Annotated in this window: 45 protein-coding genes, 2 tRNA genes, 1 other RNA gene and 1 pseudogene (1 of these 49 running past the window's edge); 26 read left to right on the top strand and 23 right to left on the bottom strand. The window is 43.8% G+C overall.

All coding sequences use genetic code 11. From position 1 onward, the window contains the following. Nucleotides 1–503: 503 nt before the first annotated feature. The 6 genes from FOR85_RS12595 to FOR85_RS01825 form a co-directional block, all read right to left on the bottom strand. A complete protein-coding gene (locus FOR85_RS12595; protein WP_190295474.1) occupies nt 504–905 on the bottom strand; it encodes a transferrin-binding protein-like solute binding protein in 402 nt (133 codons plus the stop codon). 284 nt (nt 906–1,189) lie between these two features. Beyond that, nucleotides 1,190–1,330 (bottom strand): hypothetical protein, encoded by a 141-nt coding sequence (locus FOR85_RS12600; RefSeq protein ID WP_190295475.1) that lies wholly within the window; start codon nt 1,328–1,330, stop codon nt 1,190–1,192. Between the two features lie 313 nt (nt 1,331–1,643). Further along, on the bottom strand, nt 1,644–3,029 hold the full coding sequence (locus tag FOR85_RS01810; RefSeq protein ID WP_144296464.1) for a hypothetical protein: 1,386 nt from the start codon (nt 3,027–3,029) through the stop codon (nt 1,644–1,646). 425 nt (nt 3,030–3,454) lie between these two features. Further along, nucleotides 3,455–4,963 carry an outer membrane protein transport protein gene (locus tag FOR85_RS01815; protein ID WP_144296465.1) on the bottom strand — a complete coding sequence of 503 codons (1,509 nt, stop codon included), beginning with the start codon at nt 4,961–4,963 and terminating at the stop codon, nt 3,455–3,457. A gap of 391 nt (nt 4,964–5,354) precedes the next feature. Further along, nucleotides 5,355–6,749: an outer membrane protein transport protein gene (locus tag FOR85_RS01820; RefSeq protein WP_144296466.1), complete on the bottom strand. Its 1,395-nt coding sequence runs from the start codon at nt 6,747–6,749 to the stop codon at nt 5,355–5,357. Nucleotides 6,750–6,984: 235 nt separating this feature from the next. After that, nucleotides 6,985–7,266: a SlyX family protein gene (locus FOR85_RS01825; protein ID WP_144296467.1), complete on the bottom strand. Its 282-nt coding sequence runs from the start codon at nt 7,264–7,266 to the stop codon at nt 6,985–6,987. 202 nt (nt 7,267–7,468) lie between these two features. Between FOR85_RS01825 and FOR85_RS01830 the strand changes: the two genes are divergently transcribed. The 6 genes from FOR85_RS01830 (at nt 7,469) to FOR85_RS01855 (ending at nt 13,773) form a co-directional block, all read left to right on the top strand. Continuing rightward, nucleotides 7,469–9,418, top strand: a complete 1,950-nt coding sequence (locus tag FOR85_RS01830; RefSeq protein ID WP_144296468.1) for an ATP-binding cassette domain-containing protein — start codon at nt 7,469–7,471, stop codon at nt 9,416–9,418. Nucleotides 9,419–9,865: 447 nt separating this feature from the next. After that, nucleotides 9,866–10,450 (top strand): ubiquinol-cytochrome c reductase iron-sulfur subunit, encoded by a 585-nt coding sequence (gene petA / locus FOR85_RS01835; RefSeq protein ID WP_144296469.1) that lies wholly within the window; start codon nt 9,866–9,868, stop codon nt 10,448–10,450. A 7-nt stretch (nt 10,451–10,457) separates the two neighbouring features. Continuing rightward, complete coding sequence (locus FOR85_RS01840; RefSeq protein WP_373681934.1) at nt 10,458–11,678, top strand: cytochrome bc complex cytochrome b subunit; 1,221 nt, start codon at nt 10,458–10,460, stop codon at nt 11,676–11,678. Continuing rightward, nucleotides 11,678–12,394 (top strand): cytochrome c1, encoded by a 717-nt coding sequence (locus FOR85_RS01845; protein ID WP_144296471.1) that lies wholly within the window; start codon nt 11,678–11,680, stop codon nt 12,392–12,394. Before FOR85_RS01840 ends, FOR85_RS01845 begins: the two co-directional genes overlap by 1 nt. 193 nt (nt 12,395–12,587) lie before the next feature. Then, entirely contained in the window at nt 12,588–13,202 is a 615-nt protein-coding gene (locus FOR85_RS01850; RefSeq protein WP_144296472.1) for a glutathione S-transferase N-terminal domain-containing protein, read from the top strand. 133 nt (nt 13,203–13,335) lie between these two features. Then, nucleotides 13,336–13,773: a ClpXP protease specificity-enhancing factor gene (locus FOR85_RS01855; protein ID WP_144296473.1), complete on the top strand. Its 438-nt coding sequence runs from the start codon at nt 13,336–13,338 to the stop codon at nt 13,771–13,773. A 148-nt stretch (nt 13,774–13,921) separates the two neighbouring features. Here FOR85_RS01855 and dcd read toward each other — a convergent pair whose 3' ends face one another. From dcd to FOR85_RS01890, 7 genes are all read right to left on the bottom strand, one after another. Then, the gene (gene dcd / locus FOR85_RS01860; protein ID WP_102076576.1) at nt 13,922–14,497 is read right to left on the bottom strand and encodes a dCTP deaminase; all 576 of its coding nucleotides are present in this window, start codon (nt 14,495–14,497) and stop codon (nt 13,922–13,924) included. Between the two features lie 162 nt (nt 14,498–14,659). Beyond that, on the bottom strand, nt 14,660–15,763 hold the full coding sequence (locus tag FOR85_RS01865) for a DUF2804 domain-containing protein (RefSeq protein WP_144296474.1): 1,104 nt from the start codon (nt 15,761–15,763) through the stop codon (nt 14,660–14,662). A 26-nt stretch (nt 15,764–15,789) separates the two neighbouring features. Continuing rightward, on the bottom strand, nt 15,790–16,212 hold the full coding sequence (locus FOR85_RS01870) for a hypothetical protein (protein WP_144296475.1): 423 nt from the start codon (nt 16,210–16,212) through the stop codon (nt 15,790–15,792). Nucleotides 16,213–16,303: 91 nt separating this feature from the next. After that, complete coding sequence (gene apbC / locus FOR85_RS01875) at nt 16,304–17,527, bottom strand: iron-sulfur cluster carrier protein ApbC (protein ID WP_144296476.1); 1,224 nt, start codon at nt 17,525–17,527, stop codon at nt 16,304–16,306. A gap of 260 nt (nt 17,528–17,787) precedes the next feature. Beyond that, nucleotides 17,788–19,140, bottom strand: a complete 1,353-nt coding sequence (mgtE, locus tag FOR85_RS01880) for a magnesium transporter (RefSeq protein WP_144296477.1) — start codon at nt 19,138–19,140, stop codon at nt 17,788–17,790. A 187-nt stretch (nt 19,141–19,327) separates the two neighbouring features. Continuing rightward, complete coding sequence (locus FOR85_RS01885; protein ID WP_144296478.1) at nt 19,328–19,957, bottom strand: CoA transferase subunit B; 630 nt, start codon at nt 19,955–19,957, stop codon at nt 19,328–19,330. 68 nt (nt 19,958–20,025) lie between these two features. After that, entirely contained in the window at nt 20,026–20,742 is a 717-nt protein-coding gene (locus FOR85_RS01890; RefSeq protein ID WP_144296479.1) for a CoA transferase subunit A, read from the bottom strand. Between the two features lie 406 nt (nt 20,743–21,148). On the opposite strand from FOR85_RS01890, the gene metG reads away from it, so the two are divergent. From metG to FOR85_RS01915, 5 genes are all read left to right on the top strand, one after another. Beyond that, nucleotides 21,149–23,266, top strand: a complete 2,118-nt coding sequence (gene metG / locus FOR85_RS01895; protein WP_190295476.1) for a methionine--tRNA ligase — start codon at nt 21,149–21,151, stop codon at nt 23,264–23,266. A 307-nt stretch (nt 23,267–23,573) separates the two neighbouring features. Continuing rightward, on the top strand, nt 23,574–24,623 hold the full coding sequence (locus FOR85_RS01900) for an ABC transporter substrate-binding protein (protein WP_144296582.1): 1,050 nt from the start codon (nt 23,574–23,576) through the stop codon (nt 24,621–24,623). Between the two features lie 166 nt (nt 24,624–24,789). Beyond that, nucleotides 24,790–25,818 (top strand): ABC transporter substrate-binding protein, encoded by a 1,029-nt coding sequence (locus FOR85_RS01905; protein ID WP_144296481.1) that lies wholly within the window; start codon nt 24,790–24,792, stop codon nt 25,816–25,818. Between the two features lie 339 nt (nt 25,819–26,157). Next, the gene (locus FOR85_RS01910) at nt 26,158–27,057 is read left to right on the top strand and encodes an ABC transporter permease (protein ID WP_144296482.1); all 900 of its coding nucleotides are present in this window, start codon (nt 26,158–26,160) and stop codon (nt 27,055–27,057) included. Nucleotides 27,058–27,088: 31 nt separating this feature from the next. Next, on the top strand, nt 27,089–27,883 hold the full coding sequence (locus tag FOR85_RS01915) for an ABC transporter ATP-binding protein (protein WP_144296483.1): 795 nt from the start codon (nt 27,089–27,091) through the stop codon (nt 27,881–27,883). A 72-nt stretch (nt 27,884–27,955) separates the two neighbouring features. On the opposite strand, the gene FOR85_RS01920 is transcribed toward FOR85_RS01915, so the two are convergent. Beyond that, on the bottom strand, nt 27,956–28,612 hold the full coding sequence (locus FOR85_RS01920) for a response regulator transcription factor (RefSeq protein ID WP_144296484.1): 657 nt from the start codon (nt 28,610–28,612) through the stop codon (nt 27,956–27,958). Nucleotides 28,613–28,880: 268 nt separating this feature from the next. Next, the gene (locus FOR85_RS01925) at nt 28,881–29,453 is read right to left on the bottom strand and encodes an ATP-binding protein (protein WP_144296485.1); all 573 of its coding nucleotides are present in this window, start codon (nt 29,451–29,453) and stop codon (nt 28,881–28,883) included. A 118-nt stretch (nt 29,454–29,571) separates the two neighbouring features. Here FOR85_RS01925 and FOR85_RS01930 point away from each other — a divergent pair, with 118 nt between their 5' ends. From FOR85_RS01930 to FOR85_RS01945, 5 genes are all read left to right on the top strand, one after another. Then, complete coding sequence (locus tag FOR85_RS01930) at nt 29,572–30,879, top strand: RNA-guided endonuclease TnpB family protein (protein WP_144296486.1); 1,308 nt, start codon at nt 29,572–29,574, stop codon at nt 30,877–30,879. A gap of 839 nt (nt 30,880–31,718) precedes the next feature. Then, nucleotides 31,719–33,365: a sodium:solute symporter family protein gene (locus FOR85_RS01935; RefSeq protein ID WP_223808474.1), complete on the top strand. Its 1,647-nt coding sequence runs from the start codon at nt 31,719–31,721 to the stop codon at nt 33,363–33,365. Nucleotides 33,366–33,467: 102 nt separating this feature from the next. Then, the gene (locus FOR85_RS12725; RefSeq protein ID WP_223808464.1) at nt 33,468–33,602 is read left to right on the top strand and encodes a putative transporter small subunit; all 135 of its coding nucleotides are present in this window, start codon (nt 33,468–33,470) and stop codon (nt 33,600–33,602) included. Between the two features lie 218 nt (nt 33,603–33,820). Next, nucleotides 33,821–33,894, top strand: a tRNA-Cys gene (locus FOR85_RS01940). Nucleotides 33,895–34,016: 122 nt separating this feature from the next. Further along, nucleotides 34,017–34,103: transfer RNA gene (locus FOR85_RS01945), tRNA-Leu, on the top strand. Between the two features lie 198 nt (nt 34,104–34,301). Here FOR85_RS01945 and ssrA read toward each other — a convergent pair. The 4 genes from ssrA to prmB form a co-directional block, all read right to left on the bottom strand. After that, nucleotides 34,302–34,660, bottom strand: a transfer-messenger RNA (tmRNA) gene (gene ssrA / locus FOR85_RS01950). An 85-nt stretch (nt 34,661–34,745) separates the two neighbouring features. Then, the gene (locus tag FOR85_RS01955; RefSeq protein WP_144296488.1) at nt 34,746–35,417 is read right to left on the bottom strand and encodes an alpha/beta hydrolase; all 672 of its coding nucleotides are present in this window, start codon (nt 35,415–35,417) and stop codon (nt 34,746–34,748) included. Nucleotides 35,418–35,607: 190 nt separating this feature from the next. Then, on the bottom strand, nt 35,608–36,711 hold the full coding sequence (gene aroC / locus FOR85_RS01960) for a chorismate synthase (protein ID WP_144296489.1): 1,104 nt from the start codon (nt 36,709–36,711) through the stop codon (nt 35,608–35,610). Between the two features lie 84 nt (nt 36,712–36,795). Beyond that, a complete protein-coding gene (prmB, locus tag FOR85_RS01965; RefSeq protein ID WP_144296490.1) occupies nt 36,796–37,968 on the bottom strand; it encodes a 50S ribosomal protein L3 N(5)-glutamine methyltransferase in 1,173 nt (390 codons plus the stop codon). A 550-nt stretch (nt 37,969–38,518) separates the two neighbouring features. Here prmB and FOR85_RS01970 point away from each other — a divergent pair. Then, the gene (locus tag FOR85_RS01970; protein ID WP_373681935.1) at nt 38,519–39,799 is read left to right on the top strand and encodes a L,D-transpeptidase family protein; all 1,281 of its coding nucleotides are present in this window, start codon (nt 38,519–38,521) and stop codon (nt 39,797–39,799) included. Nucleotides 39,800–40,007: 208 nt separating this feature from the next. Here FOR85_RS01970 and FOR85_RS01975 read toward each other — a convergent pair whose 3' ends face one another. Next, on the bottom strand, nt 40,008–40,217 hold the full coding sequence (locus FOR85_RS01975) for a hypothetical protein (protein ID WP_144296491.1): 210 nt from the start codon (nt 40,215–40,217) through the stop codon (nt 40,008–40,010). A gap of 379 nt (nt 40,218–40,596) precedes the next feature. Here FOR85_RS01975 and FOR85_RS01980 point away from each other — a divergent pair, with 379 nt between their 5' ends. The 5 genes and pseudogenes from FOR85_RS01980 (at nt 40,597) to FOR85_RS02000 (ending at nt 47,854) form a co-directional block, all read left to right on the top strand. After that, nucleotides 40,597–42,318: a TIGR00341 family protein gene (locus FOR85_RS01980; RefSeq protein ID WP_144296492.1), complete on the top strand. Its 1,722-nt coding sequence runs from the start codon at nt 40,597–40,599 to the stop codon at nt 42,316–42,318. Nucleotides 42,319–42,506: 188 nt separating this feature from the next. Further along, on the top strand, nt 42,507–45,179 hold the full coding sequence (alaS, locus tag FOR85_RS01985; protein WP_144296493.1) for an alanine--tRNA ligase: 2,673 nt from the start codon (nt 42,507–42,509) through the stop codon (nt 45,177–45,179). 298 nt (nt 45,180–45,477) lie between these two features. Continuing rightward, a complete protein-coding gene (locus tag FOR85_RS01990; protein WP_068404454.1) occupies nt 45,478–46,764 on the top strand; it encodes an aspartate kinase in 1,287 nt (428 codons plus the stop codon). A 373-nt stretch (nt 46,765–47,137) separates the two neighbouring features. Next, nucleotides 47,138–47,305: pseudogene (csrA, locus tag FOR85_RS01995) on the top strand (carbon storage regulator CsrA); the annotation flags it as partial. A gap of 174 nt (nt 47,306–47,479) precedes the next feature. Beyond that, nucleotides 47,480–47,854, top strand: coding sequence for a HopJ type III effector protein (locus FOR85_RS02000; RefSeq protein ID WP_144296494.1), 375 nt, complete (start codon nt 47,480–47,482; stop codon nt 47,852–47,854). 157 nt (nt 47,855–48,011) lie between these two features. Here FOR85_RS02000 and FOR85_RS02005 read toward each other — a convergent pair whose 3' ends face one another. Next, nucleotides 48,012–48,323 (bottom strand): YeaC family protein, encoded by a 312-nt coding sequence (locus FOR85_RS02005; protein WP_068404460.1) that lies wholly within the window; start codon nt 48,321–48,323, stop codon nt 48,012–48,014. Nucleotides 48,324–48,385: 62 nt separating this feature from the next. Continuing rightward, a complete protein-coding gene (locus FOR85_RS02010) occupies nt 48,386–49,387 on the bottom strand; it encodes an NAD(+) kinase (protein ID WP_068404461.1) in 1,002 nt (333 codons plus the stop codon). 309 nt (nt 49,388–49,696) lie between these two features. Between FOR85_RS02010 and FOR85_RS02015 the strand changes: the two genes are divergently transcribed. Continuing rightward, nucleotides 49,697–50,419 carry a Bax inhibitor-1/YccA family protein gene (locus FOR85_RS02015; protein WP_011280732.1) on the top strand — a complete coding sequence of 241 codons (723 nt, stop codon included), beginning with the start codon at nt 49,697–49,699 and terminating at the stop codon, nt 50,417–50,419. A gap of 117 nt (nt 50,420–50,536) precedes the next feature. Here the strand turns inward: FOR85_RS02015 and FOR85_RS02020 are convergent, their stop codons facing one another. Continuing rightward, on the bottom strand, nt 50,537–53,362 hold the full coding sequence (locus FOR85_RS02020; RefSeq protein ID WP_144296495.1) for a heavy metal translocating P-type ATPase: 2,826 nt from the start codon (nt 53,360–53,362) through the stop codon (nt 50,537–50,539). Nucleotides 53,363–53,792: 430 nt separating this feature from the next. Between FOR85_RS02020 and mrcB the strand changes: the two genes are divergently transcribed. The 3 genes from mrcB to prmA form a co-directional block, all read left to right on the top strand. Further along, the gene (gene mrcB, locus FOR85_RS02025) at nt 53,793–56,291 is read left to right on the top strand and encodes a penicillin-binding protein 1B (protein WP_144296496.1); all 2,499 of its coding nucleotides are present in this window, start codon (nt 53,793–53,795) and stop codon (nt 56,289–56,291) included. A 30-nt stretch (nt 56,292–56,321) separates the two neighbouring features. Further along, complete coding sequence (locus FOR85_RS02030; protein ID WP_144296497.1) at nt 56,322–57,146, top strand: tetratricopeptide repeat protein; 825 nt, start codon at nt 56,322–56,324, stop codon at nt 57,144–57,146. A gap of 164 nt (nt 57,147–57,310) precedes the next feature. Continuing rightward, nucleotides 57,311–57,671, top strand: the beginning of a protein-coding gene (gene prmA / locus FOR85_RS02035) for a 50S ribosomal protein L11 methyltransferase (protein WP_144296498.1). 566 nt of this gene lie beyond the right edge of the window; the window shows 361 of its 927 coding nt (coding positions 1–361); it begins with the start codon at nt 57,311–57,313; the stop codon falls past the right edge of the window.

The raw sequence follows: 57,671 nt of genomic DNA on the forward strand, positions 1-57,671 counted from the left end.
GCCTTTATCGCCGTCTACTCCATCTTGACCAGCAGGACCAGCTACACCAGGCATGCCTGTGGCACCGGTAGCACCGGTAGCACCGGTAGCACCGGTATCACCGTCAATGGCACAAGATGCTAAAATCATTGATGTTAAAAGAACAATACTAGCTTTGAGGGGAGTCTTTAACTTTTTTGCTGTTGATACAGCTGAAACTGAATGAATGTTAGGTGACATTCGTCTTCCTCCATGAAGAATTTATGATATTCCGTTGAGTACCGATTAAAATCTAGTACTGCTATATATAATCAAAAAACCTACATAAAGTCAACTATTATTAACGAAATATTGTTGGATGTATTATTTTGTTACTATCTAATGTATAAATACAAGAATGCTTGCAACATACCTAACAGTATTTGATTAAGAGTATTCTTTTCTTAGAAAATAATGATAAGATTTTAAAAAGCAAAAAAGCACCCTAGGGTGCTTTTTCATTTGTCTCATATAGTTATGTTAATTTATTTCTTTTCAGCTCCATAAGTACCTTGTGCTCCTCTACCTGAGTAGACTCCACCTAAATACTTAGCATCGTCACCATAAAAACCACCTTCAGTACTGTAAACTCCCTTTTTACCTGAAAACTCGTTACCTACAATATCCCCAGATATCCCAATGTTACCAGCTTGACTGAACTTCAAGTTCCCATCAACCTTCTTTGCAGCAAAGTCTGCTTTAAACTCAGCACTACCATACTGGATATTATTGTCTAAGCCAATTAATCGATAGGTCGCATCGCCACTATACGCTACGGTTCCTTCTGTAGGTAAAGTCAGTGTTTTATTGCCGTATACAGCTACACCGTTTACAGGAAGCTTAGTCTCACCTAAAGCCGCTGAGCCATCAATGTGACCAATTCGCATCTGAGTACCAAAATCTTTATATACTGATTTATAAGATAATGGAAGCTCCCCGAAAGATGTAGGTATACCTACATTATCATTATGGCTCTTAAAGCCATTTGTAGCATTAGAGTCACTAGTACTGGAAGTAGTGACTGTTACTTTAGGTAGTAAGCCTGAAGACGCAGAGTCAGCCCTTGCAACCAAACTGTTTGAATTAATGTCAAAATCACGAGTAGTTGTTACGAATGTTTGGCCTATTAACGCTTTAGCATCGATATTTAGTGTCTGTACACCTGTTTTGTTTACATCTGAATCAGAACCAGGCGTTGGCGTAGGCGTAGGCGTAGGCGTAGGCGTAGGCGTAGGCGTAGGCGTAGGCGTAGGCGTAGGCGTAGGCGTAGGCGTAGGCGTAGGCGTTGGCGTAGGCGTAGTAGGACTGCCATCAAATATATCGCCAAGATTATATGAATTATTGTTATCATTTCCACAGGCAGATAACATAATAGCGGTCATCAGTACCACGCTAGCTTTTAGGGTAGTACTTAAAGGCTTTGACGACGAACTATTAATACTTGAATGATTATTAGGAAACATTTTTATTCCTCCATGAATATTTAAATGATATTTCTTTACGTAGCAGTAGAAAATTAATTTTACTAATTACTTTTAACTTTTAGATTTCAACTTTTAAAAAGCTTATCCCGTTTATTAGATAAGCTTTCTAATTCTATCCAATATGATATTTATTATGGTAAGTTATTGACTCTGATAAGAAAGCTTTACACCAGCGATATAGCCGTCATTATCTTCAGCTTTACTAACGATACTCCCATTAGGTAATTGTCCTGTGGCGTCACCAAACTTAAGGTATTTGCCACCAACCGATACTGCCCATTCAGGTGTTACGTTATATTTGATACCGCCGCCGATACTATAGAAACCTTCGATAGTACCCAGTGAGCTCACAGGGTCACCTGCACCAGAATCATAACCGACAACAACCGAACCTGCTAGTTTCTCATTAAAACGTTTGGCTAAACCAACATCAACTTTCCATTGGTCTTTTTCGTAAGATAATAACGGAAGCCCTTCTGGCGCTGCAGCTTTAGAGTAGGCATTATAAAGTGGCGGTACAATAGTAAAATCACTCCAAGGTACCCAGCGTACATCTAAGGTACCTAATAGCTGATACTTTGCACTAAGACCCGTTTCAATATTTAGGTTCACTGATTCAGGCGTAGTGACAGTAGCTTCAGTGTTCGCATACTCACCAATAGATCTACCAAGCTCAGAGTTTGGATCAATTCCAAGTTTACCTAATGCGACACCTTTTAAAGGTGACCCTAATAATGGCACTCTTTCGCCTATATCAGTCTTATGTTCAATCTCAGAGCGATAAGTTAAAGCGGCTTTTAATGCTATTTCAGGTTTACTATAAGCAAGGCCTGCGACCCAACCATAGTCCGTATCTGCGTTGACGTTCGCATCATATCCTGTGAGAGGACCATAGGCTTGACCACGTAGATGCACATCTGCTTCTACTTTTTGCATAACCGGGCCACCATATACTTGGAAACCATTAGACTTAAAGCCTAATAAACCAGTCCAAGTCTCTGTTTTAACGCTCACATTGGTGTTTTTGTTATAGTCAGGATCTAAAACTGAAGGATTAATAAGTTCATTGGGAACAGAAGTACCTGTAGAAGAATCAGCGATTGTTTGTTTGCCTGCTTTAGATACAAACGTACTATCTCCTGAGTATTCTACCTCTGCACCAAAAGGTTCGTCATAGAATACACCGATACTGATATTATCGTTGATATCAGTTTTAACACCGTAACGCATAAAGCTGTAGGAATCTGGAGTAGCATTGCCGGTGGAGGCGCCTTTTTCGTATGCTGCTTCAGTTGAGGTAATACCATTACGAATCTCTCCAGTTGGAGTGACAATAGCACCCGCATTATCATGAGCAGATACATCGGTATCGATATAGGCAAAATCGACTTCTGCATAGGTGCCAGGATTAAAGAAACCTTTGATATCTTGACCTGAACGATCAAGACCGGCCGCTTGCGTAAGCGAGGCAGCAGATAAGGCAAACAGAGCTAAAGCAAGCTTAGAGATAGGGAATTTTTGAGACACTTAACATCCTCCATGAATAAAATAACTGGCAAAGAGCTGAATTACTTAGGCAACTTATGTAAGTAATTAAAGCTTATGCTTTGCAATCCTTTGCCAAACGACTAAAAAAATAAATGAGTGAATGTGACAACCGCTTACTCGATTTTACATTTCCTTATTATCAGACATTACTGCTATGTAAGTTAAGGTAACCGACTTAAGTATCATAATTAAAGTTTAGTGCGATAGCAATACTCTTTTAAGATTATTTAAGAATAAGCTAAAGTTTACAGAGTATACCTTAAAGTTATATTCGATATTTTTACAACACTAACGTCGCTTCATTAGTGAATTTTTTACGGAAAATTAGTTATAAAAAAGCAGCCTCTAGGGCTGCTTTATTTTAATAAACATTCATTTTTCATATTACCAATAGAGCAATATCATTAATTACCTTGGTAAGAAAGTTTCACGCCAACAATATACCCATCATTGTCTTGGAAATCGCCAACAATTTGTTGTGTTGGCAACTGACCTTTAGCATCACCGAACCATAAGTACTTACCGCCGGCTGATACAGCCCACTCAGGTGTGACGTTATATTTAGCACCTAGACCCACGCTATAATAGCCATCAATCGGACCTAGTGAGGTAGTTGGATCGCCTGACCCACTATCCCAGCCTACGGTACCGCTCACTGCTAAAGCTGGCATGATACGTTTGGCAAGACCAAGCTCTACTTGCCACTGGTCATCAGCATATTCTACTAGTGCTAAACCATCTGGACCGTATGCAGGGTTGTTCTTACTTACAGCATTATATAATGGTGGTACGATAGAAAAATCACCCCAAGGTACCCAGCGTACTTTTGCTGTAGCTAGAGTTGTTGGGTTAATGCCTGTCTGGAAATCAAAGTTAACTGATTTTGGCGTGGTGATTTCCATATTATTGGTTTGAGTTGCTGCCGCTGGATTACCCGCTAAAAGACCTGCTAGTGGATATGTTTCAGTTATATCCATGCTATGGTCAATCTCTGAGCGATACGTCAAAGCAGCTTTTAAAGCAATCTCAGGTTTACTATAAGCTACACCGGCTAACCAACCGTAGTCTTGGTCAGGGCTAATATGTGAAGTATAACCTGTCGCAGGTCCATACGCACTACCACGGAGTTTCACATCAGCTTGCACACGCTGAGCAACTGGACCGCCATATATTTGAAAGTTTTTATTTGCACCCACCTTCATACCCAATATGGCACTAATATTCTCAGAGCGCACCTCAACTTTTGTACCTTCGGTGTTAGCAAGCTGACTAGCTGCATAGCCATTTAGACCTTGCAGAGGGGCCAATTGTGCTTCGCCAGCTGCAATTTGTGCCTTTCCAGCTACGATTTGTGGACGTAAAGTAGATTCAAGTGCCGGATTTGCTGCAATGGCTGCCTCAGCTTGTTTTACTTGCTCTCTTCCAGCAGCAAGTGTCTGTTGGGCGCCTTTAACATATGTATCCAAACCTTGAGCAGTAGTGACTCCCGGTAATTTCCCAGCTAATTGTGATGTTATAAGGCCATCAATAGCAGCAGTCGGTGCACCGACAAAGTTACTATCGCCATTATAAGCCGCTGCTGCCCCAAAAGGCTCATCGTATAAAACACCTACACTAAAGGTATCATTGATATCGGTTTTCACACCATAACGGAAAAAGTCATAAGATTCAGCAACTTCACCTGTATCCCTACCTTGTACATAATTAGCATCATCAGTGGCGACACGTTGATTATCATAGCCACTAACATCAGCATCGATGTAAGTATAGACAGCTTCGGCATAAGTACCGTCTTGTAAGAATGCTGTGATATCTTGACCTGAACGATCAAGACCGGCCGCGTTAGATATGCTCGCGACAGAAAAAGTAGCTATCGCTACGGCAAGAGTTTTTAAATGAAAAGTAGCGCGCATTATATATCTCCAAACATCCTCGTTGTTTAATCGTTGTAATAATTCCAATTTAGCATTGTTACGCAAAATATAAGATTATGTAAACGATGTCCTGAAAATGATAGTAATGACTTTTTAACGCTAAAACAACACTTAAAACGCTTTATTTTTCTTTAATGACTGATTAGTACAAAATGCTAAATTTCCTTTATAAACAATAGTTTACTTTATAAAAAATTATTAATTTATATTCAATATTATAAGCAGACTTATATCTGGATTTACAAGTTCTTACTCTTCTACGAAAAGGACTTTATTCTCACATTCTCTTTATTATAAGAATAAAAAAAACGACCTATTAAGGTCGTTTTATATAAAGTACCACTTATACAAATCTTAATAAATTTCTGTTTTATTTAGACTGATAAGAAAGTTTGGCACCAAGAGCAAAACCGTCATTATCTTCAAACTTACTGACTACTTGTTTGGTTGGAATTTGGCCATCTGCATCACCGAACCATAAATACTTACCGCCAGCAGATACTGCCCAGTTTTCAGTGATATCATATTTACCACCTAAACCAACGCTATAGTAGCCTTCGATTGGACCGAGTGAAGTAACAGGGTTGCCTGCGCCACTATCCCAACCAACAGTACCGCTTACCGCAAACTTCGGTGCTAGACGTTTTGCAAGGCCTAACTCTACTTGCCATTGATCCTTATCGTAGCTTACCAATGCAAGACCTTTATCATCTTTTGTTGAAACCTTACTTACATCATTATATAACGAAGGTACGATAGCAAAATCGCTCCAAGGTACCCAGCGAACTTTGGCAGTTGCTAAAGTCGTTGGATTAATACCTGTTTGAAAGTCGAAGTTCACTGACTCTGGCGTATTGATTTCGATATCAGAATATCTGGTAGTCGATAGAGGTAAACCTACGGTAGCGCCTGCAGCGGTAGCTAAAGGAAAAGTCTCAAAAGCTTTTGTGTTATGCTTAATTTCCGAACGATAAGTCAAAGCAGCTTTTAAGGCGATTTCTGGCTTACTATAAGCCATGCCAGCAAGCCAGCCATAGTCTTGGTCTTTACTAAAATGGGTAGTGTAGCCTTTCGCTGAGCTGTATGCATCGCCACGCAATTTCACGTCTGCTCTTACACGTTGAGCAACTGGACCGCCGTACACTTGAAATTCTTTATTAGTACCAAACTTAGCACCAAGAATACCGGTAATACTTTCTATGCGTACTTCAACTTGTGTCGCTTCGCCTGCAACTGCTGCCAATCCTTTTGCAGCTTCTAAACCAATTAACTGACCTTGTGCAGCTTTGAGTTCTTCAGCTGACAAGCCACCTGGATTACCTGGAGCAAGAGCGCCTTGCAATTGCGGTATTAAGACAGAATCTACATACGCTTCGGTCAGATTAGGATTTTTTGTAAAGTCTTGAATAATGGCATCTGCATCAGTGTTAGTGATGAAATCGTTTTTACCAGTATAGTCAGCTGCAGCACCAAATGCTTCATCATATAAGATACCAACGCTAAAGGTGTCGTTGATATCCGTTTTTACACCATAACGGAAGAAGTCATAGTCTTCTGCGATGTCATCAATTTTATTACCTGAAGAGTCTTTACCACTAACATCAGCATCGATATAGGTATAAACGGTTTCGGCATAGGTACCATCTTGCAAAAACGCGGTGATATCTTGACCTGAACGATCAAGACCTGCCGCACTAGCGATACTAGCTGCAGAAAGAGCAGCCAAAGCTACCGTTAGAGTCTTTAGATTGAAATTTGCGCCCATTGTGTATCTCCAAACATCCACATTGTTTTACCGCTACACCGAACTTTGTTAGGTAGACAGTATCTAAGGTGAAGGATACTAATGTGTTTTTTTACATGAAAACAACCGAAAAATACATTATCTCTGCAATATGACTGGATAGTCAGCGAACCGTATATTTATGCCAAAAATTGCATATAAATATTCAATAAATACTATGCCATTATTTATTGTCTATATTGAGAATATCTTATTGTTAATAATGTGGTGGTCTATCTGCCATAACATCAAAAGGCGCTACACCGCCCTCCCCATCTTGGTTTTGCACTTGCTTATAGATAAACTGTAGTTGGCGCTGTAAGGTTTGAATATCTCTATCTTGGCGCGTAATCACCTCATCAAGCCGCTCCACGGTAACTTCAAGATGAGATAAGTTCATCTGCAACTCAATCACTTGAGCCTGTAAATCCGCTTGGCTATCTGCCAGCTGAGCTTGTTGATTAGGAGCGTTTTTTTCTATCGAATTTGGTTGATTCATATTTTTCTCAATAGTAGTTCTCAATAATAGATAGTATGGTTATTTTCTTTATTAAATCTCAGACCTAACCATTTAAAATAGACTTTATAAAATAGTGTTTATAAAGGCATTTACGCATACTACAGTTAGGTGGCAGCATGTTATACTGCTAGGAATTTTGCAACAACCCTTACCTCACTATTATATAAGCTTAAGATATTCTATGGCATTGATACATTTAAAAGATATTCACTTGGCCTTTGGCGTGGCTCCTATTCTCGATGGCATCGATTTTTCAATCAATGTAGGCGAGCGCGTTTGTTTGATTGGCCGTAATGGCGAAGGCAAATCTACCTTATTCAAACTGATTAATGGCTCATTGCAGCCTGACAGCGGTGAGATTATCACCAATAGCAGCATGCGTGTTGCGATGCTAGAGCAAGACGTCCCAGAAACCAGCGGTCGTATCCTGGACATCGTGATGGGCGGTAGCCGCCGTACCGCTGATTTGCTCATTAACTATAATAAGCAAGTCGATATGTGTGCCAATGGCGATATGGACGCTTGCGAGCATATGGCAACCTTGCAACACGATATCGATGCGGTACATGGTTGGGATTTAGAGCGTGATGCGACCCGTCTGATTACGACTATGGGACTCGACCCTGAAGCCGACCTGTCTTCATTGTCTGGTGGTCGTAAACGCCGTGTGTTACTGGCTCGTGCACTAGTCACTAAGCCTGATGTGCTATTACTCGATGAGCCAACCAACCATTTAGACGTTGAAAGCATCGAATGGTTGGAGCGCTTTTTACTCGACTGGCAAGGTCTGACGTTATTGTTCGTGACGCACGATAGAGCATTTGTTAATAAGCTTGCTACCCGTATCGTTGAGCTTGATCGCGGTCAATTGACCAGCTATGACGTCACCCAAGGCGCTAAAGGGTATGCGCGTTATCAAGAATTAAAAGAGCAACAGCTACTTGCTGAAGAAAAAAACAATGCTAATTTTGATAAAAAACTGGCGCAAGAAGAAGTGTGGATTCGTCAAGGCATCAAAGCCCGTCGTACCCGTAACGAAGGCCGCGTACGCGAGCTAAAAGCTCTGCGCGAAGAGCGTAAAGGCCGCCGCGAGCAAGTCGGTAACGTCAATATCACCATGGGTGAAGGCGAGAAAAGCGGCAAGCTGGTTTGTAAAGTTAAGAACCTGCATCTGGAATATGATGGCAACGTCTTAGTCGACAACTTTAGCACCATGATTATGCGCGGTGACAAAATCGGTATCGTCGGTCCCAACGGCGCGGGTAAAACCACGCTAATTAAAGCCCTACTCGATATGTCTGATGATGAAGTCACCAAAACAGGCACGGTCGAGCTTGGCACTAATTTACAAATTGCCTTTTTCGATCAGCTGCGTGACCAGTTAGATCTAGAAGCCAGCGTGGCGCAAAACGTCTCTGAAGGTTCTGACTTCGTCGAAGTTGGCGGGCGCAAAACGCACATCATGAGCTATCTGCAAGATTTCTTATTTGCTCCAGAGCGTGCGCGTACGCCTGTTAAAGCATTATCAGGTGGTGAGCGTAATCGCGTACTACTTGCCAAGCAATTATTAAAGCCTGCCAATATTTTGGTACTCGATGAGCCAACCAATGACTTGGATATGGCCACCCTGGAGCTTTTAGAAGAATCGGTCGCCAGCTTCAACGGTACTATCTTGCTGATTAGCCATGACCGCTCATTTATGGACAACGTCGTTACCTCTACTTGGGTATTTGACACGGATGAAAATGGTAATGGCATCGTCAAAGAATATGTCGGTGGCTATCAAGAATACTTGATACAAAAAAACCGTGAAGAAGAAGCGAAAGCTAAGAATGCTAAATCGTCTAACGATAATGCTGCTAGTAGCAAAGCTAACAATAAAACTACGGTCACGGCAAAGTCTAATACCGCTGCCAAAAAGCTCAACTACAATGAACAGCGCGAACTCGATAATTTGCCAAAAGAAATCGCTGCATTAGAAGCTGAGCAAACGGAGCTGGAAGAAAAGCTGGCTGATGGTTCTTGGTTTACGAAAGATATGGAAGCCGCTACGGCTGCCAGTGAGCGCTTATTAGTCATCGAAGATGAAATGATGACTAAGCTTGAGCGCTGGCACACGCTTGAGAGTTGATATTGTCTAGCGCTATTTATCACCGCATAACCTTATATCGAAAGTGGTTAAGGGTTATAAATAGCTTACGACCACTTACAACCGCGTAATGTGCGGAAAGTTAGTGAACATTGTCTTGATTTCAAGTATCATTCCCTATTGCTGAATACCCTTATTAATTATAAGGTCATTATTCATAATAGTCTTGTTGATAAAAAAGCGTACTTTAAGGTAGGTTAAATATTGATAATTAAGCAGTTTTAGACTAATTATCTTGTTTAACACTGAAGTACGCTTTCTCAAGGCTGCTTTATTTTTAACACAATAATTTATTTTATGACCGAAATAGCTTAGAATAGCAACAATTAGCAAAATTAGGCACAGCTAACGTGGCTTGATAATTGTCATTTTCTAAGCCACAAACCCAGTGTGGGATAATCCCATTTCATTCACCTGGAGGAAGTATTAATGAGCCATGCCGAAGGCGTTAACGTACAACGTCGTAGAGTTCTTATTGCCTCGACTGCCGTCATTGGTGCAGCTGGGGTAGCTGCTGTGGCGACACCTTTTGTCCGTTCTTGGACGCCGAGCGCAAAAGCCGAGGCTGCAGGCGCTGCAGTGACCCAAGATATTGGTTCTATCGAAGCAGGACAGATGATTGTCGTCAAATATCGGGGCAAACCTATCTTTGTGGTCAAGCGCACTGAAGAGATGCTGACCACCTTAGAATCAGTCAAGTCATTACTGTCAGACCCTGATTCAGATAAGTCGCTACAACCAGAATATTGTAAAAACCCTGAGCGCTCTTTATCACCAGAAGTTCTAGTGGTAGAAGGCGTCTGTACACATTTAGGCTGTGCACCAAACTACCGTCCTGATGTGGGCGCAGCTGATTTAGGCGGTAATGACTGGTACGGTGGATTTTTCTGCCCATGTCATGGCTCTAAATACGATTTATCGGGTCGTGTTTATAGTGGTGTCCCTGCACCGCTTAACTTACCAATCCCAGAGTACAGCATGGATGGTACTATCTTGACGATTGGGGAGGCTTAATATGAGCATGGGTAAAAAGTTAATGCATTGGGTGGACGCGCGCTTTCCTGCGACTGAAACCTATGAATATCATATGTCAAAGTACTATGCACCAAAGAACTTTAACTTTTGGTACTTCTTTGGTGTGTTATCAATGGTGGTATTGGTCAACCAATTGGTGACTGGTATTTGGCTAACGATGATGTACAACCCAAGTGCCGAAGGGGCATTTGCGTCTATTGAATATATCATGCGTGATGTCAAAGGTGGTTGGCTCATCCGTTATATGCACTCGACGGGCGCATCTGCGTTCTTCGTTGTCGTATATTTGCATATGTTCCGCGCCTTGCTATACGGTTCATACCAAAAACCACGCGAGCTTATTTGGCTCATCGGTATGGGTATTTACCTAGCATTAATGGCAGAAGGTTTCTTCGGTTACCTACTCCCTTGGGGCAACATGTCATTCTGGGGTGCTCAGGTTATTCTAAACTTACCTGCGGCTCTACCTGTCATTGGTGACGGTCTTGCTGAATGGGTACGTGGTGACTATATCATCTCAGGTATCACCTTAAACCGCTTCTTTGCCTTGCATGTGGTTGCTATTCCACTCGTCCTTGTCGGCTTAGTGTTTATGCATTTAGTGGCGCTGCATCACGTTGGTTCAAACAATCCTGATGGCATCGATATTAAAAAGCTAAAAGACAAAAATGGCGTACCATTAGACGGTATCGAATTCCATCCGTACTACACTGTGCACGATATGGTTGGTATTGTTGTCTTCTTTATCTGTTTCTTTGCAGTCGTATTCTTCTTCCCAGAAGGCGGCGGTTTCTTCCTTGAGCCACCAAACTTTGAAGCAGCGAATTCGCTAAAAACACCAGCACACATTGCACCAGTATGGTATTACACGCCATTCTATGCCATTTTACGTGCGGTTCCTGACAAGTTGGGTGGTGTGATTGCGATGGGTGGTGCGATTGCCGTACTATTCTTGATACCATGGCTCGACAGATCACCTGTACGCTCAATACGCTACAAAGGTATTCTGTCAAAGATTGCGCTTACTGTCTTTGCTATCAGCTTTGTCGTATTAGGCTACTTAGGTGCGACACCTGCAACCCCAACAGCGACGATTTTGGCACGTATCTTTACTATCCTGTATTTCTTGTTTTTCTTATTGATGCCGTTCTACACAGCTATTGAGAAGTGTAAACAGCCACCAGAACGCGTTACCGGAGGTCACTAATGAGCACGCTAATCAAATCCCTAGCTGGTCTAGGCTTAGGCGCGGCATTGAGTTTGACTGCTGGTAGTGCGCTGGCAGCAGGCGGCGGCGGATGTGGTACTTTTACCAATGCCGACGGCGTGGTAGAACATTTGGCTTGTAGTGAAGCCCCCATTGACTTTACCAATAAAGGCTCGCTACAAAACGGTGCGAAAATATTTATGAACTACTGCGCTGGGTGTCACTCAGCAAAGTATGTTCGTCATTCGCGCATTGCTAAAGATTTAGAGATACCGCCTGAGCTGGTTGAAAAGTATTTGATGGTCACCACCGATCAAATCGGTGATCATATCAATGCTGAAATCGATCCTGAAGTACAAGCATCATGGTTTGGTGCTGCACCTCCGGACTTGTCACTTGAAACAAGACTACGCGGTGATGACTGGGTTTATACGTATTTGCTATCGTTCTATGAAGATCCAAGCCGTCCTTGGGGCGCTAACAACTTAGTACTTGCAAACGCTGCTATGCCGCACGTGTTGCATAATATGCAAGAAACCTTGAGTGAAGAAGAGTTTGAATCTGAAGTTGGTGACTTGGTTAACTTTATGGCGTGGATGGCAGAGCCGGTACGTCATGACCGCCAAGTAATCGGTTTCTTTGTGATTTTATTCTTATTAGTACTGCTCATTCCAGTTTACTTATTGAACAAAGAGTTCTGGAAAGACGTAAAATAATAAAGCAATAAAGATCCAAAGTTAATCTAAAAAATAAGCACTACTTCGGTAGTGCTTTTTTATAGCTGCATAAATGGTTAACTATAAAACCTTCTGTTAACGATCGCCTCATGGGCAATGTTTACGTACACTACCTTGATAAACGCGGCGACATTGTTTACGATAATAGGCTTTACTCACACATTAGGCTTCCATGATTGATGCGAATGACATTCCAAGTAGTCAGCTGATTTTATACGCTGACGATGGCTACAACAGCCATGTGGTCCGCCTATTGCTTGAAGAAAAAAAGCTTGCCTATTATTTATCGCGGCTACATTCTGAGCGTCCGGAAGACTTGACCGAGCTCAATCCTTATCACACTTTGCCTGTTTTGCAACAGCGTGAGATTGCGCTATATGAGATTAACGTTATCTTCGAATACCTTGAGGAGCGTTATCATGCTAATAAACTACTGCCAGACACGCCGCAAGAGCGCGCCCAGTTTCGCCAATTGGCTTGGCGTATACAACATGATTGGTTGGTGCTCGGCAAACGATTGCTGTTGCATCCGGACAGTTTTAACAAAGCGCAAGCAGCCTTGGCGAAAAAGCAGCTAAGCGACTCCTTGATTACTTTGTCGCCCTTGTTTGCTCATAAACCTTATTTTATGGCAGATGAATTTGGTTGGTGCGACGTGCTATTAGCGCCGTTATTATGGCGATTGGAAGAGATGGATATTGAGTTACCGCGCGCTATCAGCCGCCCCCTATTTGACTATCAAAAACGGGTCTTTGAACGTGACAGCTTTCAAAAAAGCATACGTTAATTAGACAACCGCTGATGACTCCCCTAAAATAGACTCTGATATAGAATAGCGATATAGTGAATGATTTTTCTATAACCACGACTTTATCGCAAACGAGATAGTATTTAATAATAATGCATAAGGAAACCGAAAAATGAGCGAAGAAACCACCTCTATTACCCCAACACGTCCCTATATGGTGCGCGCGCTATATCAATGGATAGAGGACAATGCGCTCACCCCATACCTGATGGTAGATGCTACTGCTGACAATGTACAAGTCCCTAAAGAGCATGTCCAAGACGGACGTATCGTGCTCAACATTGCTAGCCGCGCAACCGGTAATATGAGCATGGAAAATGATTATATTCATTTTAGTGCGCGCTTCGGCGGTGTCTCGCAAGAGATTTGGGTACCATTGACGGCGGTAATGGGGATTTATGCCAAAGAAAATTCGCAAGGGATGTTTTTTGATCCCAATGAATATGATGATTATGTCCCTGAAGAAGATGCAGCGACTACCTTTAAGAAAAGTGCCGCTGCCCCGAAACCTAAGCGCGATAATAAAGCCGGGTTAAAAGTTTTAAAATAATTGCGTTAAAAAATCGACTTTGAAACAGCCAAAAGAGTTAGCCATAAAAAAGCCAGTCATATTCAATATACTGGCTTTTTTTATGGTCAGTCCAAAATACTAACAGACTAAAAAACACTTAATCTCTTGGCGTTTAAGTGCTTGATGATTAGGTTCTTGGCAGCGTCACACCGCGCTGACCTTGGTATTTACCGCCACGGTCTTTATAACTGGTCTCACAAACGTCATCGGCATCACTTTGAAAAAATAGCATTTGTGCCACGCCCTCGCCCGCATAAATACGCGCAGGCAAGTTGGTGGTATTACTAAACTCTAACGTCACATGCCCTTCCCACTCAGGCTCAAGTGGTGTGACGTTGACGATAATACCGCAGCGTGCATAGGTCGATTTACCAAGACAAATTGTCAGCACATCACGCGGAATACGAAAATACTCCATTGTGCGCGCCAAAGCAAACGAATTTGGCGGAATGATGCATTCGTCACCGATGACATCAATAAAACTTTTTTCATCGAAGTTTTTTGGGTCTACAATTACTGAATGCACGTTGGTAAAGACTTTGAACTCAGGCGCACAGCGTACGTCATAGCCGTAACTTGAGGTACCATAACTGACCAAACGCTCGCCGGCATCATTAAAACGTACTTGACCTGGCTCGTATGGTTCAATCATGCCATGTTCTTCGGCCATTTTACGAATCCAGCGGTCAGACTTGATAGACATTGTTGTTCCTTAAAAAATTTTCAATAGCCAATTTTTAATAGCCATTGCGATAATAGATTTTTGATAGCGACGATTATACGGAATTGACGGCGCAATTTATAGAGCGGCAACGACTTTAAAATTAAACCTGCTATTTATAAATGCATAATAGGCGCTCATCAGTTACCATTTAGCAAAATGATCTTCCGCCAACCCCATTACCTTATCAAGCTCAATCACCTCATCTGCTAGCCGTATCTCACCACTATAAAAACCCAGCCATTGCTCAAAAATACTGGCAAGCACACCGAAGTTATCGGTCTTTTTATAAACAGTAATCGGCGTAAAGGTTAAATCAATATCAACCTTACTCCAGCCGAGGTTCTGATGATAAATACGCCAAGTATGCTGCGCAGCTGCATCCAAATCTTGACGTATAAACATCACAGGCGGCAGATACACTATCTGCCCATCAAGCCAGCAAGCATTTTCACTGGCGCCGGTTTCATTGACGCCCATCGATAAGTTTAAGGTGAAATGACGGCCATCGGGCAAGTAGCTATTAATACAAGTCCAAAACCAATTGGTCTTGTGGCGCATATAGCCAAGCGTCCAATCTAGGTTGGCTATAGTGGTGGCGCTAAAATCGATTTTTTTGGACTGAGTATCCAGAGCTTTAGTATTAAATTTTGAATTATCTTTAATAAGTAGATGTCCAGATATTGCTGTCAGCGGCTCTTTTTGGGTAAAGGTCCAACCTCGCCTACCTGTCGGTGTACAGATAGCTAGTGGCTGTGATTGTCTTACTAAGGTTGTATTGAGTGCAAGGTTTTGACTATCTAGCACAACGTTAATCTGGGAAGGCGTAAAATCCAATGTTACGGTCAGCTTGTCATGAGTAAATGCCATTTGACCCTGATAACAATCGCCTCCTAATAAGGTCTGCCAAGTCAAAGGTTGCAAGGCTTCGCAAACTTCTAGCTCACTAGTTTCATCATTATAGAGATACACGAAGGCGCTGGTCGCAAGCTTAATCGTCGCCAGTGCTAGGCAAACTCGATAAGGCGCCTCGATAATTTGGATAAAACAAAATTGGTTGGCTTTAAGCGCTTTACGCCAGTTGGGCAGCGCTTTTTGCGAGATAAGATGGCTATGATAGTCAAGATAGTTGATGTGCTTAACGTTAGCAAAAACGCCAAAGTTAGGTTGAGCGTTTTGAATAAGCTGGTCAATCTTAACTACTCTCAAGTGATTAGCGATAGGTTGATGATTATTATTTTGCTTCATGGTTAAGGCATCCTAGCCAAAATTCATTACGAGACTACCTGTCCTTGGTAGTTGACTGTACTGCTAACTATTCTTCTTTTTGCTTGTCCTGAGGCAGCCCAAACGGCTTCACTAATAGCTTTAATCTCTATCATCGTCAAACCATCTATAAGCTCTTCTGTCACATTGACTACTGCAAAAGAACTTATTCCAAACGGATGCTTAGGAAATTTAAGCAATAAATCAGTAATTGCTTGTACTGCGGATAAAAAATCAGCAATCACCATGCGGCGATTGCTAAAAGCCGCATTAACCTGATGGCGTTTGCTACTGCCATCTTTATAGTAGCAAACAGCGCTTACTTGATTATTCGACAGCTCAATCACGTATATCGGCGGACGAAATAGCTTTAGGAGCCGATATTGCTTGGGGATATTGTCTAAATGACGTTGATAAGTCGATAAGCTCACGATACTTCCTTTTCAAAATTTAAAGTCACTTAGATTTTAATGTTTTATATGCTTAGGCTATTTTACTAACTTTAGAAGCCATTAAAAACTATTAGAAAATCCGCTTATCATCGACAGGTTTGGCAAATTTATTGATATTGGCTTCGATATTTTTCGCAATACTTAGATAATACGGCGCAAATTCATCATCGGCCAACACGCTCGGCTCACCTTTATCCACTTGGGCGCGAATACCACTAGCAAGTGGCAACTGACCCAAGAGTGGCACATGGTATTGCTCAGCGATTTTTTCGCCGCCACCCGTACCAAAAATCGCTTCGGTATGGTTACAGTTGCTACAGGTATGCAGCGCCATATTTTCAACCACGCCAAGTACTGGAATATTGGTTTTATTAAACATCTCGATGCCCTTTTGCGCATCAAGTAAGGCAATATGCTGCGGCGTCGTCACAATCACCGCGCCCGTTACCGGAATGCGCTGCGCCAATGTCAGCTGAATATCGCCAGTACCAGGCGGCATATCGATGACTAAGTAATCGAGCTGCGGCCAATTGGTTTGATTATAGAGCTGCATTAAGGCGCCAGTGGCTTTTGGTCCGCGCCACGCCACAGGTGTATTGTCGCTATCGAGCAAACTACCAATCGATAGCATTGCCAAACCATGCGCTTCAATAGGTACAAACTGCTCATTTTCTAGCTCGGGTTTGACTTTATCTACGCCCAGCATCGTCGGCATACTTGGTCCGTAAATATCAGCGTCTAGCACGCCAACCCGATTGCCTGACTTCTGTAATGCTAAGGCGATATTAACGGTAGTGGTTGATTTACCAACGCCGCCTTTACCCGAAGCGACGACGATAATATGGCGGATACGTGGATGCGCCGTTAAGGATGCTTGTGTCGGCGCTGCTTTCGTAATCGGCGGTTCGGACTGATTGCTACTATTTGTATTTGCAGAAGGTTTGGCCTGCTTTTCCATCGCGTTGGTGGTTTTTGGCATGGCTTTTGGTAGGCTTGACCCCGCGCCTTTTGCAGGTGCTGGCAGGCGCACATTCATATGAATCACTCTGATGCCATGCGGATGCAGTAGGTTGCCAAGCTCTTGCTGAATGGTCTCAGGATCGCTATCTTGCGGCAGACGCAAATCCAAAGTCAGCTCATCGCCATCGCGCTCTAGACCTGTGACCATAGTCGCAAGACTGCTATTACTTAAATGGTAATTGAGTAAAACCTGATCAACGGCGCTATCACGAGCCGCTTGTTGCTGCGGAGATTCGGATTTCGAAGATGCTCTTTTTTTTATAAAATTAAACATAGCTACCTCTACTACCTATATCGATGGTTAAATTTGGCAAAAACGATGAATCTTTTTAAACAATAGCTGTTTGAAATTGTTTAAAAAAACTCTTAGCTAAAACTTTAGCCCATAAAAATTTTGCCAAATGCTTTTATATAGATACAGTGTAGCTTAATGGGCGCTATAAAAAAACCACACTGTCAGTAGGTATGAGGGTCAAAATTGGTGTTATTTTTTTATTTAAGCGGTCTTATGTACATGACCGTTTATTAAACAAACTAACCAATTGGTAAAAACCTAGAAGCGATGAATAAATAAATCAGCACGCCCGACGCATCACTGATTGAAGTAATCAAAGGCGCACTGGCGGTTGCAGGGTCAAAACCGAGTTTATTGAGTATAAAAGGCAGACTCATACCAATGACACTACCAATCATAACGACACACAGCATACTTAGTGCCAGAACCAAAGAGACGGTCGCGTCACCACGCACATAGCCAATAAGGGCAATGGCAACGGCCATCGTCGCACCGAGTAGCAGTGCAACTAAGGCTTCGCGGCCAAGTAGCGAAAACCAATCACGCATCACCACATCACCCGTTGCTAAAGCACGTACCATTAAAGTCGCTGATTGCGAGCCGGCGTTACCGCCACTATCAACCAGTAGAGGCAAGAAAAATACCAATACTAAGTTTGCCGCAATGACGTCTTCGAAGTTAGCGATACTTAGCCCCGACAGTAAGTTGCCAAATACTAAAAACACCAGCCAAAAAACCCGCTTACGATAGAGAACGGTAATACTGACGTCTTTTAAGCGCCCGACCATGGTTGAGACACCGCCTGACTTATGAAAGTCATCGGTGGCTTCATCGCTTGCCACGTCCATCGCATCATCATGGGTGACGATACCAACCAACGCCCCACTGGCATCGGTAATGGGTAGGGAAATTAAGTCATAACGGGCAACAGTTTTCGCAACGTCTTCTTGGTCATCGTTGACATCAGAAGAGATGACCGAGCTGACCATGATGTCTTTAATCAGCTGCTCAGGCGATGATAAAATAAGCACCCTTAATGACACCACGCCCAATAGCTTACGCGCGTCATCAATCACATAAGCGTGATAAATAGTTTCGGCATCAGGCGCTTCTAAACGTAGCGCATCCAAGGCTTCGGCGACAGTCATCTCAGCCCCTAACGTCGCATAATCGGAGCTCATCAAGGCACCAGCCGTGCCTTCTTCATAAGCGGATAGACGACGAATATCCTCACGCTTTGCCTGCGCTAAGGCAGGTAATAGCACGTCGCGTTGGTCTTGACTCAGGCGCTTATACAAATCAGTTCGTTCATCAGATGGCATCTCGCCGACTATCTTGGCTAAAATAGCGCGCGGAAAGACATAAGCGAGTGCCACTTGACTATCAGGATCCAAATAAGCAAATATCGTCGAGCGATTGGGTAAATGCGCAAGGAGCTGCCAAGCGAGTTTGGGTTCAATTAATGCCAATAAATCGGCTATATCGATAGGACGCAGATCTTGAATCTCTTCAATCGCTTGCTCATACTGCTGCTGCTCAATAGCACGGCTTATTTTTTCGGCATAGGTCAACGCCAAGTCTTTATTATTCATCGCTTTTACTCCGTGCAGCGCAAAATGGGGCAACAGACGCTCATAAAAAAGAGCCAATATTATTGGCTCAAATTAACATAAAATCAAATGCTAAAGGATTGGTGTTTTATTAGCAAGCGAATGATGCTTAAACCAAGCAAACACCTCACAAAGTCGGATATTCATTTACTAATCGCTTTTGACGCACTCATTGCATAATGCTCACCGGCGTTTTTTCTTGTAACTCCTCAAAACTCACTCCTTCTGCCAGCTCAACCAATTTTAGACCGTTGTCAGTGACGTCTAATACGGCAAGCTCGGTGATAATACGATCGACCACCCCTTTACCCGTTAGTGGCAGCTCACAGTCGGCAAGGATTTTTGGCTCGCCATGTTTATTGACCTGTTCCATCAGCACAATCACTCGCTGCACGCCAGCCACCAAATCCATCGCGCCGCCCATGCCTTTGACCATTTTTTTCGGAATCATCCAGTTAGCCAAATCGCCGTTTTCTGACACTTCCATCGCGCCCAATATCGCCAGATTGACATGACCGCCACGAATCATCGCAAACGACTCTGAGCTACTAAAATAGCTGGCACCCGGTTCGGTGGTGACGGTTTGCTTGCCCGCATTAATCAAATCCGCATCGACATTTTCTGCCGTTGGAAACTCACCGATACCGAGTAAACCGTTTTCAGACTGAAGCCAAACATCGACGCCTTCAGGGATATAGTTGGCTACTAAGGTCGGCAATCCGATTCCTAAATTAACATAATAGCCATCTTTTAACTCTTGCGCGGCGCGCTGTGCCATCTGCTCTCTTGTCCATGCCATGATAATTTCCTTATTGTTTACAAAGCCTATTGTTATTTTTTCATTAAAACCATTAAATAATCTTTCATTTAAGCGCTTGTAGTGGCTGCTTTGGTAGTAGTTTTTTCAATACGTTTTTCGGGATTATCATTTAAGACAATACGCTGGACAAAAATACCCGGTAGATGAATCTCATCGGGGTTTAGCTGCCCTATCTCTACGATTTCTTCGACTTCCACAACTGTAACTTTACCCGCCATCGCGCAATCTGGATTAAAATTACGCGCCGTTTTATTAAAGATTAAGTTGCCGGCTTTGTCAGCCTTTTGTGCTTTAATTAGTGCCACATCTGCCCGCAAAGTATGCTCAAGTACATAGGTGCGACCATCAAACTCGCGCGTTTCCTTGCCTTCAGCTACTTGTGTGCCAACGCCAGTTGCGGTATAAAACGCTGGAATACCAGCGCCGCCTGAACGCAGTTTTTCCGCTAACGTTCCCTGCGGCGTTAGCTCAACCTCTAGCTCGCCTGACAGATATTGGCGCTCAAACTCTTTATTTTCACCGACATACGATGAAATCATTTTTTTGATTTGGCGCGTTTGTAATAGTAAGCCTAAACCAAAATCATCGACACCGGCGTTATTACTGATACAGGTTAAATCCTTGACCCCACTATCACGTAATGCTTCAATCAGCGCTTCAGGAATACCGCACAGTCCAAACCCTCCAATAGCGAGAGTTTGCCCGTCACTGACGATACCTTTTAACGCTTCTGCAGCGCTGCTGTATACTTTTGATTGACTCATGCTCATCTCCTTGCAAGTCACATTATTTTTTATATAGGTAATGTCTCATCGTTTATATAAGACAATACATTATGTATCGATATAACTAAATTACACTCTCTTTGCTAACCTAGCATATTATTATCCTAGCGACCAGATAATAATCTTAAAATACTTATATGCTAAATCCTTGAGTAACTGCGTAGCTGCCTGCGTGATTAAGCATCGATTTAATTACCAAGGTAATATCACAAAATCGGCCGAATTACGGTATCATAGGCGCACTTTTTTAATTCTTCTCTTTTTTAGAGTTATTGGACGTTTTAAGTGTTAATAATTTAGCATTGATAATACGGTGCTGACTCCTCATAAAGTGCTCGAGACGTTTGAAAATCAACCCGTTTATATAAAAATATAGGTGACAAAAGTGCGTGAGATTCTAGTAACCAGTGCTCTTCCTTATGCCAATGGCTATATCCATTTGGGGCATCTTGTAGAATATATTCAGACCGACATTTGGGTACGTGCGATGAAAGCACAAGGCCATCAGGTCACCTATGTCTGCGCTGATGATGCACACGGTACGGCGATTATGCTCAAAGCAGAAGCCAATGGCGTCACCCCAGAAGAGCAAATTGCCTCGGTAAAAGCCTCACATGAAGCCGATTTTGCCAAATTTTTGATTGACTTTGATAATTATCACAGCACCCATTCAGAAGAAAACAAGCATTTCTCTGAGCTGATTTATCGTCGCCTTAATAGCGCCGGACATATCAGTACAAAGGACGTCAAACAGCTTTTTGACCCTGAAAAGCAGCTGTTTTTAGCCGATCGTTTTGTCAAAGGAGAGTGTCCTGAATGCGGCGCGCTTGACCAATATGGCGATAACTGTGAAGCGTGCGGTACCACTTATGATGCGACCGACCTTATCAATCCGCATTCAACGCTATCTAATGCGACGCCCGTGCTTAAAACTTCTAAGCATTATTTCTTTGATTTGCCTGAGTTTGAGCAATTCTTAAAAGATTGGACGCGCAGCGAAAATCGCTTGCAAGTCTCCGTCGCCAATAAACTGCAAGAATGGTTTGACGCGGGTCTGACCAGCTGGGATATCTCGCGTGATGCGCCGTATTTTGGTTTTCAAATTCCAGATACCCCAAGCGATGAGCCAGAAAAATACTTTTATGTCTGGCTAGATGCGCCAGTCGGATATATGGCAAGCTTTAAAAACCTATGTGATAAGCGCGAAGGAAGCGATCAAGCGCTTGATTTTGACCGTTATTGGATGCAAGAAAACGAGCATAAAACCGAGGTGTATCATTTTATCGGTAAAGACATCGTCTATTTCCATGCGCTATTTTGGCCTGCCATGCTAGCCGGCAGTGAATTCCGTACGCCAACGGGTGTCTTTGCCCACGGTTTCTTGATGGTCAATGGCGAAAAAATGAGTAAGTCACGCGGCACCTTTATTAAGGCCGAAACTTACGCGGAACACTTACATCCTGAATACTTACGTTATTATTTCGCCAGCAAACTGTCTGACAAAGTTGAGGATATCAACCTTGATTTAGAAGACTTTATGCAAAAGGTCAACTCTGACTTGGTCGGTAAAGTGGTCAATATCGCCAGCCGTAGTGCCGGTTTTATCGTGAAGAAATACGACGGTATGCTATCGGAGATTTGCGTAGAATCAGAATTACTAGAAAATATCACCAAAACCGGTGATGAGATTGCGGCCGCTTATGAAAACCGTGAATTCTCGCGTGCGATGCGCTTAATCATGCAGTGTGCCGATAAGGCCAATGAATATATCGACGAGAAAAAACCTTGGTCGCTTGCCAAGATCGAGGGCACTGAGCAAGAAGTGCAAGACGTCTGCTCGGTGGCGATTAATATCTTCCGCCAATTGATGGTTTATTTGGCGCCAGTATTACCTGAGCTGACTGCTAATGCCAAAGAATTCTTAAATATTGACGATTTAAGCTTTGCTAGCCGAAATCAATGGTTACTTGGTCATAAAATCAATAAGTTTAAACCTTTGATGCAGCGTATCGAAGAAAAAGACGTTGCGGCAATGGTTGAAGACTCAAAGGCCTCATTGGCGCAAGCAGAAGCCCCTACTACTAGCAGCGATAATAATTCAGATAATAAAACAGCGGCAGTAAACACTCAGCCAGCAGAAAAGGCTGATACTGATACAAATGCTGAACAAGCTGACTATATCGGTATTGAAGACTTTGCCAAAGTTGAGATGAAAGTGGCGCACGTCTTAGCCTGTAATTATGTCGAAGGTGCGGATAAGCTTTTACAATTTACCTTGGACGTTGGCGAAGACAAACCGCGTAATGTCTTTAGCGGTATCCGTAAGTTTTATGAACCTGAGCAATTACTCGATAAAAAGGTGATTTGCGTCACCAATCTTGCGCCGCGTAAGATGAAATTTGGCATCTCAGAAGGGATGGTGCTATCAACGGGCAATCCAAAAACTCAGTTAACGGTGGTTACTTTACCGGACAACTGCGTTATTGGTGATGTGTTGGCTTAACTGCGATTGAACTTATAGAATAAAAAAGATGCTTTCGTGGCATCTTTTTTTGCCCAAAATTCATTGGTGACAAAATAAAAAGAGCATGGGCAAAAAATAAAAATATAGACAAAAATCCATCTTTACTAACCTTTATAAAATGAATGACAAACGCGTTTTATTTTCTTATTGCCATAAGTTACATTACTGTCATAATATGGACGTAATGATCAATGGATTGATTACCTTAATGTTCGCCCGTTATCTCAGCATGCACATAACATTGACTCGGGTAACCTGCACTCTTTAACCTATGAGCCAAAATAAAATGACCTTTGCCACTACTTTACGCCTTAGCCTGTGCGGCGCTGCTATTAGCGCGGCGCTTGGTTTAACCGCTTGCTCTAATAATGCGACCGACCCTGCCGTCAACGCTGATGATAGCGCGAATAACGACAAGCCTGCCAAAACCTTGGCCATCACGCAAATTGTCGAGCATCCTTCTTTAGATGAGATGCGCCGCGGTATTATTGATGAGCTGGCGGACAACGGCTACGCAGAAGGGCAAAACCTAACCGTTAATTTTCAAAGTGCGCAAGGGAATACCGCAACGGCTGGGCAAATTGCCAAACAGTTCGCCGGTGACAATCCAGATGCTATCGTTGCCATCTCAACACCTTCTGCGCAATCTGTAGTTGCTTCGACAAAAACTGTTCCCGTTATTTATACCGCCATTTCAGACCCTGTGGCAGCCAAGCTAATTGACGAAAATGACGTGCCTATCCAAACCAATGTGACTGGTTTGTCGAGCGAATTACCTATTGAACCGCAGTTAGACAATATTCAAAAAATTGTCCCTAATGTGAAAACCATTGGTTATGTTTATAGCCCAGGCGAAGCCAATTCAGTAGTGGTTCTTAAACAACTGGAAAAAGCAGCACCAGCACGCGGGCTTAAGATATTGGGCGTTACTGCCAATCGCCCTACCGACGTTGCAATGGCGACTCGTAGTCTGGCAGGCAAGGTAGAGGTTATTTATACCTCATTGGATAACAACGTGGTTTCGGCCTTTGAAGCAATGGCAAATGCGGCTAATGAACTTGATATCCCAGTTATTGCCTCAGATGAATTTAGCGTCAGACGCGGTGCGACGGCGGCACTTGGTGTCAATGATTATGACTTTGGCCGTACTACAGGCAAAATGGTGTACCGGGTATTAAACGGTGAAGCGACCAAAGATATCGCACCGCAAGTGATGAATACCTTAACGCTATACGTCAGCCCAAAACACGCCGCTGAACAAGGTACTAGCCTATCGGCAGACTTACTTAAAAACGCCATCAATGTCGACAAAGAAGCACAAAAGGCCAGTAAATAGTCACTAATAAATAGTTGCGTCTCAATAGTAAAGAATAAATGAATGGTAATTAATAGTCAGCTATACAACGGATTACACAATCAGCTAGGATAATGGCTGGCAGCGCTACCCTTTCTTATCTTTTATATAATGTACGGACACATTATTATTTTCAGGAGTCAGACCCATGTTGTATCAAAATCGTTTTGCCAAAGCTTTATTATGGGGCGGTGTTTGCACCGCTATCTTGACCGGCTGTAACCAGCCAGCACAAGATGCCAACACCACTGACGGCGCTACAACGGGCGGCGATAGCAAAGCTGCCATGAAAACGGTCGCTATTACCGCCATCGTTGAACATCCAGCACTCGATGATGTGCGTAAAGGCGTTATCGACGAGTTAAGTGACGCCGGCTTTAAAGAAGGCGAAAACTTAACCATCAACTTCCAAAGCGCCCAAGGTAATACCGCCACTGCCGGTCAGATTGCCAAGCAATTCGTCGCTGATGCACCAGATGTCATCGTAGCGATTGCAACACCATCGGCTCAGTCTGTAGCCGCTTCTACCAGCAGCATTCCTATGGTGTTCTCAGCGGTCACCGACCCTGTCGCAGCAAAACTGGTACCGAAACTTGATGGATCTGGCACCAACGTTACTGGCGCCTCTGATGCTCTTCCTTATGCGCCGCAAATCGATTTGATGCGTCAAATTATCCCAAGTCTAAAAAACGTCGGTTATGTCTATAGCCCAGGTGAGGTGAACTCAACCATCGTTTTAAAAGCGCTAAAAGAGAATCTGACCCCGCTTGGTATTAACGTTCACGAAGCGCCTGCGCAGCGTAGTAACGATATTGCGATGGCCGCTCGTAGCCTTGAAGGTAAAGTCGATATGATTTATACCTCAACGGATAATAACGTGGTTTCAGCATACGAATCACTGTACCAAATCGCTAAAGAAAGTAAGATTCCACTAATTGCCTCTGATACCAGTTCGGTTGAGCGCGGTGCCGTTGCAGCCTTAGGGGTAAACTATTACGATTTGGGCCGCGAGACTGGTAAAATCGTTACGCGTATCTTAAACGGTGAAAAAGCAGGCGAAATCCCTGTTTATACGCCGCAATCGCTTGATTTACATGTCAGTCCAAAGAATGCGCAAGCCGAAGGCATCACGCTACCACAAGCCGTTATCGATAAAGCAAAAGTAGTGTTAGAATAACTGCCGCTTTTAACTCTAATTTAAACGGTAGTTTTTATCAATTATCGTCTAGGTTAATTGGATATGGCTATTTTGATATGGCTATATAGGTAGCGCAGACAAACCCAGCTCTCAGTCAGTAGGCTGGGCTTGTTTTTTCAAGGCTTTAAATAAGCAAGACTTAGGGTTATTAATAGTAATTATAAGTTTTGCTTGACCCTAACTGCAGATACCCCTATCTGTTAAATTCACCGCTTAGTCGTTTAAGCAAAGTTGGCTGATTGATAGCGCGATATGTCGCCTATCTTAATTATCTCGCCATCATTTATTAAACGCTGGGTTATGACTTACTGATCTCTTATGTCTTTAATTGCTTTTTTTGGTGCGCTTGAAAGTGGTCTGATTTATGGCCTAGTGGCGCTTGGCGTCCTTATCTCATTTCGTACCCTCGACTTTCCGGATTTGACCGCTGACGGTAGTTTTCCGTTGGGCGGCGCTGTCGCGGGTATTTCTATCATCGCTGGTGTGAATCCTTGGCTGGCTTGTGCCTTTGGTATGCTAGCGGGGTCAGTTGCGGGTATCGTCACCGCATGGCTACACGTTAAACTGGGTATTTTACAGCTGCTTGCCAGTATCCTTGTGATGGTTGCTTTATACTCTGTCAACCTACGGATTATGGGTGCGCCAAACTTACCATTATTAGGTGAAACGACAGTATTTAGCACCTTGGTCAGTGATGGCAATGGTTACTGGATGCGCTGCCTTATTATTGGTGTCGTTGTGCTACTGGCCATGTTGTTTTTAAACTGGTTTTATAGTACCGAAACGGGTTTATCGATGCGGGCAACTGGCTCAAACCTACGTATGGCACAAGCGCAAGGTATCAACACCTCATGGATGACCATCATTGGTATGGCGATTTCTAACGGTTTAATTGCGTTAGCGGGCGCATTATTTGTGCAGACGCAAGGTGGCGCTGATATCTCGATCGGTATCGGGACGATTGTCATTGGTTTGGCAGCGGTCATCATCGGCGAGACCATTATTCCAGCTAAGCGTATTTGGCTGATTACCTTTGCGGTGGTCGTTGGTGCGGTGCTTTATAAGCTCTTTATTCAAGTGGCTCTATCAAGCAATACGCTACGTAGTATCGGATTTGGTCCACAAGATTTAAACTTGATTACCGCGCTACTCGTGGTCTTGGCCTTAGTATTACCAAAAGCTAAAAATAAATTTTTAAGTCGTAAAGTTCGGGCTTAATGTCAATGTGCAACCATAAGGAATTATAATTATGATGCAAGCTACAGATTTGCGGTTGACCTTTAATCCTGGAACGCCCATTGAAAACCCTGCCCTACGCGGTATCAATCTGAATATCGCCGATGGTGAATTTGTCACCGTCATCGGTACCAATGGCGCAGGCAAATCGACCTTTTTAAATGCGGTCAGTGGCACCACGCGCGTCGATAGCGGTTCAATCTTGTTAAATGGTATCGATGTCACCAAAAAAACCGCGCACCAACGCGCTCATTGGGTCGCTCGCGTATTCCAAGACCCGATGGCGGGAACTTGTGAGGCGCTAACCATCGAAGAAAACATGGCGCTTGCCTATAAGCGCGGCGGCAAACGTGGTTTGAACTTTGCGCTTAATCAAAATAACCGTGACTTATTTCGTGAGAAATTATCAGTATTAAAGTTGGGTCTAGAAAATCGTCTGACCGACCGTATGGGACTGTTATCTGGTGGTCAACGTCAAGCGGTTAGTCTGCTGATGGCCTCATTGCAGCCGTCTAAGATTCTACTACTTGATGAGCATACGGCGGCCCTTGACCCTAAAACGGCGGCGTTTGTTTTAGAGTTGACTGATAAAATCGTTACCGACAATCAGCTGACAACGATGATGGTCACGCATTCGATGCAGCAGGCTCTAGCTCATGGTACGCGTACTGTGATGCTTCATCAAGGTCAGGTGGTATTAGACGTATCTGGCGATATCCGTAAAGGCATGAACGTGCATGATTTACTGGATATGTTTGAGCAGACACGCGGTGAAAAGGTCGAAGATGACAGTTTGATATTAAGCTAGCTCATTTCGCAAAATATTTTGAATTTAAAAATAAAACGCCTTCTCATTAGGCGTTTTTTATGGCTGTTTTAGTTATTGAGAATCAAGCATGACCAACTTTTGAATCAGCTCACTGACATGCTGCGCTTGCATTTTCTTCATCACCTGTGAGCGATGTACCTCTACTGTTCGTACCGAGATATCTAAATGGTCGGCGATATTTTTATTTAGATTGCCTTGCATCAGCTCATGAGCGACCTGTTTTTCTTTCTCTGTTAGCTGCACATAGAGTTTTTTGATCCCATAAAGCTGAGCACGCTTGAGTGTTAATACTTGCGCACGCTCAAGCGCTTCTTGGAGACGGTGACTATTAATCGGTTTCTCTAAATAATCGGCGGCGCCTAGTTTGAGCATGTTAACCGCATCAGCAATCTCACCTTGACCAGTTAATGCAATAAGCGCAATGGGGCTTTCATGTTGATTAAGCTGCGCTTGTAGTGCTTGACCGCTCATTGCTGGCATCATTAAATCACTGACGATCACTGCGGGATAATAGATATCAACTTGCTGCAAAAAAGTCAGGGCACTTGACCACACTTGGGTCGGCAATCCTAAGCTGCTAATTAAAAAATTACAGGAATTACGCACTCTTTCTTCATCGTCGATGATATGAACCAGTAGAAGTTCATTATTGCTATTAATTGGCGTTTGCCATTCTGAGTGCTTAACTGAATTATGCTGAGCATTCATACGCAACCTTATGATTAAGTTTATTTGTAGATTTTATAAATACTTGGATTTACATAGCTCTGTTTTTATTATCTTATCTCTTAACATCATCTGCCAAATGCAGCGGCAGATAAAAAGACACTTGCGCACCTACCCTGTTTGTTAATGGATGAGTGTTTTCCGTTTTTATCAAGCGCACTTTACCATTTAATGACCGCTTTAAGCGCTGCTGATAACCGTCTAACGCTTGTATAGTATTAAGCTCCTGCTGCACTTCGATATTGCTAAGCTACATCATACCGCCAAGCGACTTGCATAGACGCTGACATATCATCAGCCCCAAGCCTAAACCATTTTCTTTAGTCGATTTGGTGGCGTATTTATTAGTCAGACTCTGTTGTGATTGACCCTCAACTAACTGCTGATTACCAGCTAATGGTTTATAGTCAAGCAACTGCGCCTCATCAAAACCGCCTGCATCACCGGTTACATGCAATACTAGATACGATTTGCCATTATAATCTTTTGCCTGACAACGTAACATTATCTGTGTCGCCCCCTGCTGCTCGGCATTGAGCATACTATTCATCAATAACTGGTCTAAAACCAAGCTTGGCAATTGCAAAGACTGGTAGTCACTCGCTAACCAAAAGCCAGTACTTAAGGCTTTTTCACCAAGTAGCAATATACACTGCTCATAGGTGGTGGCGATGTCCAATTGAACGTTGTTCGGCTGCGAGCGCCCTGCCCAGTGCCGAATATTACTGATAACAGCCGCGACCCGTTCGGTTTCATTAACAATTTGCTGTAACGCACTTTCTGTCGCTTGTTTGTCTATCAAAACCGCGAAAGAGGACTCCATCCGACATTAGGGTGGAGGTGAATTTCGCATTATTCTTAATGCTTATTCATACAATGTGTACTTTATTTTGGTATAATAATTAATTATTGTAATACTTTTAACTCACAACGAGTATCGCATGAAGATCAACAAAGCGTATAAATTTAGGCTTGAGCCTAATGTAGAGCAACAGGTTATTTTAAATAATCTTGTTGGCTCTGCGCGTTTTGTTTGGAATCAAGTGCTTGCGGTATCGTTTGAGATGTTTGCTAAAAATGAGTTTATTAATGCAACCAACTTGGTTAATAAAATCATGGATATTAAAGCAAATCCTGAGTTTGCCTTCTTAAAAACAAGCTCTAACGCGGTGTCTTTACAACAAAAAATTCGTGATCTCGCTTCTGCTTGGTCACGCTTTTTTGACTCTAAAGTTCATGCACGATTGAAAGAGAATAAGAAAAAACCTAAAAAGCCTAAGTTCTTCAAGCTTGCTGATGGCACAGAAATCCAATTACGCCCGCTTATGCCGCGCTTCAAGCGCAAATCAGATGGGTGTGATTCAATACGCTTGGTACAGTTTGATAAATATTGCCGTGTTGAAGGCAATCGTGTCAAACTACCGAATGGTGTAGGTTTTGTAAAGTTTAGAAAATCTCAAGACATTCTTGGGATAATTAAAAACGTCACCATCAGCAAGAAATCCGGTCATTGGTACGTGTCGTTTGGCACTGAAAGGGAGTTAACTGAAAACCCGACTCATCCCTCTACGAGCGCCATTGGTATTGATTTAGGCGTCACCAAGCTCATCAGTACCTCAGACGGTCAGTACATTAAACCCAAAAACAGCTTTAAAGCCAATCAACTTAAACTTGCCAAGCTGCAACGAGGACTGGCAAAAAAAGTAAAGTTCAGTGAAAACTGGAAAAAGCAAAACCGCAAGATTCAAAAGCTACACCATCATATCGCTAACATTCGCCATGACTACTTGCATAAAGTCACCACCAGCATCAGCAAAAGCCACGCCATGATCGCTTGTGAGGATTTAAAAGTCGCCAATATGTCGAAATCAGCCAGTGGTACGGTGGAGAACAAAGGTCGTCAGGTTAAAGCTAAGTCAGGATTAAACAAATCCATCCTAGATCAAGGCTGGGGCATGATGGTCAATATGCTTGAGTACAAGCAGCAATGGCACGGCGGATTACTTATCAAAGTAAATCCACGCTACACGAGCCAAACCTGCTTTGAATGCAAGCATGTTGCAAAAGAAAATAGACGTACCCAAGCAAAATTTGAGTGCGTTGAATGTGGTTATATTGCGAATGCAGATGTTAATGCAGCTCGTAATATTCTTGCGGCAGGACATGCCGTTTTGTCTGTCGAGGGAAGATGCAGTAAAGGTCGCCCGTTGAAGCAGAAAACTTGCGACGGTCGTGAGAAAGTCGCCTAAGAGCTTTTGCTTTTAGAATCCCCCGCTTGAGCTTGTCGAAAGTGGCGGGAGTATGTCAACCCCTTTCCTAGCCTTTATTCTTCCTTTGCTAGGGATACGATTAAATTCGATTAAGTCTCTTGTTTTATCCTAACCTCTTCTGCTTATTAGGATCATTTTAATGACGACCTATTAGTCTATCTTAATGCTGGCTGACTAAAAAGTCTGCGGTAAAATTTGAGATAGCAGACAGAATAGGTTACTCTTACCGCACAAACATGTTACGAGAATTTAACGTCGCTGTAGTTTTATTTATCAATGACGAGTAAATACTGGCAATAACTGCCATAAAAATTTACTTATTATCACGACAGCGGATGTTCGCTCACAAGCAATAAAGGGATGAAAATCTATCCTAACTATTGCTTAACGCAGCTACTATACACAGCTCCATCTAGCACCGCCCAAGCAGTTTAGGCTCAGTGCTTATCCGTATTTTTGCTAGAGACGCTTAACCAATAAGCGTCTTTTAGCGTCTCGTTACTATCGAGTAAGCCTCACTTGACAGCGTAATGGTCAATCCATTAACAGACGCCTATTGAGAGTTGCCGCCGTTATTTCTAAGACAAATTTTTAGTCTATTTTTTTGCAAATATTTGTCTAACGGACTGTGCTAAATAAAAAAGCGGCATCACATTCAACGTGAGCGTTTGGCTTGCATTACTGTTTATATCATTGCACGGTAGGCAGCGAATGGGACTACTATCCCCTATTACATTCCTAACAGTTTGTGGCATGACTTTTATTGCAAACCTTTATTCTTCAAACAATTGCGAGGTATGAATTTGAAAACTGAGTCATTGTTCCAATTTTCATCAATCACCATTCTTTTACTTTTATTAGGATTTTATGGCGGTACTTACCTGCTGTCTTTATTGATTAAAAAAGATAAGGAAACCACTTCTGGATTTATGGTCGCCGGTCATGGTGTCGGTTTCGGCATGGGCGCGGCGAGTATGACTGCAACTTGGATTTGGGCAGCCTCGTTTTATGCGGCTGCAACCTCCGGTTATAAATACGGCGTTTCAGGACCGCTACATTATGGTTTTTGGGGCGCTTTGATGATTTTATTCATCTACCCTTTTGGCATGCGCTTTCGCGAACTTGCTCCTAATGGACACACCTTAGGTGAACTTATCCACGCGCGCCACGGATCATCAAGCCAATTAATTTTAGCCATATCTAACCTTATGGGCAGCTTAATTAGCTTGATGGTCAACTTTACCGCTGCTGGTGCTTTGGTATCAGTATTATCGCCGTTATCGTTTCAGACCGGCGTCATTATCGCAGGTGTCGGAGTGCTCAGCTATACGTTGACCTCTGGATTTCGAGCGTCCGTATTTACCGATTTTGCTCAATTGGTGGCTCTGATGGCGATTGGAGTCATCATCATCCCTGCAGTGCTATTTGCCATGGGCGGGCCTGCGGTCATGGTCAGCGGCTTATCAAACTTAACCTTAGAGCAGCAAAACCTGTTTTCTTCTGAAGCCTTTTTTCAGCAAGGGGCGCCTTATTTTGTCGCGGTATTGGCTTATGCTATCGGCAACCAAACCATTACCCAGCGATTATTTGCCATTGATAAAACCAAAATCAAAGCAACTTTTGTCACTGCAACGGTCGGCTACGCGGGCATCGTCATTGGACTTGGTATGATTGGCTTGATGGCTTTGACCATTGGTATTGAACCGCTCGATGGCAATATGAATAACTTAATCCCGCAAATGGTTAGTACTTATTTGCATCCGGTATTTATTGCCTTGTTCTTTATTTTGGTCATTGGCTCGTTATCCTCAACCGCTGACTCAGATTTATCGGCGCTATCAACGATTATGATGGCGGACGTTTATGGCAAAAATATCGCTAAAGGGCGCGTAAAACCAAAAACCATGATGCTGGTTGGACGCTCAACCATGATTATTGCCACCGCTGCTGGATTGATTTTCGCTAGCTTTAAGCTTGATATATTGGTCATGCTGGTCTTCGTTGGTGCATTATGGGGCACCATTGTATTCCCTGTGATTGCCAGTGTGTTCTGGAATCGCGTGACCAATGTGGCCTTTACCTCAGCCGTCATCGTCGGGTTGTTATTATTTTGCGTCGCACGCTTTGAGCTGATTCCCATTGAAGGCTTCACCGCACTATTCTTTGAGATTTTGGCCAGTGTTGGCGCTGCTGTCGTGATTGGACTCATGGTCTTTGGCTTTTTAGGACGCAAAATCGGTATGGTCGCCGCCGCTATTACGCTAGTACTGATGCTCATTTTTGCCACCGGCTTTTTACGCCAATATATGGTCTTGTTGGCTTCCTTGACCGCTTACGGTGCCAGTACCATCGTCTGCGTGATTGTCAGCCTTATGGGTGACGAGCATTTTGATTTTGACCTCATTAAACAGCGGGTGGGCAACTACGATAAACAGCCGCAAGCAAAAACGTTACCAAAAACTTAAGCAAAATCTTATTAGGCATTGATGGTTAACCAATGCTTGGTTAGCCATTCTTACTGAAGTCTAGTAAGCAAAAAATTTGTATAAACACTATAAGGAGACATCATGGACAACGTCTTTATCTATGGATTTTATATCCTCGTCTGGCCGGCGATTACCCTTGGGGTGCTGACATTAATCTGTACCGCAACTTATCGCGATTTCAAAAAAGCAAAACGTAATAATCAAGATATTGTCTAGCAAGCGTTAAACTAGAATAGTTATATTTAACAAGTCATCACTGAATTTAGGTTTGGCGATGACTTCATTTGCACCAATTTTGCTATCCTTTTACCTTATTAAGGCTCAAATAATGCCTCATTTATGGTTAAATAGCAGCAACTTAGCAAATAAGCGCTGTTTCGTTAAAAAATGACTTGTAATTTAAATTATTTTTGCTAATATAGGCATCCTTGATTGGCTGGGTGGCAGAGTGGTCATGCAGCGGACTGCAACTCCGTTAACGCCGGTTCGATTCCGACCTCAGCCTCCAATTATTTAGCTATAAATATATAAGTATGACGTTAATTTTAGCTTGCTTTATTAATGGAAATGCTTATAATAGCGACCACTATCTAATAAGTAGAAAGCTTACTTTTAGATAAGACAAGTTTTGCCCGGGTGGTGAAATTGGTAGACACAAGGGATTTAAAATCCCTCGCTAGTAATAGCGTGCCGGTTCAAGTCCGGCTCCGGGTACCATTATATTAAAAGGCCTCCAAGCAATTGGAGGCCTTTTTCTTATAAGCTCATTAAGAAAACAGTGCTTTTATTGTCTTTGAACTCTATCAAATAGATCAATCAACCTTCTACTCTCATTAAAACTTTACATTCCGAACTTAGTAATAAATGTATATCAAAAAAAATCCGACCACATTAAGTGATCGGATTTTTAATATTTGGTGGAGATGGCGGGAGTTGAACCCGCGTCCGCCAGCATTACGCTCATGAATCTACATGTTTAGTTTCTGTCTTTAGTTTTAATCCGCACCGATCCGACAGTCAGGATGGATTGGACGATTCTCTACTTTTGAACCCAAGCGATTGAGACAATCACTTGTGGCGAGCCTACATGCGGACGCTTCAACTTAGTTGACCAACTGTAGGTGATCAGCAACCAAGTAAGCAGGGTTTAAGCTGCTAGAGCGTAAGTTTCGTCGTTTGCGACTATAACAATATATGTTTGATTAACGAGAGGACATACACTCTCGACATGCATCATTGAGTTTCATCACCAGCGTCGAAGCCAGAACATCCCCAATAAGACTGACTATTATATGATACCTGCCTATCAGTTTTCAACCTAAAAACCTTCTGTATTACATTAAGTTACAGCTCAATTGTCTAAGCTAAAACTTTATTCATCCATTGGCCAATATTTTGAATCTGCGGCATACAAACTTGATGCGCCATCGGGTAGGTATGGTAAACGACACTATAGCCTTTCTCCGATAACAAATTTTGTGCTTGCTCGCCTAGAACCACAGGCACCACAGGGTCATGTGTACCGTGTTCAATCAATATCGGCATGTCTTTGTTAGCGGCGCTATAGCTGATATGGTCATTGGTCGCTAGATACGTAGACAACGCCATCAGCCCTGCCAAGCGCTGTGGATAGCCAAGTGCCACATGATATGCCACTGCCCCACCCTGCGAAAATCCTGCAATGACAATATGCTCAGGCTTAACACCGCGCTCGATTTCACGAGCAATCAAGTCATGAATTTGCTGAGAAGATTCTTCGATTTGAGCAATGTCGACTTTACGTTCAAGGCTCATCTCTAAGATGTCATACCATGCGGGCATGACCATACCACCATTAACCGTCACTGGACGATTAGGTGCATGCGGAAAGATAAAACGTACGGCCATGTCATCCGCAAGACCTAACTGTGGAACAACTGGCTCAAAGTCATGACCGCTAGCACCCAAGCCATGCAGCCAAATGACGGCTCGGTCAATCACTTTGTTTTTAGGATTGTGTTCAACAATAACAGCATCTAAATAGTTACTCATGTTTTTAAGTTCCTTTAACTGATAAATAAAATCAGATTTGTTTGTTTGATTAAGCAAGACATACCGTATTTAAATGAGAGTTTATAACTTACCTACTTAACTTTTTAAGCATGCATAAAAAAACCCTCTAACGTATCTAATAGAACAGCAGTAGATGCGACAAAGGGCAAATAGAGGTATGGCAGAAAATCTAAGTAATCGATTGGACTGGTTGCTTAATATCGGCATTTTGACCACGATGACGCAGATAGTGATCAAGCAATACAATCGCCAGCATCGCTTCAGCAATGGGGGTCGCGCGTACACCTACGCAAGGGTCATGACGACCTTTAGTTAGCATCTCAATCGCTTCACCCTCTGTATTGATACTCTTGCCAGCCGTGGTAATACTAGAAGTTGGTTTCAGAGCAATACTAACGCGGATATCTTGGCCTGATGAGATACCACCCAAGATACCACCTGCATGATTGGCCGTAAAACCATCAGGGGTCATCTCATCACGTGAGCGATGACCAAACTGCCCAGCTACGGCCATACCATCACCGACCTCTACGCCTTTAACGGCATTGATACTCATCATTGCATGGGCAATATCCGCATCTAAACGGTCAAATACTGGCTCGCCCAATCCGACGGGCACGCCGCTTGCGATAATCTCTAACCTCGCACCACAGCTCGTGCCTTCACGGCGCAAGCTGTCTATCAAAACCTCAAAGCGGCTGACTGCATCGGCGTCTGCACAAAAAAACGGATTGCTATTGACAAAATCCCAATCGATTTGACTAGCATCTAGCACTTGACTGTATTCCGAGCCAATTTGGGTAACATGACCGCGTACTTGCACGCCTAAGCGCTCATGCAAATATTTTTTAGCGATGGCACCTGCCGCCACCCGCATGGCCGTTTCGCGCGCAGATGAACGACCGCCGCCGCGGTAATCACGAAAGCCGTATTTCATACTATAGGTATAATCGGCATGACCGGGGCGAAAAGTGTCTTTTATTTCACTATAATCTTTTGATTTTTGATTGGTGTTACGAATTAAAAGCCCAATCGATGTGCCCGTCGTTTTACCTTCAAATACCCCAGAGATAATCTCGACTTCATCAGACTCACGGCGCTGGGTCGAGTATTTAGACGTCCCAGGTTTACGGCGATCCAAATCTATCTGCAAATCTGCTTCGCATAATTCTAAACCTGGCGGAACGCCATCGACGATAGCCATCAGGCCTGCGCCATGCGACTCACCGCACGTCGTTACGGTGAAAACCTGTCCAATACTATTGCCAGCCATATTTACCCTTAAACAAATGAAGTCGATTTTTAATTGCCGTTTTTTAATTGCTGTTTTTAATTTATTGTCAGTGTCAATTTTACTTTATTGATTACCATCTAATAATTGCACATAAGCGGCGAATAATTGACGATGAGTCATAAGCTCGTCATAGGTAATAGCAAAAATACCATGACCACCGTGAGCGAATTTCAACCAATCAAATTGGATTTCAGGATACGCTTGCTTTAACGCCCATTCACTATCGCCGACTTCACAGACCAGCAAGCCCTCAGGGCTCAGATAATCTGGCGCTTCAAACAAGATACGATGTACCAAATCCAGTCCGTCCTGACCGGCAGCGAGCGCATGTTCTGGCTCATATAAAAACTCTGGTGGCAAATCGGCCATAATCGCGGCATCGACATACGGAGGATTGGTAACGATTAGCTCATATTGATGCTCAGCAGGAATCTTGGCAAATAAGTCAGACTCAATCACATTAACTTGATGTCCTAAGTCATGATGATCGACATTGACCATCGCAACTTCTAGCGCTCCTTTATCAATATCAACCGCATCGACTAAGGCATCAACAAAGCGGGTGGCAAGCGCAATAGCGATACAACCAGAACCGGTACATAAATCCAAAATACGCTCAGGCTGCGCCAACTGCTTAATCTCTAAACCATGGTCAAAGAAGGCGGCAGCTTGATTGTTCATGCTCATACCAAGCGGCTTTGCCAACTCATTAACATCGAAGTACGGATGGAACTGCTGACGAATCAGCTCGGCGATTGGTGAGCGTGGAATTAGGACGCGCTCATCGACATAAAAAGGCAGGTCGCAGAAATACGATAAATTAATGAGATAACTTAGCGGCTTACGCTCAGCGATACGCTCTTCTAATAAGCCCAGTACCTGCTGCTTCTCTGAAGTGGTTAAACGGCAATCTAGAATCTGATCATTGGCTGCCCAATCTAAGGACAGCGTGTGCAACACAATCGCCGACGCTTCGGCAAATTCATCCGTCGTCCCTTGAGCGACAACCACGTCATAGTTGCGCAGCTGCGTGACCGCAAAACGAATAAAGTCACGGATGCTGACCAGCTGCTCACACGCTTCTGCAAGCTCGGCACGCAAATTATCAAACTCATCGTCTTTACCAAGCAGCCCTGTTTCTAAATCGTAGGTCATCTCATCATCTAAGCCTTGCGACTCATCAGCGAAGTACTGATTTTGAAACTCTTCTGCGCTCATGGTTTGGTCTTCTGACATATCACACCTTACTGATTGCATGCGTATCGACGACATGCGGATGGGTTAAATCGCTGACTTTTAACAGCCGATTTATTAAATTAAAACTTGTCATACATTATAGACGTAAACCTGCTGCGGCGCCAATGACTGTGTTTTTAGCGCAAAAAACTACCGCAAATAAATAAGGCAACTTTTATGATGGGTAAGTAAATGTATCATTAACCTCTTACCACTCTAGCATTTAACGATAAAGCAAATAAACAAGACTCTAATCAAATGTGAATGCTCTTTTATAACTAGCATGACTAAATTATTTCCCAACTGTAGTGAATACGTCAACTGTTGACGTTTAGCAAGCCCTAAACGAAAAAAGATGTGTCAAAAGTTTGCGAAGCGTCCAAATTATGCGCATAATAGCCGCATTAGTTATAACCATAAGTAAGCCAATATGATGAAAATAAAGCCCCTTATCACCGCTATATCTATTGCGATTGTTAGTGCCAGTGTCAGCGCTGTTGCTGCCCCTGCCGACAATACGCGCACTCTACCAGTACGTAAAGCTGACTCAATGCCTACTATTGCTCAGCCTAGTATGGCGAAAAAAGTCAGTCTTAACGTGCAAGAAAACCGCAGCAGTTCACTCGATAGTCGTGCGCCTGTCGTAGCCACGCCTGCTTTAAAGCCTAAATCGCCTGATCGTATGACGCAGCTGATTGAAGAAAAACAGGAAGCTGACGAAGACGACAATGACGCGCAACGAGCAGATGAGCAACAAAGCGTCAGCGCCGACAATATGAGCGTCGAAGAGCTAGCGCGTAAAGATGTACAGTCTGATAGCACCGATGACATCAGTGATGGCCAAGCTGTTGCCGCTCCTAGTGCAGCAGTAGCAAATAACCGCCCAGCCGATACTTCTATCAAAAGTATCGAAGATGTCGATGGTAAAAAATATACCACGCTAAACCTGTCTAATTACGCCAAACAAGTCAACGGTGCCACTTGGACACCGGACATGAAGGTCAACTCCGCAATGACCATCAAAATGCAAGCGTTATTGGATTGGAATCACGCTTCACCGGGCGCTATCGATGGCGGCTGGGGTATGAACAGTAAAAAAGCACTGATTAACTTCCAAACCATGAAAGGCTTGCCTGCGACTGGTAAAATGGATCAAAAAACGTGGGACGCTTTGAATAAAAACATCCCAGCCAATAAGCCAGTGCTAGTGACTTATACCATCACCGAAGATGATGTGAAAACCAACTTTGCTACCACGCCTGCTGATGCAGAAGCCAAATCGAAAATGAAAGGCTTGTATTATCAGGACATCAAAGAGATGTTAGGTGAGCGCTTCCATATGGATGTGCGCTATTTAGACAAGTTAAATAAAAACAAACAGTATAAAGCTGGCGAAACCATCACCGTTTTAAATACGCGCGATCCACTCAAACAGCGAATTAATCGCGTCGTTGCCAATAAAGCCGACAAAACCCTTTATGCTTATAACGGTGATAAACTGGTCGCCACTTATCCAACAACAGTCGGAAGTGATGCGACACCTTCACCGCAAGGCACGTTTAAAATCATTAATAAAGTAAAAATGCCGTGGTATAAAGCGACCGTTGGTAAAGGGTCAGACAAACAAGTACATATGCTACCACCAGGTCCAAACAGCCCTGTCGGTGTGGTATGGATGGGCTTGTCTAAGCCATCTTATGGTCTACATGGCTCACCGAAACCTGAAGGTATCAGCCGCCAAGCATCCGCTGGTTGCGTCCGTTTGACCAACTGGGATGTGTTAGAGGTATATGCCAATATCGAAAATGGTGCCACCGTTGAGCTAAAATAGTTGTTATTAATTAAAATGAACAACAACACATTGTAAGCAATAAAAAAACAGCTCCTTTTTAGGGGCTGTTTTTTATTTTATATAAAGTCTAAAGCTAAGCCGCCTTTCTTTATTTTTAATTTTTATGGTGGCGGGCTTTTGAAACTGCTAGCTTTTGAAATAGCCAGCTTTTGAAATAACTCAGCTTTAAAGTCGTAGCTTTGTAGCCCTAGGCTTTATGACTTTCCTTACCCGTGATACTTCCCACTTTTTTGGTAAAAAATAAGGCAGCAGGAATGGATACAATGATCCCTGCGGCAACCGCCATTTGGATGTGCGGGATTTGGTTAAATCCTGTGACCAAAGCGGCAATCATTAATACACCGACGGTCACGGTTGCGGCTATTGAATAGATGACAGAAAATAGTGGCCAGTTCATGATGTATTCCTCATTTATTGTGTGGGTATAACACCTTTATACACCAAATCCACACAAATAGTAAGCCTTTTCTTATAGACCCACAGCCCATTTATAGCAAGTGATTCATATTAAAAGCCATATTATAATTATTGATTTGTACTTGGCATTTTTCTCTTGAAAATATAGCTAAACTATCCGCTTATCTGTCTTTTATCTCCCTCTATTTAGGCACAAGAAATTTACACGCTATAGGCACAAGAAATTTACACGCTATTGGACATTTATCATTACAATAGTAGACCTTCTGCTTTCTTTAGTTTTAGAGTTCTTGTCGTTCTCTATACTCTGAACTGCCACTTTTATCTTCTAACCTCATTTTTTAATAAAGTTTTCTTCTATGACCTCCTCTCACGCTGACACTTCTAAAGACTCATTACCTATGAATCACCCTAAAAACGATGCTGAGTTTGCAGATAAACGTAATGTTGGCAATATCGACAACGAGGCTGTTATCGAAGAACAGACGCATAGCGAAAATAACAATGAGGAAGAACGAGCAACAGCGTCAAAAGATGCGCAAGTGCCTGAGGCAACCATCAAAATGGAAACGGTGGCACCCGATGTGGTGGTTGCTTCCTTAGAAACGCCGGAAGACGTTGACGACTCTCAACCTGTTGATGAATTTACAAATAATAATTCAGACATTGAATTTACCGATACAGCGGAAGCGTTTTTTCAGGAGAAGGATAAAACTGAGGTCAACGCCGCCGCAAATAAAACTATCTCTAATCAAAACCATGCAAAAGACACAGAAACTCAAAAATTAGTAGTTGAAAAAAAACGGCAAGAGAATGTAAAACAAAACCTAAATAGCTTAGATATAGATAACATCAACGATAAAAAAAATAACAAACAAAATAAGCAGGAAGTTAATAAGGCTGAAAACACACGCCAAACCGCTAATAAGGCTTTGGAAGGCGACAACCACGTAAATATAGATAATCTAGAAGATGAAGAGATCAAAGAGAAAAAAGAAGCCAAACTTGAGTCTTATAAGCAGTTTGTCGCCGAGCAATTCAGTAATAAAAAAGTAGACTATCCAGAAGTACGGGTCCGGATTGAGGCCAACGCCCTGCCGAGTAAAATGTATTTTGTGATGAATATCCTCTCGGCTATCATCGCAAGCTATGGTTTGGTGACCAATTCGGCAGCGGTGGTTATCGGCGCGATGCTAGTAGCAATGATGCTCGGTCCTATCACTGGTGTGGCGTTGGCGATTATTGACCACCGTATGCCGCTATTGCGAAAATCACTTATTACGGTATTTCTTGGCATCTCTTTGGTGGTGTTGGTCGGTTTCATCGTTGGTTGGCTACATAAAGATCAACCACTTACTGTCGAGATATTATCGCGCACCCAGCCAACTTCGATGGATTTGATGATTGCCTTAGCTGGTGGTACGGCAGGTGCTTATGCCATGGTTTCGCCGCACTTGTCGGTCGCTGTGGTTGGGGTCGCCGTGGCTACGGCATTGGTGCCACCGCTTGCCGCCAGTGGGATATTATTTGCCAATGGTGAGATGCAAATGGGACTTGGCGCGCTGCTATTGGCCTTGACCAATATTATCGCCATTCAATTTACCAACGCTTTGGTATTATGGCTACTAGGTTTTCGCCGCTTGGTCGATGATGATTATAAATCAAGTACTTATTGGACCTTTTTACGGCGTAATGCGGTGACGTTATTGTTGTTAGGCGTTTTAGGGACCTATTTAACCATCAACCTACAAACCAACGCCAAGCAGCAAGGGTTTGAAAGTAGCGTCAAAGAGACGATTAATAGCTACTTTAGCGACAAGGGTAACGTGCTGACCAATACCCAATTCGATAAAGACACTTCCCATCAAGTCGTGCGCGCGGTGATTCGCGGCGAGACCACCCCTACCTTTTATGACGTCCGCCAAATTGAGGCGATTATTAGCAAAAATATGGCGGAACATTTTCCCGACTATTTACCCATTAAGCTACAGCTACGCTATATGCCCGTGCAGGTGATTGAATCACACCCACTTATTCAAGATAAACTCGATAAAACCGATGTGACCGTTTTAACCAACTGATGTGTTTGACGGTTTAATTTATCCTAGTCACTTAATACAAGCGCTTGCTTAATAAAGAAAATTAAGCCTTATTTCCACTGCGTTTGCTGATGAATCTTCAACACGCTTGGTACGTTTGTGCTAAAATCGCTTGCAAAATTATTTTACTTATTCTATTTAATAAAACCATTCGTCAGTAAGGAGCCGCTGTGAGCCAGCCACATCAAACAGCCGATATTCGTCAAGCTTTTATCGATTTTTTTATAAGCAAGCAGCACACCCCCGTCGCCTCATCGAGCTTGATTCCCTACAATGACCCGACATTGCTATTTACCAATGCCGGTATGAATCAGTTTAAAGAGACCTTTTTGGGTATGGAGCCGCGCGACTATACGCGTGCGGTGAGCTCACAAAAATGCGTCCGTGCCGGCGGTAAGCACAACGATTTGGATAATGTCGGTTATACGGCGCGCCATCATACTTTTTTTGAGATGCTCGGCAACTTCTCGTTTGGCGATTATTTTAAACAAGCGGGTATTGCTTATATTTGGGAATTTTTAACTTCCGATGAATGGTTGGCAATCGATAAAGATCGCTTGTATGTGACCATTTATGAAACTGATGATGAAGCCTTTGATATTTGGCATAAAGACATTGGCTTGCCTAGTGAGCGCATCATCCGTATTGGTGATAATAAAGGCGCACCGTACGCCTCTGATAACTTTTGGACCATGGGTGATACCGGTCCTTGCGGTCCTTGTACCGAAGTTTTTTATGACCATGGCCCTGATATCGAAGGCGGATTGCCGGGTACACCAGAAGAAGACGGCGACCGCTATATCGAGATTTGGAACTGCGTCTTTATGCAGTTTAACCGTCAAAAAGACGGTACCATGCTGCCGCTACCTGCGCCGAGCGTCGATACTGGCATGGGGCTTGAGCGTATTAGCGCCATCATGCAGGGCGTCCATGGCAACTATGAGATAGATTTATTTATCCATCTAATGGATGCGGCGGCTAAGATTTTAGGTATTGAAAACCAGCAACAATCCTCATTAAAAGTCATCGCCGACCATATTCGTGCCGTGGCCTTTTTGATTGCTGATGGCGTAACCCCAAGTAACGAAGGGCGTGGTTATGTACTGCGCCGTATCATTCGCCGTGCCGTACGTCATGGCAATAAACTTGGCGCGGACAGTGAATTCTTTTATAAAATGGTCGCGCCTTTGGTTACTGAGATGGGCGACGCCTATCCCGAGCTAAAAGACAAACAAAGCGCGATTGAAAACGCCATTCAAAAAGAAGAAGCCCAATTTGCCAAAACCTTAGCACAAGGGTTACGCTTGCTTGCCAGCGAGCTTGAAGGCTTACAAGACGGTGATACGCTCTCTGGCGAAGCAGCATTTAAACTTTATGATACTTATGGTTTTCCCGTTGATTTGACCGCTGATATCACCCGTGAGCGCGGTATTGTGATTGATGAAGCAGAATTCGATGAGCACATGCAAGCACAGCGTGAACGTGCGCGTGATGCGGGCAAATTCGACGTTGATTATAGTAGTGTCATTCAAGTAGACAACCCAACCACCTTTGTCGGCTACGAACAGCTTGAAGAAGATGGCGTGACCATTCATGCGCTTTATCAAGACGGCAATCCAGCCGAGAGCTTGGCTGAAGGCATGGAAGGCGTTATTGTCCTTGACCGTACCCCATTTTATGCTGAAGGCGGTGGTCAGGTTGGCGAGCTGGGTGAGATTCGCACAGCGACAGGTGTTTTTGAAGTGCAAGATACCAAAAAATCTGGCCAAGCCATTATCCATTATGGTGTGGTCACTATGGGCGAAATTAACGCTCAGCAAACGGCTGATGCACAAGTATTATCAAGCATTCGTGCGGCGAGTGCCAAAAACCACTCAGCGACGCATTTATTGCATGCGGCATTAAGAGAAGTACTGGGCGATGCAGTCACACAAAAAGGCTCATTAGTCTCAAGCGAAGTATTACGTTTTGACTTTTCTTATGACAAACCGGTTAGCGCTGCTGAAATCAGCCGTATCGAACGTCTTGTCAATGAGCAAATTCAAGCCAACACCCCTGCCCGTATCGAGCATATGTCTATCGATGAAGCGATGAAACAAGGTGCGATGGCGTTATTCGGCGAAAAATATGGTAATGACGTCCGTGTCTTGACCATGGGTACCGACAGTATCGTTGATGGTCAGCGTAAGCCGTTTTCTATTGAGCTGTGTGGCGGTCTTCACGTACAGCGTACTGGCGATATTGGGGTATTAAAAATCACCAGTGAATCAGGTATTGCTGCGGGTATTCGCCGTATTGAAGCGGTCACTGGGATGAATGCCATTAAAAACATGCAGCAAAGCGAGCAGCAACTGAGCGAGCTTGCAGCTCAGCTAAAAGTCAAACGTCCAGAAGTTGCACAGCGTGTGCGCACCATGGCAGATAAGCAGCGTGATTTGGAAAAACAACTAGAACGCTTAGAGCAAAAAATTGCTAGCGCCCAAGCGGCAAACTTGCTTGATGACGTGCAGACAATCGCTGGTACATCGGTACTTATTAGCACCTTAAGCGGTGTTGATGGCAAATCGATCCGTACCCTAATAGACGATGTAAAATCAAAACTGCCGTACAGCGTGATTGTGTTAATTGGTGATAAAGACGAGCAACTGGCACTGGCGGCAAGCGTTGATAAATCGCTAACCGATCGCGTCAAAGCGGGCGACATTATTCGTCATTTGGCAAGCGAGCTTGGTGGTAAAGGCGGCGGTAAGCCTGATTATGCCCAAGGTGGTGCGCCAAAATCTGCCAATACCAATGCCGTTATCAGTGCACTGAGCGCTTGGGTTGCAGAAAAGCTGGCGTAAATAGTAGGAATATAGGGGATTGGTTATAACGGTTATAACCAATCGCCATATATCTAATTCTTGCTAGCACTTAAAGTTATACGGCTAATGTGGTATAAAGTAGCACGCTTAACGACTGTCAGCATATCAAGTGTATGAGTATAAACAGTAAAACAGCAGAGCAAATAAAGGGCGCAATTTTTATAATTCGGCTTTATCGTTATTAAAATGAATCTTGCACTGTCATGGCAGACCGCGCCATGATGGATTGATGTCGACAAGTAACAGATGGCCATTGGTGAATAATAGGTAGATTTTTATGGCGTTAATAGTACAAAAATACGGCGGCACCTCGATGGGCAGTATCGACCGCATCAAAAATGTCGCCAAACGAGTCAAACGTTGGCATGACAACGGTCATCAAGTGATCGTAGTTGTGTCTGCCATGAGCGGTGAAACCAACCGTTTGATTGATTTAGCACGCCAAATCAGCAGCCAACCTGATCCACGCGAATACGACCAAATGGTCTCAACGGGCGAACAGGTTTCTATCTCTTTACTGGCGATGGCGATTAAAGAGCTCGGTATTGGCGCCCGTTCATTCACCGGTCGCCAAGTCGCCATTAAAACCGATAGTGCCCACACCAAAGCGCGTATCGAAAGCATCGATGATAAAAACATCCGTGAGCAACTAGATGCGGGCAACATTGTCATCGTGGCAGGTTTCCAAGGTATCGATGAAGAAGGTAACGCCACAACCTTAGGTCGCGGCGGCTCGGATACCACAGGTGTTGCCATTGCCGCAGCCTTGGGCGCTGATGAATGCCAAATCTATACCGATGTCGATGGCGTTTATACCACTGACCCACGCGTGACCTCAAAAGCCAAAAAACTTGAAAAGATTACCTTTGAAGAAATGCTTGAAATGGCAAGCCTTGGCTCTAAGATTTTACAGATTCGCTCAGTAGAGTTTGCTGGCAAATACGGCGTGCCTCTACGCGTATTATCCAGCTTTGATGAAAACAACGATGGTAGCTTCGACCAAGACTTTCAAGACAATGTCGGCACCCTAATTACGATAGACGAAGGAGACAATATGGAACAGGCAATCATCTCAGGTATCGCTTTTAATCGCGACGAAGCAAAAATAGTCGTGCGCGGTGTGCCCGATCATCCTGGTATCGCCTCTGCCATCCTAAGCCCTATCGGTCGCGCCAATATCGAAATCGATATGATCGTGCAAAACCTATCGACCAATGGCACCACTGATTTTACCTTTACCGTCAACCGTACGGACATGGATAAAACCATGAAAGTGCTAGAAAACGAAGTCAAAGATGAGATTGGTGCCAAAGAAATATTGGCCAACAACGAAGTGGTAAAAGTGTCATTGGTTGGTGTTGGTATGCGCTCGCATGCAGGTGTTGCCAGCCTTATGTTCCAGACTTTGGCTGAAAACAACATCAATATCCAAATGATATCGACCAGTGAAATTAAAGTCTCTGTGCTTATTCAAGAGCAGCATTTAGAAAAAGCCGTGAAATCATTGCATACCGCCTTTGGTCTTGACCGCGAAGACGGAGACAGCACAATCGCTGGGTTATAATATTTAAAAGCTATATATTAAATCACTGTAAGATACTTCTGGTTTAATAATGATGGGTTAAGTAGCGATTATTTTTTAGTAAAATTTCGATTAAATAGAGTCTTTTTAGGCTCTATTTTCTTTTATTACTATTGCTCAGGTAAGTATATACCTAATAGTTTTGTGAAAATCCGTGACAGTATCTGTTATGCCCCCTATAATGGGGCTTTCATTTGGGCTAAATGAATTTATCTATCATTACCGCTATGAGTACTAGGTGACGCAGAGTTTTTATAATGACTGCTCTGCCTATTTAGTACTAGAGTAATGTCCTGTAATTGAGACGCAATCTGATGAGTAATAATCTGTTGATGCGACATAAGGAGTGTGACGCATGTTAATTTTGACACGCCGCGTGGGCGAAACGCTAATGATTGGCGATGAAGTCAGTGTGACTGTCCTAGGCGTTAAAGGCAATCAAGTACGAATCGGCGTCAATGCGCCAAAAGATATAGCGGTACACCGTGAAGAGATTTATCAGCGTATTCAGCATGAACGCACGGTACAATCGCAAATGCAACATCTTGAGCAAGGCAGCTTTGCACCTTCATTCGATGATGAAGACTATTTTAACCGCTAAGTTGATCGCTTGTTCGTTAACTAACTATCAATAATTATTGGGCATAAATTAAGCACCCTATTTTTGCTTTCTAATCTGCTCTGAGGTCATGTATTTATGAGTATCCGTCAATCAGATGTATCGGCTCTACTTAATGGTTTGAATAAAAAAGCCATTGGATTCAATGATGTCATCAGCTTTATTGATGATTTTTATCGTTATGCGCCAGCGCCTTTTGTTAATGGTATGCTGCACAATGCAGCGGGCGAAAACGAAGGCAGCGCCAAGATTTTTGGTTTTGCTAAGCACCATGGTCTAAATCAATTGGACACGCTAAAGTTGTTCGGTGAGCATTACACCAAGGTACAAGCAACGCCAAAGGGTACCGACCATGCCAATATCCGCAATTTTTTACATTGGGGCTGGCGAGGATTTTTGATGGAAAAAAATCCATTAACGCCGCGTCCAAGTGTTGATACTAGCGCGCTGTAGTTTTCTATTTTTGCTAATTATCTATTTTAAAAGTATTAAAAAAGCCACGCTATACAATTAGCGTGGCTTTTTCTGTTTACTGCTTTCAATTTAGTGCTTTTGACTTAATGCTGCTTAGCCGCTTACTTGTCTCAATTAACTGCGATAAAGCTGCTGCTTATTTATTATGAAATTTAACAGGTTGTACTGCCCCTTTAGGATTGGGCATGTTGGGATAATGATGCTCGTGCTCGACATCACATTCCGCGCCCACGACAGAGCCATCGTCTCGCACAGGTTTATGAATATAACCGGTACGCTCGGCTGGCGGCAGATGCTCATGCTCCCATACCATCACCGCTTGCATACAAGTTTCGCGCTGCTCAGGCGTCAGCTTACGACCATCCGGCCATTTACCCAGCTCAATGGCTTGGCGAAACTTTTCTACCACTTCTGGTGTGACACTTGCTAATATCGTTTGTTTATCCATCGTACCTACTCTCCACGACTATTTTATAATCCAGTACTGTTTTGAGAAATCTAGCACTGCATTCATTCTTCTATAATATCATCATCGATATCCATACTGAATTCTTCGGCATGGACGTTCCAGTGTAATTTGGTGCGGCAGGCTTCATAAAAATCAAACCCTGGCGGATGAAGCAAGGTCAGCTTATCAGGATGTTTGCGAATATACAGACGCTGCTCTTGGTCGAGCGCGATACTCGGCTTGCCGTCGGCGCTAACTTGTGGCTGGGTGCGGTTATCTTCATGAATACGAATACAAATCTCGCTGGTGCCACTCACTACAATCGGGCGACTGGACAAGGTATGCGGATGCATCGGCACCAAACAAATGGCATCCATACTCGGATGAATAATCGGACCACCGCCAGAGAGCGCATAAGCAGTGGAACCCGTCGGTGTCGCCACAATAAGTCCATCGCTATGCTGACGATAGACATCGTGCCCGTCAATTTTCATCTGAAAATCAATCATGTGCACCGATTTACCCGCATGCAGCACTACATCGTTGAGCGCCATATCTTCATGAATGATTTTTCGCCCTTCACGAATCTCCATGGTCAGCAAAAACCTGTGATCTAATTGATAATCGCCCATCAATACTTGGCGTAGTTTAAAGGCCGCTTCATTGGGTTTCACATCGGCCAAAAACCCCAAACGACCACGGTTGACTCCTAGAACTGGCACCCGATAGCGCGCCAATGCTTCGGCGGCATGCAATATCGAACCATCGCCGCCTACTACGATGACTAAATCGCAAATCTCACCAATCAAGCTGCGTTTGACGATTTTAACTTTTTCAATTTCAGTGAGGTTCAAAGTAGGCAAATTGGCCGTCTGCACATCCATAATTAATGTCAGATTCATCTCATTGATGGTATTGGCAATCTGTACCAGACTTTGGGTCACGCTGCGTTTTCCGGCGCGGCCCATCAAACCAATGCGCCTAAACGCTGGGTTTTTGATGGCATGAAACAGCTCTGATTCATGTAAGTGCGGCAATCGGGCGGACTGCGCTGAGTTTTCCATAAAACGACTCGGCATAACGATAAAATACAGTGCAATGATAACGAGAAATCAGCGCTTAGACTAGCATGTTTATGAAGTTTCGTTGTTAACTGTCGTAATTGGCCCCATATACCCTCTATCATACGCCACTTTTAGGCATATTTGTTTTGCTACTCATTACCGCTTTATATGTCGATATTCCCTAGTTAATTAAGGCTCGATAGCCATGTGATGCCTTGCATGCGCTCACGTAAACACAGTTGACAATAATGGCGGTTTTGCTAAAGTAGCTGGTATCTTAGTTATTTATATTTTAAAAAGGACAACTTTATGGCAAATCCTATTGTCAGTCGCGCAGAGCTTGCCGTTGGCGGCGCGCCGATGACGGTAAAGGGTGTGATTCAAAAGACCAGTTTATTGCTTGGACTATCGGCGATTACGGGTATTGGATTTTTCTTTTATGCATTGATGGCAGGCCTATCACAAGGCTTTATCACCATGGCCGCTTTTGGTAGTATGTTTGCCGCCTTTGGTCTGGCGATTTTTATCACCTTTAAACCGCAAAAAGCCAAAACCTTTGCCGTACCTTATGCGTTATTGGAAGGTATCTTTTTAGGTGGTATCTCGCTATTCTTTATGCGCATGTACCCAAGCGTGCCAGTTACTGCGATGTGTGCGACCTTTGTCACCGCTGCGGTCATGCTAGGGCTGTATCGCTCAGGTTTGGTTAAAGTCACTGAGAAATTCCGCTCAATCGTCACCTCAGCATTGATTGCTATCATGTTGGTTTATGTGGCGCAGTGGGTATTATCTTTAGCGTTCGGTTCGAGCTTACCTTTCTTATTTGAAGGTGGCGCTATCGCTATCGGCTTTAGCTTATTTGTCATTGTTATCGCTTCTTTTACGCTGCTATTGGACTTTGATAATATCGATCGCGGTGTGGCGATGGGCGTCTCAGAAGACTACGAATGGTTATTTAGTATCGGTATTCTTGCGACGCTAGTATGGATGTATATCGAATTTATGCGTTTACTAAGCTACCTACAAGACTAAACTAAACCCTGTTTAGCCGTTATTTAAAATAATTACCCACAAAAAACCGTCTTTATAAAGACGGTTTTTTGTGGGTAATTTTTAAGGTTTATATAAATAAGTTTAAGCTGCTTTACATTAGGCACGCTTTAGACGCAGTGCGTTTAATACCACAAATAATGAGCTTAACGACATACCAATCGCCGCAAGCCAAGGCGGCACATAGCCTAAAGCTGCGGGTATCAAGACGCTACTATTATAAATCAGCGCCCAACGTAAGTTTTGCTTAATAATACGTTTGGTCTTATCAGCGATACGCTTCGCCGCCGTGATAGCTTCGATTTGACCATTTAGAATGATACTGTCACTCGATACTTGCGCCAAATCTGCTGCGCCCGCAATCGAGGTTGAGACATCTGCCGCTGCTAAAACAGGCGCATCATTAATACCGTCACCAACCATAAGGACGACGGCGCCTTTTGCTTGTAGCGCTTGAATATGATTGACTTTATCGGTTGGCGACAGGCCGTTATAAGCGGCTTTCATGCCTAACTCTTCCGCCATTACCAGTGCTTGCGGACTTGGGTCACCGGTTAGCATGACCGGCTCAATACCTGATTTTTTGAGTGCGGCGAGCATAGACGGCGCACTGTCACGTACCTTATCATTAAAGTAAAAACCTGCCAGCGCTTGCCATGCATTTGACTGACTATTTTGACAAGACAATACCACCGCCGAGCTGGCACGATGAGTGGCTAAATCAATGATTAAATTGTTATCCACATTAGCAGCATAGCCCGTTCTATCTAAGGCAAAATCGACATGACCGATGCGATATAGGACACCATCAATCATCGCTTCTACCCCGCCTGCAGGATAATACTGCAGCGCTTGCGTGGCTGGCAGATGTAATTGATAAGCGGCGGTGAGCAAAGCGTGGGCAATCGGATGGCGGCTGCCCACTTCTAGCGCGGCGGCAATCGCTAATAACTTGTCTTTTTCTTCATTGCTAGCAGCTGTCGTATCATTAGTTGCCAATCGCTCGATATTTAATAAATTGGGCTTACCATAAGTGAGCGTGCCTGTTTTATCAAACGCCACATGGGTAATCTCAGCAAGGGTTTGCAGCGTATGGCCTCGTGTGGTTAAAAAACCATAACTTGCTAATCGATTGGTTGCTACCGTCAGCGCAATCGGTGTCGCTAAAGACAGCGCACACGGACAGGTCGCCACCAATACCGCCACCGTTGCCCAAATCGCTTGGCTTGGGTCGACGATATACCAACCAATGAACACCAAAGCTGACAATACTAAAATCCGCGCTACAAACCAACGCGCCAGCTTATCCGCTTGCTGAGCGAGTTTTGGTTTCTCACTCATCGCCCGATTCATCAGCCTATCAATCAACCCTATCTGGCTGTCTTCTGGCAATGCCGTCACTAACATCTCAAACGGCTGACTGTCGTTTTGGGCGCCGCCAACGATATAATCGCCTTGGGTTTTGATGATTAAATCACCCTCACCAGTTAGCAGGCTTTGCGAGACGGTCGCGGTAGAGCTAAGCAAGATACCATCGCTGATAATCTCAGAGCCGGCTTCCACCATAATAATATCGCCCACTTGCAAACTGTGAGCGGTCACCATCTGCCTTTTTTCTGGCACGGCTTCTGTCTGCGCTATATTTGATGGTTTATGATTTACCTGCTGCCAGTCTTGAGCGATACGTGACGTCAATTGCTGAATATTGGCATCCATGCTTTGCTTAAAGTTGGGCATCGTTTTTGCGGTAGTGGTTGTGCCATTTGTCGCTAAATTATTATTTGAGTTAAGCACCTGTTCAGCATTATTATCAGAAAGAGCGTCATTATCAAGGGCAGTATTATTAAGCGTATTTTGCTCTATGAGCTGCAAGATACGCGCCGCCGCGTCTTTATCTTCGGCAATTTTTTGTACCAAGACGGGCTCGACCACCACCAAGTCATTGGCCATAGTGGCGGCTTTTAAGCGTGCATTATGCTCAATATAACGCCCAGCCAATAAGAAGAAAATAAACATACTGACCGAATCAAAGTACGTTTCCCCTTGCCCTGTGATAGTGGCATAAAGGCTGGCAAAGAAGGTCACTACTAAGGCGATACTAACCGGTACATCCATATTGACTTGGCGGGCACGAATCGCTGACCATGCTGAGGTAAAAAACGGCACACCGGCATAAAAGAACACCGGCGTACTGACAAATAGCGACACCCAACGTAGAAAATCACGCTGAAATATCAGCATGTCGCTATATTCACCAAAATAAATCGCCACCGCATACATCATCGCCTGCATCGAGCCGAGCGCCGCGATACCAAGCCGCAATAGCATCTGACTGTTATGACGTGCCAGCATGGCTTCATGGGTATCTTGACGATAAGGCTTGGCTTCGTAGCCAATCTCATTGATAACGCCCAAAATACGACTAATCGGTAGCTTATCTTCGTCCCAAATCACCCGCATACGTTGATTGGTTAAATTCACCTGACATTGGCTGATGCCATCTAACTCATCTAGCCGCGACTCAATCAGCCACGTACAGGCAGCACAGCGCAGATTATTGACCGATAGTTCTGCTACCGACATGCCATCTTGCGCATAGACAAATTGTGATTTTATTTCATCGTGATCATAAGCTTCAAGGCGCGTCAGCTGGGTTGGTAAACTTGCCGTACGGTTAATCTCCGAGCGGTCAAGATAATATTGCTCAAGCCCTGCCTCGACAATACTTTGCGACGCTAACTGACAGCCCATACAGCACATCTCGCGAGACTGACCTAAAATATCGGTATGAAAAGGCGGCTCTGGCACCGGATCACCGCAATGAAAACAATGACCGGCAAGCGGCAACACCAGACCCTCAGTAATCGAGTGGTCTTGATAGTGGCGGTTGTTATTTGCTGGCATAGATGAGGGAATACTAGACATAATCGCGCTATTTCCTTTCGACAAGTTTACTTGCAGCCGACCGGCTTTTAATAGACTTGCTCTGATTAACGAGAGTCAACCCCTATGTAAAAAAGCGATTGAATTATCTGCCTTTAACACAGCTACTTTACATAGATATTGGCACAACGTTATTGGCATAAATGAGACCAAAAAAATCGGTAAAAACGATTAATAAAAGGGGTCGATAAAACTGTTGGTATCAACCTAATTATTAATATAAACATTATACTACAAGCGCGCGGCGTAAGCAGCCTAGCCCTTTATCCCAAAACATTAATACCTCTAAAACACCTACTACGAAAGTCTAACGCCTGCTTAATGAATGCGGGCGTTGATGATGATAGATTGAAAAATTTGTCAATTTGCGTCATTATGAGGCAGTTTTTTATCCCAAAATGGTGTGTCATCAGTGCAAAAGTCTAATTCTAAGCGACCACAGTCGTCTAAGCCTGCTATCAATACGCTACCCTCACAGCAGCGCGGCGTGGTGTTTAGTGGTATTTTATTAATCGTCATTATCGCAGCTATGGTGCTATTGGCGCTATATTTGGTCAAACTTGATCGCACCATTACCCACAAGTTTGAGGGCAAGCGCTGGGACATTCCTGCTAAGGTTTACTCGCAGCCCCTAGAGCTGTATCAGGGTGCCAATGTCGATACAGACACCATGAAAACTTGGCTTAAGCTGCTCAATTATCAAAGCAACAAGGCTTATGATCGCACCGGTACCTACCATAAATCTGGCAATACCTACTTTATCCACACGCGCGGCTTTACGTATAGCGCCAACGACGTCGATAAAGAGCAAGTCATCAAAATGACCTTTGCTGGCAATAAGATTGAGTCGGTACAAAGTACCCAGCCTGCCAAAACTGGCATTATTCGTCTGGAGCCAGTAAACATCGGCGGTATTTATCCAGACAGTAACGAAGATCGCATGGTGGTGACGCTCGATCAAGTACCGCAGCCGCTGATTGACGCGCTTATCGCCACCGAGGACCGCGGGTTTTATGAGCACAAAGGCGTCTCGATACGCGGTATCGCGCGTGCGGTATTAAACAACTTTACCGGTGGCCCTAGACAGGGCGGCTCGACCATCACTCAGCAGCTGATTAAAAACTTTTATCTGAACTCCGATCGGACGATGAAACGTAAAGCCAATGAAGCATTGATGGCGGTGTTACTTGAGCTGCATTATAGTAAAGATGAGATTCTGCAAACCTATCTAAACGAGATTTACTTGGGTCAAAACGGCAATCGCTCTATCAATGGCTTTGGCCTTGCCTCACAATTTTATTTTGATAAACCCCTCAAAGAGCTGCGTTTAGACCAACAGGCGCTGCTCGTTGGTATGGCAAAAGGCCCGAGCGTTTATAATCCGCGCCGTCATCCAAACGATTCGACAGCGCGCCGTAATACCGTACTGAATAATATGCTGGCGGTCGGTAAAATTAGCCAAGAAGAGTACGAAAAAGCGATAGAAAAACCACTCGATGTGGCGGACAAACCCGTCGAAGGCAAAAGCCAGTTCCCTGATTTTTTAGATATCGTCAAGCGTGAATTGAACAAAGTCTATTATTCTGATGATCTAAAAAACGAAGGTCTGATTATCATCAGTACCTTAGATCCTATTGCCCAATTGGCAGCGGACAAAGCGGTTGAAAGAAAACTTGGTGAGCTACGTCGTCGCGGTAGCAAGACCAAAGACTTACAAGGCGCATTGGTCAGTGCCAATCCTGAAACCGGCGAGCTGGTGGCAGTGGTCGGTAGTGGCAGTGAATTTACCGGTTTTAACCGTGCTGTCGATGCCAAGCGTCAAGTTGGCTCGTTATTAAAGCCAATTATCTATATGACGGCGCTTGAAAGCGGGCGCTATAATTTGGCAAGCTCGGTCGATGATTCACCGATTACGGTCAATTTGAGTGACGGTACTGAGTGGAATCCAAAGAACTATGACAATCGTGACCATGGTTACGTGCCATTTACCACCGCTTTGTCGCAATCGTATAATCACAGCGCGGTACGTTTGGGTATGGAGTTTGGCGTTAACACCTTTGCCAAACAGCTACAGCGCATGGGCGTAAAAGAGAAAATACCGCCTTATCCTTCGGCTTTATTAGGCTCGGTCAATCTTAGCCCAATGGATATGCTGGGCGTTTACCAAGTATTTGCTACCGGTGGTTTCCGCACGCCTATTCATAGTATTCGTAGTGTTATTGATGATCGCGGACATATTTTGCAGCGTACCGGTTTAAATACCCAGCGTAGTATTCCGCCTGAGACCAACTTTTTGATTAACTATGCCTTGCAAGACGTGGTTAAAAATGGCACGGCCAAACGCATACAATCGCTTGGCAGCAACTTAAACCTTGCGGGTAAAACGGGTACGACCAACGACTACCGTGATGCTTGGTTTGCGGGCTACAGTGGCAATTATGTTAGCGTGGTTTGGGTCGGCCGTGATGACAATAAACCCATCGGTCTAAGCGGTGGTAGTGGCGCTTTGCCAGTTTGGGTCGATTATATGAATCGTCTCAAACTGACCCCTGTTGCGCTGCCAGAGCCCGAAGGAATTGAGTGGTTATGGCTTGAGAACAACTCTGGCAAGTTGTCTAATGAACGCTGTGCTGATGCGCGCTATCTGCCCGTGATGTCAGCGTATCTACCCGAAGAAGCCAGCAGTTGTGCTATTAGCTTATATCAGCAAGAGCGTGCCCGCGAGCAGATACAATGGCAAAATGAGCAAGGCTCTATCAATCAGCAGCGCCGCCGTGAAGGTTTGGATATTCCTAATGGCGAAGCCGTTGATACGGATAACAACGATGGCGATGCTGATAATGCTGAGCAAGAGGGCGGGTCGAGCAATCGTGCCGATACTTGGTACGACCGCGCCGTTGAATGGTTCTAGGGTTTTTAAGACTTAAAAAAGGGTTTTAACATGGCTTTATTGATACAGCAAACTGTCACCGCTAAGCAGGCTAGTACTGCTCCTTCTAAAGGGCAAACTAAGCTGATTAATACGATTCTTGCTACTAGCGCCCTTATTAGCGCATTAAGTTTAAGTGCTTGCCAAACGGCACCGATAGCAATAAAAACGTCTCCTGCGCAAACGTCAGTAGCTCAAAAACAGCAGCCTACAGCAAAACAGCCAGTAACGGTAACCCAAGCACCCATTGTTAAAGGCGATGATAATAAGTACTCTACCGTGCCTAATACAGTGCCTACACAACCGACTTCGCCAATGCAGTCATCCGAAACAGAACAGGTCTATACGCCAGCAACACAAAGTCCAATCATCACACAGCCTGATAGCCAAGATACCATCATCCTTACGCCTTCTCGTGAAGATTACATCCTATCCGAACCATCGATTCCTTCGCATAATGAGCTATTGGAGCGGGCGCGGCAAAACTCACAGCAGCGCAGTCAGCAAAGCACCGCCAATAACAGCAACTTGCCAGCCTTTAGGAACCTCATGCAAACAGGTACAGAGCAATTAAAATCAGGCAATCTCAATGCCGCTGAGAGCAGCTTTACGCGTGCGCAGCGCCTCGCGCCCAAATCATCAGCCGTCTATTTTTATTTGGCGCAAGTCGCTCTTAAAAAGAACCAACCGCGTAAGGCTGAAGCGATGGCACGCCGAGGATTGACCGTCGCTCAAGACAGCACTCGCCGCCGCAACCTTTGGCAAATCATCTTGCAATCAGGACAAGCACAGGGTAACGCTCGCGTGATAAATGAGGCCAGACAGGCGCTGCGCTAATAGCACACACTCTCGTATTTACCATGACGACTGAATCTATAAGCGCTAAAATAGGCTTATAGATTTAGTCGTTAATTTTTTTATCCAGTTTTTTATTGGGTTTAATGACTGTTTTCTTTTACTCCTTTAATTCTTCACTTTTATTTTAAACTAAGGTTACCTTTATGGCATGGCAACAACTGCATTTACAATGTGAAAAAGACAATGTCGATCTCGCTGAGGCACTGTTATTAGAAGCTGGTGCGCTATCAATCGCTTTAGATGACGCAGGCGATCAGCCTTTATTTGAACCCCTTCCCGGTGAATCACCGTTATGGGATGAGGTCATACTCACAGGCTTGTTTGACGCCAATACAGATGCTGGCAATCGTCAATTACTTGAGCAATTAAGCCATGAAATTGGTGCGCAAGTACAAGCCAGCCGAACGTGGGTCAGCGCTGTCGATGATAAGGATTGGGAGCGCGAATGGATGTCCAATTATAAGCCAATCGAGTGCGCCAATAACTTATGGATTGTGCCTAATT

Source organism: Psychrobacter sp. YGAH215 (assembly GCF_007280595.1).
GTDB lineage: Bacteria > Pseudomonadota > Gammaproteobacteria > Pseudomonadales > Moraxellaceae > Psychrobacter > Psychrobacter faecalis.

Bases quoted from the DNA above. Each gene is read 5' to 3' on its own strand.
- FOR85_RS12595 (WP_190295474.1), bottom strand. From the start codon at position 905: ATGCGAATTGGTCACATTGATGGCTCAGCGGCTTTAGGTGAGACTAAG.
- FOR85_RS12600 (WP_190295475.1), bottom strand. From the start codon at position 1,330: ATGGCAGTCCTACTACGCCTACGCCAACGCCTACGCCTACGCCTACGC.
- FOR85_RS01815 (WP_144296465.1), bottom strand. From the start codon at position 4,963: ATGCGCGCTACTTTTCATTTAAAAACTCTTGCCGTAGCGATAGCTACT.
- FOR85_RS01820 (WP_144296466.1), bottom strand. From the start codon at position 6,749: ATGGGCGCAAATTTCAATCTAAAGACTCTAACGGTAGCTTTGGCTGCT.
- FOR85_RS01825 (WP_144296467.1), bottom strand. From the start codon at position 7,266: ATGAATCAACCAAATTCGATAGAAAAAAACGCTCCTAATCAACAAGCT.
- FOR85_RS01830 (WP_144296468.1), top strand. From the start codon at position 7,469: ATGGCATTGATACATTTAAAAGATATTCACTTGGCCTTTGGCGTGGCT.
- petA (WP_144296469.1), top strand. From the start codon at position 9,866: ATGAGCCATGCCGAAGGCGTTAACGTACAACGTCGTAGAGTTCTTATT.
- FOR85_RS01840 (WP_373681934.1), top strand. From the start codon at position 10,458: ATGGGTAAAAAGTTAATGCATTGGGTGGACGCGCGCTTTCCTGCGACT.
- FOR85_RS01845 (WP_144296471.1), top strand. From the start codon at position 11,678: ATGAGCACGCTAATCAAATCCCTAGCTGGTCTAGGCTTAGGCGCGGCA.
- FOR85_RS01850 (WP_144296472.1), top strand. From the start codon at position 12,588: ATGATTGATGCGAATGACATTCCAAGTAGTCAGCTGATTTTATACGCT.
- FOR85_RS01855 (WP_144296473.1), top strand. From the start codon at position 13,336: ATGAGCGAAGAAACCACCTCTATTACCCCAACACGTCCCTATATGGTG.
- dcd (WP_102076576.1), bottom strand. From the start codon at position 14,497: ATGTCTATCAAGTCTGACCGCTGGATTCGTAAAATGGCCGAAGAACAT.
- FOR85_RS01865 (WP_144296474.1), bottom strand. From the start codon at position 15,763: ATGAAGCAAAATAATAATCATCAACCTATCGCTAATCACTTGAGAGTA.
- apbC (WP_144296476.1), bottom strand. From the start codon at position 17,527: ATGTTTAATTTTATAAAAAAAAGAGCATCTTCGAAATCCGAATCTCCG.
- mgtE (WP_144296477.1), bottom strand. From the start codon at position 19,140: ATGAATAATAAAGACTTGGCGTTGACCTATGCCGAAAAAATAAGCCGT.
- FOR85_RS01885 (WP_144296478.1), bottom strand. From the start codon at position 19,957: ATGGCATGGACAAGAGAGCAGATGGCACAGCGCGCCGCGCAAGAGTTA.
- FOR85_RS01890 (WP_144296479.1), bottom strand. From the start codon at position 20,742: ATGAGTCAATCAAAAGTATACAGCAGCGCTGCAGAAGCGTTAAAAGGT.
- FOR85_RS01900 (WP_144296582.1), top strand. From the start codon at position 23,574: ATGACCTTTGCCACTACTTTACGCCTTAGCCTGTGCGGCGCTGCTATT.
- FOR85_RS01905 (WP_144296481.1), top strand. From the start codon at position 24,790: ATGTTGTATCAAAATCGTTTTGCCAAAGCTTTATTATGGGGCGGTGTT.
- FOR85_RS01910 (WP_144296482.1), top strand. From the start codon at position 26,158: ATGTCTTTAATTGCTTTTTTTGGTGCGCTTGAAAGTGGTCTGATTTAT.
- FOR85_RS01915 (WP_144296483.1), top strand. From the start codon at position 27,089: ATGATGCAAGCTACAGATTTGCGGTTGACCTTTAATCCTGGAACGCCC.
- FOR85_RS01920 (WP_144296484.1), bottom strand. From the start codon at position 28,612: ATGAATGCTCAGCATAATTCAGTTAAGCACTCAGAATGGCAAACGCCA.
- FOR85_RS01925 (WP_144296485.1), bottom strand. From the start codon at position 29,453: ATGGAGTCCTCTTTCGCGGTTTTGATAGACAAACAAGCGACAGAAAGT.
- FOR85_RS01930 (WP_144296486.1), top strand. From the start codon at position 29,572: ATGAAGATCAACAAAGCGTATAAATTTAGGCTTGAGCCTAATGTAGAG.
- FOR85_RS12725 (WP_223808464.1), top strand. From the start codon at position 33,468: ATGGACAACGTCTTTATCTATGGATTTTATATCCTCGTCTGGCCGGCG.
- FOR85_RS01955 (WP_144296488.1), bottom strand. From the start codon at position 35,417: ATGAGTAACTATTTAGATGCTGTTATTGTTGAACACAATCCTAAAAAC.
- aroC (WP_144296489.1), bottom strand. From the start codon at position 36,711: ATGGCTGGCAATAGTATTGGACAGGTTTTCACCGTAACGACGTGCGGT.
- prmB (WP_144296490.1), bottom strand. From the start codon at position 37,968: ATGTCAGAAGACCAAACCATGAGCGCAGAAGAGTTTCAAAATCAGTAC.
- FOR85_RS01970 (WP_373681935.1), top strand. From the start codon at position 38,519: ATGCCTACTATTGCTCAGCCTAGTATGGCGAAAAAAGTCAGTCTTAAC.
- FOR85_RS01975 (WP_144296491.1), bottom strand. From the start codon at position 40,217: ATGAACTGGCCACTATTTTCTGTCATCTATTCAATAGCCGCAACCGTG.
- FOR85_RS01980 (WP_144296492.1), top strand. From the start codon at position 40,597: ATGACCTCCTCTCACGCTGACACTTCTAAAGACTCATTACCTATGAAT.
- FOR85_RS01990 (WP_068404454.1), top strand. From the start codon at position 45,478: ATGGCGTTAATAGTACAAAAATACGGCGGCACCTCGATGGGCAGTATC.
- FOR85_RS02000 (WP_144296494.1), top strand. From the start codon at position 47,480: ATGAGTATCCGTCAATCAGATGTATCGGCTCTACTTAATGGTTTGAAT.
- FOR85_RS02005 (WP_068404460.1), bottom strand. From the start codon at position 48,323: ATGGATAAACAAACGATATTAGCAAGTGTCACACCAGAAGTGGTAGAA.
- FOR85_RS02010 (WP_068404461.1), bottom strand. From the start codon at position 49,387: ATGGAAAACTCAGCGCAGTCCGCCCGATTGCCGCACTTACATGAATCA.
- FOR85_RS02015 (WP_011280732.1), top strand. From the start codon at position 49,697: ATGGCAAATCCTATTGTCAGTCGCGCAGAGCTTGCCGTTGGCGGCGCG.
- FOR85_RS02020 (WP_144296495.1), bottom strand. From the start codon at position 53,362: ATGTCTAGTATTCCCTCATCTATGCCAGCAAATAACAACCGCCACTAT.
- FOR85_RS02030 (WP_144296497.1), top strand. From the start codon at position 56,322: ATGGCTTTATTGATACAGCAAACTGTCACCGCTAAGCAGGCTAGTACT.